Here is a 53,900-nt window from a genome sequence, read left to right as displayed (position 1 = left end):
ATCAATCAACTGCTCGCGTTGTGCGCCCGTCAGCATCGGACCGAACCCCGCACCGGCATTTTCCGCCATGTAGCGCGGGTTGCCGGTGCCGGGGATGACGCAGGTCACCGCCGAATGCGCCAGCAAATACTTGAGCGCCAGTTGCGCCCAACTGCTGACGCCGACTTGCGAGGCCCAGCCCGGAAGCGGCTTGCCCTTCAAGCGAGCGAGTAAATCACCGCCGCCGAACGGTCGGTTGCAGATCACCGCCACGCCGCGTTCGCGACACAGCGGCAGAATGCGTTTCTCGACGCTGCGATCGTCCAGCGCATAGTTGATCTGCAAAAAATCCAGCGACTCGGCTTTCAGCAGCGCTTCCACTTCGTCATACGCCGACGCGGTGTAATGGGTGATGCCGATGTAGCGAATGCGCCCTTCTTCCTTCCATTGGCGCAACGTTGGCAAATGGGTTTTCCAGTCCAGCAGGTTGTGAATCTGCATCAGGTCGATCCGGTCGGTCTGCAGCAGTTTGAACGACTGCTCCATCTGCGCGATGCCTTCTTCGCGGCCACGGGTCCACACCTTGGTGGCCAGAAACGCTGGCGAACGCGGCTTGTGGATGGACAGCAGTTCGCCGGTGGTCTGCTCGGCGCGGCCATACATGGGCGAGCTGTCGATCACCATCCCGCCCTTTTCGAACAGCGCGCTGAGGACGGCAGGCAGTTGTTTGTAGGCCGGATCGGTCGGCGCCACATCAAAACCGCGATAGGTGCCCACGCCGACAATGGGCAGTGGCTCGTTGCTGGAAGGAATGGCGCGGGTCAGCATGTTCTTGCCTCCTGTTTCCTTCGACGGCGCGGTGGCTGCAAAGGCCGGATCGAAAGTGAGCACCGCCGAAGCACCGGCAGCCAGCGTGAGTATTCGTCGACGCGTGTATCCAACAGTGTGGCTCATGGTTGTGTCCTTCCACCTCTTGGCTGTTGGCCTTTTGCGCTTGTTGTCCGGCAAACGGCACGATCACCAGCGCCATCAGACCTCTGCCAGCTACAAGAGAATAGCTGCCAGCGACAATTCGGCCCTGCCTGAAATACAACAGGGTCGCCAGGCGCTGGTGGGCACAGCCGCAATCCGTTGGATGAATATCTGTTTCTGCGGTAACAGCGGCACGGAGACGCACACCCTCAAAAACCACACCGCCGGCCCGCGCTGCTGTCGTTCAACTACACTCTGACAGCGATCAAGCCATCGCGCTCGTCAGGCCCAGAGCAGTCAATGCCACCCAAAAACGTCAGCCCAATGTTGCGCCCCCTGATGTATCTCGTCGTCCTCGTTGTCGCGTTGTACCTGGCGCTGTGTGTGGCACTGTTCGTGTTTCAGCGCGCCCTGATCTACTTCCCGCAACCCTCCGCGCTCGGTGCACCCGAAACGCTGCTCACGCTATCGGTGGCGGACGCACAGGTGCAGGTCACCGTCAGACCGCGCGAGGGGCCGAATGCACTGATTTATTTCGGTGGAAATGCCGAGGACGTTTCACGCAACCTGCCCGAGTTTTCCCAGGCGTTCCCCGAACATGCCCTGTACTTGCTGCACTACCGGGGTTTCGGTGGCAGCACCGGTTCACCTTCCGAGGAAGCGATTGCCCGCGACGCCCTGAGCTTGTTCGACAAGGTCTACGACAGCCATCCTCACATCGCCGTGGTCGGTCGCAGCCTGGGGTCCGGCGTCGCCGTGCGTCTCGCCAGCCAGCGCCCCGCCGCACGACTGATCCTGATCGCCCCCTATAACAGCCTTGAAGACCTCGCCGTCCGCCAGTACCCGATATTCCCGGTGAAGTGGTTGCTGCAAGACAAGTTCGAATCGTGGAAATACGCCGGGCACATCTCGATACCGACGCTGCTGCTCGCGGCAGAGCAGGATGCAATCATCCCGCCCTCCAGCACGGAAAAACTCTACGGGCATTTCGCCCAAGGTGTGGCGACCCTGAAGGTTATTTCGGGCGTGGGGCACAATTCGATCTCCGACAGTCCCGAATACCTGAAGCTGATAGAGGATGGGTTGTAGGTCACTCGATCATTTGCGCGCCAACTTAAAGCGCAGGCAATCTTCGTAGAAGCTCTGACGCAGCGCCGCGGGTTTGATCCGCGACGGGCTGTCGTAGGTTTGCTCGGTAATACCCATCGCCGTCATGCGCATCCACGGTTTAGTGAACTTGTAGGTCTGTAATTTCTGGCGGGCGGCGTACAGCGAAACGCCCGACAGTTTGAGTTCCTGGGCTCTGGCTGCGGTGCCTGCGCCCCAACTGCACATATACCGGTCATTGGCTTGAAGCTCTTTGGCCTGGGCGGAGACGGCGATGCCTGCCAGGCCCAACGAAATCAGCGAAATCCATACATTGCGCATTTAAAGCCAGCCCTAACCACCTGAAATTAAAGTGATTCTGTCTGTAACTTTCGGCCTTCGGGGCCAGCAAAATGCCTTATTGCAAACCTTCTCAGTTCGCCGTGACCAGCTTGAGTCCGATAACGCCGCCCAGGATGACGGCAATACACAAGACCCGCAGCAGCGTGGTGGCGTCGCATTTCAACGCTTAGCGGTGCACCCGGTTGCGGCCAGTGCGCTTGGCCTGGTAGAGCGCGTCATCGGCGCGGGTCAGGAGACTGTCCAGGTGCTCGCCGGGTTGCGCGAAGGCCACGCCAAAGGACGCCGTGATTGTATCGAGCACCTTGCCGTCAACCCGCGCCTTGATCCGCAACGACTGGATTTTCACCCGCAATTGCTCAGCGAAAGCTGCGGCACTCGCCAGGTCGGCGCAGTGTTGCACAATCACGCAGAACTCTTCCCCGCCGTAGCGCGCCGCCGTGGCGTCGGGTGGCAGCGAACTGCGCAGCACCTGCCCGACATGTTGCAACGCCCGGTCGCCCAACGGATGACCGTACTGATCATTGAATTGCTTGAAGTGATCGATATCCAGCATGACCAGCGCGACACCTTGGGACTCATTGCTCAGCGCCTGCTCGAGCAAACGGGTGAACGCGGTGCGGTTGAGCAGTTCGGTCAGGCCATCGAGGGTGGCCGCCAGTTGTGCACGCTCAAGCTTGCTGCGCAGGCTTTTGATTTCGCTCTGGGCCGTTTGCAGTTGGGAGAGAAACTGTTCCTGCTGACTCTGCATCCGTTGGGTGCTCTGTTGCAGCTCACTCAATATGTCTGGCAGGCGCTCGTTGACGGGCGATTCGAGCATTTCCAGGCAACGTCCCAGACTGCTCTGAAAGTTGAGATTGCCCTCGACGCTGCGCGAAACATCGCGCTGCATGTCATCCACCAGATTGATTGCCTGTTGCTGCCCGGCGCGGGCCTCTTCCAGCTCGTTGCGAATGATGTAGTCGCGGAAAAGCCGGGTAGCGGATTCCGGCGGGAAGCAATCGAAGTCTTTCACCACCCGGTCCAGGTGACGATTGAGCTCGGGGTCAAGGCCTTTGCTGTAGGTGTACCAGAGCGCGTAATGCACGGGGTTGGGCGGGATGTTGTGACGAACCATCAGCGGAATGGCTTGTTTGAGCAGCGCCGCAGCCTCGCGGGAATCTTCCGGATACAGCGCCAGGGCAGTCGCACGCGTCTCTGATTGGCTCATGACATCACTGTGGTTGTTAATGATTGGCAAATGCAAAACGTTGCGAGCATAACCATACACATGACAAACGGCTATACCAATATGTATTACTGCGCCGTTTGAGCTGATGCAGGTCAGTTATATGGCTAAGCGGCGTCCGAACACGATCCTGTAGGAGCCAGCTTGCTGGGGATGGCGATCTCAAATACGCCTTCGCCAGCAAGCCGGATCGCTGCACTGCGGCTCCCACAAAAACCACCCATTAAAAAGCCCGGCCAATCTGCATTGGCCGGACTTTTTAATGGGTGTCGCGAAGAATCAGCAGGTGCAGCACATCAGCGGCATGCCATTGCAGCTCATCATCATCGGCATGCTGCAATCGTTGATCATCAGCGTGCCGCAGTTTTTCATGATGTCCATGTCCATGTCCATGTTCATGCCGGCCATCGGCATGATTTTGCTCATCATGCAGTCTGCCATCATGGTGTTGGTCCCCAAAGGTTTGAATAGAAGCTGATGGGGCCGATTCTAAGGATTGGCAGAGGGGCGACAAGATGACCATCGAACAGCGGGATTTGATGCTGGGGCAGCTTTAACGAGGTGTATGGAACGTCTATTTCCGCCATGACCACGATTTGGATTTGATTGCAGACACAAGCAAAACCACAACGCGTATTTCACGGTTATGGATATTCGTTAAAAACCTATTCAAATAACCAAAAGAAATAATCGTTCTAACTGAGTGAATGTTTTTTGAGGCGCCACTTATTTCAGGCAAAAAAAATCCCAGGCAGCTGATGGACGCCTGGGATCTAAAATGCATAAACCGTGGTGGTGAACGCGGGGCGGATATTACGGAATATTTCACCGTGTAACAAGATATTTTGACTCACCACCCGGTTACTAATCTCTCCAAGTCCTTAAATATCCACACTTTTTTTAAGGTCGAGCAACGACAAGCGGTCAGTTACAAGTACCAGCGATATTCACGCGCATTGATGTCGTGCATGAATGCCAAATGGTCCTGACGCTTGTTTTCGCAGTAGACGTTTACAAACTCCGCACCCAACCCTTCACGCAACTTCGCGTTGTGCTGCATGGAGTGCACGGCCTCAAGCATCTCCAGCGGGAAGTCGATACCGCTGCTGCGGTCTTCATTGAGCGGCGCGATCGGTTGACGACCGGCTTCGAGTCCTTGTTCCAACCCGACCAGAATCGCCGCCAACACCAGATACGGGTTGGCATCGGCGCCGGCAAGGCGATGTTCGATGCGCAGATTCCTGGCGTCCGATTCAGGAACCCGCAGGCAGGCGTCCCGATCTTCGAAGCCCCAACTGGCACGCGTCGCAACATTCACCGTGCCGCTCAGGCGACGCAGCGCGTTGTGATTCGGCGCGAAGATCGGCATGCAATGCGGCAACAATTCCAGGCAACCGGCCACGGCATGGCGCAGCGGTTGTTGGTCATTGGCTGCCAACAGATTGTTGCCCGCCTCGTCGTACAGGCTCACATGAACATGCATGCCGCTGCCGGGGTGTTGCAAGTAAGGCTTGGCCATGAAACTGGCGCGGTAGTTGTGCTTGAGCGCCACACCGCGTGTGCTGCGGCAAAACAGCGCCGCCCAGTCGGCCGCCCGCAGGCCATCGTCAAGGTGACCGAAGTTGATTTCGAACTGACCCGGTCCCAGCTCGGCCGTGATCACCGTGGTGTCGATGCCTTGCGCCCGTGCCGTCTCGACCATGTCATCGAGCACCGGCGCAAACCGCGACAGCCGCTCGATGTGCATGTTCGGCTGATCGTCCGCATCGTCGGTCAGCGGATCGCGCGCAAACTGTGGCAAGCCGTCACGTAACTGGCGATCGAACAGATAGAACTCCAGCTCGAAGGCCACCACCGGGAAAATCCCTTTGCGAGCGAGGCGTTCAAGGACCTGCGCCAGCACTTCCCGTGGCTCGAAGACGATGGGTTTTTCAGTGCCGCTGGAGGTGATCAACATCTGCCCCAGCGGCTGCTTTTCCCAGTCGACGATTTTCAGCGTGCCCGGCACCAACCGCCGGGGCGCATCCGGGTCGCCGTCGTTGAAACAGTAGTCGCCGATGTTGAACAGCCCGCCTTGAGTCCCGAGCAATACACAATTCTGCGGCAGCTTGAGCGCGCTGCCGGCGGCGACCTTTTCGAGCATCTCGATCGGATAGCGCTTGCCGTAGAAATGCCCGGGGATGTCCAGGGAAATCAGGTCCACGTAGCGCACATCCGGAAAGCGCTGCCGAAACCCACGCACTTCGGCAACCAGATCAGAGCAGACAGCATCCATCATGTTGTTCCTTGTTGTTTTTATCAGGTGTAAACCCAGAGCACCCGGGTGAGCTGATCGGTGAGATTGCCGTAGCGGCAATGGGTATGGCTGGCGAGCTGAAAGCTGTCCCCGGCACCCAGGGTGACCGGTTGATCGTCATCCAGCCACAGCGTCAATTGCCCTTCGAGGACATAACCGCCCTGCTCCGAGCTGTCATTCATGTGCCGGTCACCGCTGCTGGCGCCGGGTTCGAGCCGGCTTTCGAGCATTGAGAAAGAGGCGCGCATTTTCGGCGAGACCAGGATGTCGGTGATGCCGTCGGCGTAATACAGCGTGCGGCGCTCGTCCGGCCGGGTCACCCACGGCAAGGCCATGGGTTTGGGCAGGCTGTAGAAATAGGTGGTCGGTACGCCGAGGGTTTCGCTGATGGCGGTCAAATCCGCCACCGTCGGGCGTGACAATCCACGCTCGACTTGCGAGAGAAAACCGACCGAGCGACCAATCTTGTCCGCCAGTTCCTTGAGTGTGTATTTTTTGTGTTTGCGCAGGTCCTGAATCAGGATCGCCAGCGCCGAAATCTCTTCTTGCATGTCCATCTGAAAGCTTCCAGAAAATGTGCGGTTCAAAGGCTGTCGCGCAACCGAAACCAGGCCTTGCCGAGGGCTTCCAGCGGTGCCGCCATGTATTTGCCGCCGGGGAAACGGCCGTTGACCAGGCCCTGATACAAGCCCAGCTCATCCGCCTGACCGAGTATCGCGTCGGACACGGCGCGCGCCCCGGCCAGGGTCGGCAGTACACCGTGGCCGGAAAAACCCTGCAGCCAATAGAGATTGCCGCGTCGGCCAATGTCAGGTGTGCGTTTGAGCGTGAGGTCGATATGCCCGCCCCAGGCGAATTCCAGTTCGACGCCCTTGAGCTGGGGAAACACCCGTTGCAGGAACGGCCGGGTCGCGGCTGCAATGTCCTTCGGCATGCCACCCAGGTAGGTGCAGCCACCGCCGAACAGCAAGCGGTTATCCGGCGTACGACGGAAATAATCGAGGACGAATTGATTGTCGGTGACGCAGACATTGCTCGGCAGCAGCGCGCTCGCCTGCGCTTGCGAGAGCGGCGCGGTGGCCACCTGATAGGTGCCGACCGGCAACACACAACCCGATAACTGCGGATCGAGCCGATCCAGGTAGGCATTGCACGCCAGCACCAGCACATCGGCACGGATGCGCCCGCGCTCAGTGGTGACCGTGTACCGGCCACCCTCCTCGCGGTAACTCAGTGCCTTGCTTTGCTCATGGATGCGACCGCCTGCGTGCTCGATAGCTGCCGCCAGGCCGAGCGCCAGTTTCAACGGGTTGAGGTGCCCGCCTTCAGGATCAAACAGGCCTGCCTGATAGCGCTCACTGGCGACCCACTGCGGCAACTCTTCACGGGGAATGAATTGCAAACCATCATGGCCCCATTTGTGGCTCGCTTCGTGTTGCCACTCAGTCAGCAGGCTCACCCGGCGCGGCATCACCGACGTCCAGAGGTGGCCGGGCCGGTAATCACAGTCGAAATCATGTCGGCCGGGCAGCGCGCGCAACTCCTGCGCGGCCCAGCGCATGCCGTCCCACAACCGCCGCGCGCGCTCATAACCCAGCGCGGCCTCCAGCGGCGGCATATCGCACGACCAACCGAGAATGGCCTGACCACCATTGCGCCCCGACGCGGCCCAGGCCACTCGACTGGCTTCCAGCAACGTCACGCGCTTGCCCGCCAGGGCCAGTCGCAACGCCGTGTGCAAGCCACTGAAACCAGCGCCGATGATCAACACTTCGGTGTCCTGCTCACCGCCCAACGCTGCACGATTGACCAAGCGATCTGCGCAAGTGTGGGCGTAGTAACTGGCGACGTGGCGTGTCGATTGCTGGAACATGCGGGCCTCATGAAATTTTATTATTTAAATTTCATGAAAAAATACACAAGTTTTTTCACTGGCGCAAGAACCTGTAGGAGCGATCTTGTTCGCGATGGAGTGTCAGTCAACCCTATGTGGCTGACACTCCATCGCGAACAAGTTCGTTCCTACAGGGATCCAGGTAGTTTCCAGTTCGCGCAAGGCTCCCTCGGAGCTCATGGCTCATGTTGATAACGGGGTCAGTGATCGCCGGGACAAGTGAAGCGCGGCCCTAGCTGCTGGCGAGCAGACCCGTGAGGTCAGCAACATTTGGAATGTGTTTGGCGAAGACGGTCTATCAAATGCCGCCACGACTCGCGGCCAAGCCCTACAAACAGTCCCGAACCGCCTGACGCAGGGCTCCTGACTTGGCCCAGGGTGGCCCTTGATACAGTGAAACCCGGCTGCCCTCTTTCGATTTCACGATATCCAGAATCTCGTCGGCCGTGATGATGCTCGGCGCCTTGATCCGGTAGCCATTGGAAATCGGAGCTTGAGTCGTATTGGAAATCTGCTTCTGCCACGCCGGCAGTACGCAGGCGGCATACTCCTTGGGCGCCTTCTCGCTGTATTTGCTGAAATTCGGCTCACCTGGCACCAGTGACGCGGGCAAGGAACACCCCGCCAGTAGCGCCACCACGCCCCCTGCAATCAACGTCCGCATGACGCACCCTTATTCTGAAAAAAAGAAATGTAGCGCGTCGTCGCACAGACATCCATTCATGGGGCATTTCTCAATGTTTGTCGGTGCTCTGGTCGGGGTCCGGATAGGACCGCTCGTTCAGGTAAGACATCCACCGTTCATACGCTTCGTGCTGCCATTGAGTGACCCGCTCCCATTCCGGGCCGTTGAGCTGATGAGCAGAAATCAGCTTCATCATCTCCGTGGTCGCCGCGTCCAGATCGACCATCAGCTCATGCGCGTGAAACCTGAAGTCATCGGTCGTCGTCATTTGAAGTTGCCTCTCCCCGGCGGAAATTCGCCACTTCAATACGACAGCAAATCTGTCCGTTCGCGCGCATCTTCCCGACCAAAGGTTATTGCGGGTGTTCGGACGAACAAAACGCCCGGCGTCAGGAATCGGGACTAAAATTTCGTAGCGGACAATGTTCAGGAGGTCGTCATGTGGCTCAACGAATCTGAAAACGAACTTCGACGTGACCTGCAAAGCGTTGCGTCGGACCTGAGATGGTCGGCGGTGGAGCTTCTGCGATTGGCAGATCAGTTGAAACGGTCTGGTAATGATGTAGATGCAGAAGCAGCACTGAGGCTGTGCGACTTGTTTCAGGGTGACGAACAGCGCCTGGCAGGCTATGCCGAAGAAGTGAAAGCCAAGGCCATCAGTCGTAACAAAGCGCACTAAACAGGAGCGCGGGCATGAACAAGCCTCTATTCGCGCTGATTGTCGGACTGTCAGCGTTGGCGGGCTGTAGCACTGAATCGCGCCTCTATGGCGACTTGCCACTGGTCGACAAAGTCGAGACCGGAATGAGCAAGGATCAGGTCGAGCAAATCGGCGGGCCACCGCACACCATCACCGACCGCACGGCTGTGCCCGGCACGTGCTTTGACTACGAGCTGACGAAAGCCGGCCATCAACAGGCATACAACGTCAGTTTCGATGACCGAGGCAAGGTCGATCACACCAGCTTCATTACCTGTGCGGAATGGAGCCGCCTGCAAACAAAAGCCAGGGAGCCCTCCCATGGCACCAGTGGGGGTGGCGGCGGGTACTGAGCAAAAGCCCCGGAAAAACCGGGGCTACACGCGTTTTACTTAACCGTCGTCTGGTTGCTTGCCGGCCGTTTGGTCCGGGATTTGTAACCGGGAAGCGCCGCGGCAAAGGCCAACGCCTCTTCCCGACTGGCAAAAGCGCCCAGTCGATCACCTTGGGTGCACACCCGCCATGGGCCGTTGTTCACGCTGAGTACGTCATAACCGTTCATGTGCATCTTATTCAGCATCGGAACGCTCATAAGTTACCTCCATTTTCGGTACTGATATCCAGGATTGACCCTGCCTACCTTACACCCCCGCTTCGCCGGGATGCCGACCAGACGTCGCGACAGGATTTCGCCATTCGGTTGCACTTTCTACCCCTGTGACACCTCCAACCAGCCATGGGGCCCGCATAACCGTGGGGCGGCCTGAATATTGCATTTTTATTACCGAATTATGACAACGGGCAATCAGGTAACACATGAAAGTACGCGCAACCGTGATTTGCGAGCAGGACCGGCACATTCTCCTGGTGCGCAAGCCAAGGTGTCGCTGGACGTTGCCCGGCGGAAAGGTCGAGCAAGGTGAAACCACGGCAGGCGCCGCCCTGCGCGAGCTTAAGGAAGAGACCGGGCTCGGGGTCGACGGCTTGCTGTACCTGATGGAACTGGAAACGGCCGACACCCGCCACCACGTGTATGAGGCGTCTGTGCTCAACTCGTCGCAGGCCCGACCGCAAAATGAAATCTTTGACTGCCTGTGGTTTCCACTTGACGCGGTACAGAATCTGAACACCAGCGACGCCACGCTCAGAATTCTCAGAGCGTTTCAGCGTCGCCTGTAGCGTTCAGCGTTTGTCAGCCCTGATCGCCACCACCCACCGGCATGATCATGCCGGTGATATAGGACGCTTCGTCGCTGGCCAGAAAAAGAATAGCGCCTGCCTGCTCATCCAGCGTGCCATAGCGTTTCATCAAACTGCTGTCGAGCGTCTGATCGACGATCTGCTGGTACCACACTTTTTCCTCGGCACTTTGTTCGGCACTGTTGCGCGGGATCACCCGTGGCGGCGCTTCAGTGCCACCGGGCGCCGTGGCGTTGACTCGCACGCCACGACCGGCGGTTTCGAACGCCAGGCACGCGGTCAGCGCATTCACCCCGCCCTTCGCCGCACCGTACGGCACGCGGTTGATGCTGCGCGTAGCGATCGACGACACGTTGACGATAGCGCCGCTGCCCTGTCCCAGCATGAACGGCAGCGCGGCATGGCAGCACCATAACGTCGGGAACAGCGAACGACGGACTTCGGCTTCGATCTGGTCGGCTTCGTAGTGTTCGAACGGTTTGGCCCAGATCGTCCCGCCGACATTATTGATGAGGATGTCGAGACGACCGAAGCGCTCGACGGCGGTTTGCATCACGCGGCTGCATTCACCGTACTGCTCGAGATCGGCGGTCAGCGCGAGCACCTGGCTGCCTTTCGCCAATTGCTGTTGCACGTCAAATACCAGCTCGGAGCGGTCGACCAGAATCAACCGAGCCCCTTCCTCCGCCATACGTTCGGCAACGCGCCGACCAATGCCTTGGGCGGCACCGGTGATCAACGCAACTTTTTCGTGAAATCTGTTCATACGTGCCTCGAATCGAAAATCGCTCTAGATCTGTAGGAGCTGGCAAGCCAGCGCCTACAGAACGGCGTCGCCACACATTTTTATGCCGCGCTGGCGGCGAATTTTTCGTAGTAGAAATTCACCGGCGCAATGCCTTTTTCGCGAATGTACTGGCTGACCGCTTCGACCATCGGCGGCGGGCCGCACAGGTAGACATCGACGTCGCCCTCGTTCAAATGTCTGGGCTCGATGTGCTGGGTCACGTAGCCCTTGAGCGGGTGCTGACTGTCGGGGCTGGCCACGCAGGCGCTGAAGCTGAAATTCGGGATGCGCGCGGCGAAGGCTTCCAGGCGATCCATTTCCACCAGATCGAAATCGTTAGTCACACCGTAGATCAGATGCAACGGGTGCTCACTGCCCTGCTCGGCGATTTTTTCCAACATCGCGGTGAACGGCGCCAGCCCCGTACCGCCAGCCAGCAGCAACAACGGCCGACGGATGTCGCGCAGATAAAAACTGCCCAGCGGCCCGGCCAGGCTCATGCTGTCGCCGGCCTTGGCCATGCCGGTGAGGAAGCTGCTCATCAGGCCGCCAGGCACATTGCGAATCAGAAAACTGACCTCGCCGTCGCGCTGCAACGAGCTGAACGAATAGGCACGAGTCTGCTCGCTGCCAGGAATCCCGAGGTTCACGTACTGCCCCGGCAGGAACGCCAGTTTGCTCAGCGCATCGCCCTTGATCGACAGCGCGATGGTGCTGTCGGACAACTGGCGCACGGCGCTGATGGTCGCCTCAAAACTGGCCTGTTGCGTGCGGCAGACCTCCGAGGAAGCCGGCACGCGCACCACGCAATCGCTCTGAGCGCGCATCTGGCAGGTCAGGACAAAGCCTTGCTCGGCTTCGTCCGCCGTGAGCGCGTCTTCGATGTATTCCTCACCGAGGTCGTAGCGGCCGGCCTCGGCGAAACACTTGCACGTGCCGCAGGCGCCATCGCGGCAATCCAGCGGAATGTTGATGCCCTGGCGGTAGGCGGCATCGGCCACGGTTTCGCCAACATTGGCGTCGATAAACCGGGTGACGCCGTCTTCGAAATTGAACGCAATGGAATGAGTCATGACGGCAGCCTCACAGGTGGTAAACATCGATGACCTGACGAACGTAGTCGTTCTTCAGGATCACTTTCTTGGCCTTGATCAGCGGGTTTTCGCCGCGTACATCGAGGGTGTAGAAACTGCTGCCGAAATAGCTGTCGACGGTCTTGTAGCGAAAGCTCAGCGTGTGCCAGTTGAAGCGCACTTTGCAGAGGCCGTCAGCCTGTTCCAGCAACTCGATGTTGCTGATGTTGTGCGAGGTACGAGTGTCCGGCACGGTGGCGCTGGAACGCTCGGTCTTGATGCGGAAGATGCGGTCTTCCAGACCCGTGCGGTTGCCGTACCAGATTAGCGAGATTTCCCGTTGCGGGTCTTCGGTCAGTTCGTCGTTGTCGTCCCAGGACGGCATCCAGAACGTCGCATCCGGGGCGTACAACTCCAGCCATTCGTCCCATTGCCGATCATCGAGGTAGCGCGCTTCGCGGTAGAGAAAATCGCGCACGGTTTCATAGATGATGGTCATTACACGGTCTCCACGGCAATCAGCTTCGATTGCTCGGCGGCCAGTGCCTTGAGCATGGTCTGCTGCCAGTATTTGTGCTGCAGCACGAACAGGCCTTCGTCCTCGGTACGCACGCCGCTGAGCAACGGATGCAAGTCGATTTCCTTCGCCGCATCATCGGCGCCTTCGACCCAGTGCTCGGCGCCACGGGACATGTCGTTCCAGCCGGTCACGCTGCCCTGATAGCCGGTCTGACAGGAGCGAAACTCTTCCAGATCGTCCGGCGTGGCCATGCCGCTGACATTGAAGAAATCCTCGTACTGCCGAATCCGGCTCGAACGGGCGTGATCGCTTTCGCCTTTGGGGGCGATGCAGTAAATGGTGATTTCCGTGCGGTTGACCGAAATCGGCCGAGCGATACGGATCTGCGAACTGAACTGGTCCATCAGGTACACGTTCGGGTACAGGCACAGGTTGCGCGAGTTTTCGATCATCCAGTCGGCGCGGGCCTGGCCGAAGTCCTGGGCCAGTTCGTCGCGGCGTTCATACAGCGGGCGATCTTCCGGGTTGGCCCAACGGGTCCAGAGCAACATGTGGCCTTTGTCGAAGGAATAGAAACCGCCGCCCTGCTTGGCCCAACTGCCGGCGCTCATGGTCGGATTGCTGTCGCCGGCCTCGCGCTGTTTGCGCTGGTTCTGGGTGGCGGCGTAGTTCCAGTGCACCGAGCTGACGTGATAACCGTCGGCACCGTTTTCGGCGGTGAGTTTCCAGTTGCCTTCGTAGATGTAGCTGGACGAACCGCGCAGCACTTCCAGGCCGTCGGCGGACTGGTCGACGATCATGTCGATGATCTTCGCCGACTCGCCCAAATGCTCAACCAGCGGCACCACATCGGCCTTGAGGCTGCCGAACAGGAAGCCGCGATAGGATTCGAAACGGGCGACTTTGGTCAGGTCGTGGGAGCCTTCGCAGTTGAAGCTCGCCGGGTAGCCGGCCGCTGCCGGGTCTTTGACCTTCAGCAGTTTGCCGGAATTGTTGAAGGTCCAGCCGTGGAACGGGCAGGTGTACGAGCTCTTGTTGCCGGATTTGTGTCGGCAGAGCATCGCGCCACGGTGACTGCAGGCATTGATAAAAGCGTTGAGCTCACCGTCCTTGTTGCGCGCGATAAAGATCGACTGGCGCCCCATGGTGGTGGTGTAGAAATCGTTTTTGTTGGGGATCTGGCTTTCGTGCGCCAGGTACAGCCAGTTGCCTTCGAAGATGTGTTCCATCTCAAGGTCGAACAGCCGCGGGTCGGTGAACATCTCGCGCTTGCAGCGGTAGATGCCTTGTTCTGGATCGTCCTCAAGCAGGGATTGAAGATATTCGGGTCGCAGGGTCATGGCCGCCGCCTCCATTGTTATTGTTCAGGCAAGGCTCATGCTAGGACGGGGCAATGGGGTGAACTATCCGCTGGGTGCAGATCTTTATCCATTTAGTGCAGAACGTATTTTCGGAATCGGACTACATAACTGCTTACAACTTGTGCCATAGACTGCGCGCCTGACTACAAGGAGTGGTTCTATGGCTAATCACGGTTACATGACCATAAACGGAAAAGCTCAAGGATTGATTTCAGCGGGCTGTTCAACCCAGGACTCTATTGGCAACAAATTTCAGGCTGCGCACACCGACGAAATCATGGTGCTGTCTTACAGCCACAACATGGCCAACATCGGCAACATCAACAGCTCGACGCACAGCCCGATCATCATCACCAAAGCGGTCGACAAATCATCACCACTACTGGCTCAAGCGCTTTCAAACAGAGAGGAAATCAACTGCACGATCTGTTTTTACCGCGTGTCGTCCTCTGGCATGCAGGAAAAGTTCTACACCGTGTCGATCAATGGAGGGGTCATTGTCGACCTGACGCTTGAAGTGCCTCACGCCATTTTTCAAAACGACGCCGAACCACAAGAGCAGGTGGCCATTCGTTACCGCGACATCGCGTGGACCCACCATCTGGCTAAAACCGCCGGTTACAGTTCGTGGGGCGAAGAAGGATGAATTCGAACCGGATTGACCTTGCGGACGTCACCAGCGCTGCCGGGAAGCTGGTCGGGCAAGCCCATACTGTCAGCGCTCGACATCTTGCCCAAGGCGCGGCGCGGGGACAGTTCAATCGGGAAATTGCGTATTACGCGAAGCGCATTACCGATGATGTCGCGCTAGGCAATATAACGCCGAAGCAAGGCATACAGGCGCTTCTGCAAGAACAACGCGACCTGCTGATCCAATCGCAAGCCGTCGCGCGAAATGCTCAGGGCGCGATGACTGCACGGCTTAAAAGAACACCGACCTCGACGCTCACTCAGCCTGTATTAAAACCTGACCCGGAGCGCTTGTTGCGCTTTGTCCATGCGCAAAACCTCAAGTGGACTGCCGCGAATTCGCCCAATGTATTGAAGGCAGCCTCTTCGCCGCATCCAGTTTCGGATCTAAAGTTTTTTCCTCAAGAGCTGTGGCCGGCGGAAGTCCCGCAAGAAGACCCCGGTTTCTATGTCGTTCCCAGAAGCACGACAGCTGACAAACTCGAAGCTCAGCTTTTCACTTCAGCCTCCCCCGCCGTCATCGCCAAATTCAAGGCCCTGAACCCGAACCTGGATCAGGTGAAAGCCGGGACGATGATTGTTCTGAGCGATCCGAACAATCATCTGTGTACTTTCGAAGAAGCGTTGTTGATGCAGGCAGCGGGCAATGTAAACAGAGCCTTGGAACCGCTGAGTTCGGAAGAGGCTGATTTCATGGCGCGTCACTATGACGAGATTGCGTTCCTGATTTCCAAGGGGTCACTCGGGGCTAGTGCCGGGCTGGCGATGTTCTCGAAGAATCTGAAAGACGTTAGCGGCATTCTAAGTGACATCGAGAGTTTGCATACCCGGACCTTTCAAACCAAGGGTCACCTGAAGTCCGCCGAGTTCTATGCCGAACGCAAACGCCTACTGGCTCAGCTGGACGTTCAGCTAACCAAACTGACAAAAAAGAGCATCGGCTTTCCGGATCATCCCAATCTGAAAAACGCGTTGGGCCTATCGACTAAAAGTCTTGTTCATCGGTGGAGAAAAGCCGGGGCCGTTGGACAGATTCCCGGTTATGCCACGCATATTGATGCCGTTTCTAAAGCGGCGAAGTACGTGAAATATGGCGGTTGGATTGGTACCGCGGTGGGTGGTGGGGCTTCAGTGATCAAAGTTCAAGGCGTCTGCGCTCAAGGCAGAACGGATGCCTGCGAAGTAGTGAAATTCATAGAAGCCGGTGGCTTTATTGGTGGCGTCGCGGGCGGTGCAGCCGCTTCCGCAGCAATGGCCGGTTCTACCGTAGGTTGGGTGTGTGCGGCGTTAGCAGTGCCTACCGGCGGAACAGCCGCACTTACATGCGGACTATTAGTAGTGGGCGCAGGATCGTTTGCAGGTGGTTTTTTCGGCGGAAAGGGTGGAGAAACACTAGGGCAAGTTATATACGAGAATACAAAATGAATCCTATCGCGCAGTTTATCGGCTATTCGTGCGGCGTGGTGATCCTATGTTTATATGTTTGGATCGGTGTAACGTTACATATAGCGTACACGAAGCTTGATCTGATTTTAGAACACCTGAAAAACTGCACAGCGATCATGAACCGCGTGCCGCTCAGACATGGTGGTCCTTGGGGGAAACTGATGCTCGTCGGCGGAATTTCCGGGATCATCGCTTTTCCCGGATTTTATCTTAACAGGGGTGAATTAAGCCCAGACGATTTACGCGATCTCCCCCAATTATTGAAACGCAAATTGATAATTTTGCACTGGAGCGTACTGGGACTATTAGCTGCACTAGTTGTACTCGTACTCATCGACAGATCTGGACTTTTTTATTAACAGCAGATTGAAATGCCGAAAATCAGGAGTTTGTTGAGTGAACCTGAATACTGCTGAAAAAATATATCTCGCCATTGGCCTAATCGACTTCGGAGGCGCATTTATATTTATCGGCACAGTGCTCTATCTCGCTTATAGCAAAAGGATTTTATTTTGGATCACCTGAAGAACTGCCGTGCGGTTATTAATCGGAGAGACCTCAGAAACCAAGGAGCTAGAGCAAATTTAGTTTTGATGGGAAAAATAATGAGCGCCCTAGCTCTGCCTCGCCTTTCTCTACGCAATGGAGGTGCCAACGAGGATGATCTGAGGAACTTCCCCCCAGGTCTGAGACGAATTTTGGTCACCCTATATTGGCTCGGGTGGACGTTTTTAATCGTAATGGCCGGCCTTGCCGCAGTTGCTGAACTAGAACTCGTCTGAAAAATCCCCTGTCGCGAGAACCTTTTACGAGCGAATCACTCCCGCCGCTTCAGCGTATCCGAAGGCAACTCCCCAAACTGCTTGCGGTAGTTATCCGAAAACCGCCCCAAATGCAGAAACCCATAATCCATCGCCACTTCCGTGACATTGCGCACATTGCAGGTCGGGTCGATCAGGCACGCATTAATGCGCTCAAGGCGCTTTTGCCGAATGTAGTTTTTCGGCGTAGTGCCAGCGTTGCGTTCGAACAAGCCATACAGCGAACGCAGGCTCATCCGCGCTTGTCGCGCCAATTCTTCGCTGTCGATGTCCTGCTTGAGGTTGCGCGCGATGTAGTCGGCAATCACTTCGAACGTGGCGGTCTGTGAACCAAGGCTGATACGGCTGACATTGGTCTGCATCAGGCTGAGCATCTTGCTGACGATGATCTGTGCGTAGTGCTCCTGCACTTTGGGAATCTGCTCGGTGGCCTCGGCTTCCTGGCAAATCATCGCCAGCAGTCCGACAAACCCTTCCAGCTCGTTGAGCTGATAACGGTTCTCCAGAAACCGCACGCCCTGCCCCGGATAGCGCCAGCGCTGTTCGTCGCACACGGACTCAAGCAACGTCGTGGGGACTTTGAGGATGAATTTTTCGCAATCGTCAGAGTACGTCAGGTCCACCGGATCGTCGGGATTGATCAGCAGCAACTCGCCGGGCGCGAAGTAATGCTCCTGACCGTGACCGCGCCACAGGCAATTGCCGCGCAGCAGCACTTGCAGGTGATAGATGCTTTCCAGTGCGCCGGAGGTGACGCGAACGCTGCCGCCGTAGCTGATACGGCAGAGGTCGAGACTGGCAAATTTGCGGTGATTGAGACTGGCCAGCGGATGCCCGGCGCGGGGCATCAGGATGCAATGATTACCGACATGCTGATTGACGTAGCCCGACACCGCGTAAGGGTCGGCTTGGTCGAATACGGAGCTGCGCTGACTCAAAAGTTGCGCTTGCATCATCGGGTCACTCTCGTTGTTGTTATAGGTTGCGTAGAGCCATTCTAGGGCTGCGCCACGTTAACGCAGAAAGCCACGAGATAAACGGTAGGTTATCTCGTGGCCAGGTCCCGCCGTTCGAAGTGATCAGTCCTCGAGTGCGCGAACTCGCTCGTGACGCTGCTGCTCTTGCGGCTGGGCGGATGACTGCAAGGTGAAGTCGAATTCGATTTCAGCAAAACGACCGCTGACACCATGCGCCGCTGCGCGTTGTTGATCATCGCTGAAGGTGATTTTCGCGATCAGCTCGTCACGGGTGGCGTAGGCGAAATCGTCGTGCAGGTATTGGTCGCCATCAAGGTTGATCTGGGTGGTCAGGTGACGATGATGCGGCGCCGAGATGAAGAAGTGCACGTGCGCCGGACGCTGGCCGTGACGACCCAATTGATCGAGCAGTTGCTGGGTCGGACCGTCCGGCGGGCAGCCGTAGCCCGACGGCACGATGCTGCGGAAGCGGTAGCGACCTTCGGCGTCGGTGACGATGCGGCGGCGCAGGTTGAACTCCGATTGAGTGGTATCGAAGTACGAATAAGTGCCGCCGGTATTGGCGTGCCAGACATCCACCACGGCGCCGGCCAACGGTTCGCCGGCGGTGTTGAACACGCGGCCCTGCATGAACAGCGTCACACCCGGATCGACTCCATCATCGAGACGCGCTTCACCTTGCGACAACGGCGCACCGGCCACGTACAGCGGACCTTCGATGGTCCGCGGCGTGCCGCCAGCCTTGCCGGCCTGCTCGTCTTCGGCGTCCATCAGCAGGTCCAGGTAATGTTCCAGACCGAGCCCGGCCACCACCAGACCCGCTTCCTGACGCGCGCCCAACACGTTGAGGTAGTTGACGGCTTTCCAGAATTCTTCCGGGGTCACGGCGAGGTCTTCGATGATGTTCACCGAGTCACGCAGGATGCGGTAGACCAAGGCTTTGGTGCGTGGATCGCCGGCGTCGTTGTGCAGGCCGCTGGCCTCTTCGAGAAACTTCTGGGCGCTGGCAGTGTGGGAAATCTTGACGTTCATGGTGGTTCCTCATCTTGTAATTATTAGCTTGGCGAACTGAACAAACTGGGTTCAGCGGTCATCCTCGCGGATGGAAGAAGGATGCCGGCACATCGCGGTGACTTCGATCGCCATGTATGGGTAAAGCGGCAATTGCATGAGCAGGTCGTGCAGCTCTTGAACGCTGTCGACATCGAACACGCTGTAATTGGCGTAGAGCCCGGCGATGCGCCACAAGTGACGCCACTTGCCTTGGTCTTGCAGTCGCTGGGCCAGGGCTTTTTCGTCAGCCTTCAGCTTGGCGGCTGCTTCGGGATTCATGTCGACCGGCAGGTTCACGGTCATTTTTACGTGGAACAGCATAATGCTCTCCTCAGGCTTGATGAATGGCAGTAGAGGTTTTGTCGCGACGGAAGAACGCCAGGCGCTCTTCATCGAGGTTCAGGCCCAGCCCCGGCGTCTTCGGCACGTGCAGCTCAAAATCGCGATAGACCAGCGGTTCGCTGAGAATGTCTTCGGTCAACAGCAGCGGACCGAACAGCTCAGTGTCCCACGCCAGTTTGTTCAGGGTGACAAAGGCATGGGCCGAGGCCAGGGTGCCGATGCCACCTTCAAGCATAGTGCCGCCATACAGACCGATGCCGGCTGCTTCGGCGATAGCAGCGGTACGCAGCACGGCACGTGGGCCGCCGTTCTTGGCAATCTTCAGGGCGAACACCGAGGCTGCGCCTTCACGGGCCAGGTTGAACGCATCTTCCACGCATTCGATGGATTCGTCGGCCATGATCGGCGCCGGGCTCACCGCATTCAGCCGCGCCATGCCCGAGCGGTTATTGCGCGAAATCGGCTGTTCGATCAGATCGATGCCGTTGCTGCCGAGAATCCGGCAGGCGCGCAACGCGACAGCTTCGTCCCAGGCCTGATTGACGTCGACCCGCACGCTGGCGCGATCGCCGAGGGCCTTTTTGATCGCGATCACGTGGGCCAGATCGCGGTTGACTTCGCCGGCACCGATTTTCAGTTTGAAGATGCGGTGGCGGCGCAGGTCGAGCATTTTTTCCGCTTCGGCGATGTCCTTGTCGGTGTCACCGCTGGCCAGGGTCCAGGCCACTGGCAGCGCATCCCGAACCCGGCCACCCAGCAGTTCGCTGACCGGCAGACCGAGGCGTTTGCCCTGGGCGTCGAGCAGCGCGGTTTCGATACCTGACTTGGCGAAGGTGTTGCCGCGGATGCTGCGCTCCAGGCGCAACATCGCGGCGTTGACGTTGGCGCTATCCTGACCGAGCAGCAGCGGCGCGAAGTGTCGGTCAATGTTGGTCTTGATGCTGTCCGGGCTTTCATTGCCATACGCCAGGCCACCGATGGTGGTGGATTCGCCAATGCCTTCGATGCCATCGGCGCAACGCACGCGAATGATCACCAGCGTCTGGTTCTGCATGGTGTGCATCGCCAGCTTGTGCGGACGGATGGTCGGCAGATCGACGATGATCGTCTCGATCGATTCAATGGCAGTTGCAAGCATGTCGATACCCGTCAGGTTCTTAAAGTTCTGGAACCGATTCTGGTACGGCTTTTTTCGTGACGCCAATATAGAATTGGTCTGACTTGATACCTTTAAGGTATGCAAACTGCTTTATGGAGGCCTCATGGAACTGCGTCACCTGCGGTATTTTCAGGTGTTGGCTCAAACCCTCAACTTCACCCGCGCCGCCGAGCTGCTGCACATCGCCCAGCCGCCGCTGAGCCGGCAGATTCAGCAACTGGAGGATGAACTCGGGGTGTTGTTGCTGGAACGCGGGCGGCCGCTGAAGCTGACCGATGCCGGGCGGTTTTTCCATGAGCACAGCACGGCCCTGCTCGAACAACTGGGCAAGGTCTGTGACAACACGCGACGCATCGGGCTAGGTGAAAAAACCTGGTTGGGCATCGGTTTTGCGCCGTCGACCCTGTATGGCGTGCTGCCGGAACTGATTCGCCGTTTGCGCAGCGGCGAGCCCCTGGAACTGGAACTGGGGCTCTCGGAAATGACCACCCTGCAACAGGTGCAGGCGCTCAAGGCCGGACGGATCGATATTGGTTTCGGCCGCATTCGCATCGACGACCCGGCCATCATCCAGACCGTGTTGACCGAAGACCGCCTGGTGGCCGCCCTGCCCGCCGGCCATCCGCTGTTGGCCGGGCCGATCAGCCTGCGCGAACTGGCGAAAGAACCTTTCGTGCTGTACCCCGGCAACCCGCGCCCGAGCTACGCCGACCATGTGATCGGGTTGTTCGAGTCCTATGGCGTGAGCATTCACGTGGCGCAGTGGACCAACGAGCTGCAAACCGCCATCGGCCTGGTGGGCGCGGGAATCGGCGTCACCCTGGTGCCGGCCTCGGTGCAATTGCTGCACCGCGACGACATCGGTTTCACGGCACTGCTGGAAGACAACGCGACCTCGCCGATTATTCTCAGCAGGCGCGTGGGCGATGTCTCGCCGGGGTTGAATCATTGCTTGCGGATGATCGATGAATTACTGCCGCAACAGCTGGCCTCTCCGTAGGCGCCGACTTGCCGGCGATGGCGTCCGCAAGATCGCCATCGCCAGCAAGCCGGCTCCTGCAGGATTTGGCGGTTATTCGTCAGCCGGCAAACGCCCGGCGACCGGCGCGCATTTCGGTGCGCAGTTCGCCAATCAGGTTGGAGATGGCACGAACGCTCGTCAATTGCGCGGGCGACACACCGGTGATCAGCAGATCAATCCTGCCGGTGGCGCGCTCGAAAACCTTGATCCGTAGCGACCCGTCAGGGTTCACCGTGCAGGCGCAGGAAAGCGGTTGAAAACCGGACTCCACAATGCGGCAAAGTTCTGGAACTGAAACCATGACTGGGCGCTTCCGTGACGGTTGATCGGATTCGATCCGTTGAGGATAGCTGCGCTTTTTCGGTTCTGCGCCAGCGAACATTGGGGGAAGTGTTATCTGTGTCCCAATTCAGAAATCACGCACTGATACCTTTTGTCATAACGCCCCGCTAAACCTGCTTAGGAAAAAATGTGGGCCACCGCGATTACCTGCAGGAGCCGCTTTGCGGGCGAAGGGCCCGCGAATCCGGTGTTTTAATCACTGCGCATCCGCTCCCCAGATCCAGTTCCAGATCCCCGGCAATGTCACCGGTTGCGAACTATCGCGAACAGTGCGCGCCATCGCCGCCCTTTGCAGTTCGGCCTGATCATCGTAAAACGGCTTCTGCGCCGTTTTCACGCCGGTCGCCTGCGCGCTGTCGAGCAGGATTTGCAGGTACTCGCGGGCATGCCGCGCGGTGTAGCGATTGAGGTCATGGAAGGTCACCACCACCGGGATCACCCCTTCTACGGTCGGCAACTCACCCAATGCGATGCGCTCACGCACCTCCGACATCTGCCGCAGCATGTTGGCCCGGCGCCTGGGGCTGGCGTTGAAGCCCCAGATCTTGCCATCGTTGGCGCTCAGGTCGGTAAGCAACACGTGCATGCCGTGCTTTTGATACGCGGCGAAGACCCGTTTGTCGTAGTTCCAGAAAGGCGGCCGTACCAGGGTCGGCGGCGCGCCAGTGATGGCGGCAATGTCAGCGCTGCCTTTGGTCAGCGACTGTTCCAGCGCTTGCGGGCTCAGGGACCGATGATTGGTGTGCCAGTGAGTGCCGGTGTGGAAACCGAGAATCTGCCCGTCCGCATGCTCGCGGCGCATGACCTCGCGGCCAATGTCGCTGTCGCCTGCCCGTGGCGCGCCGGTCTGCACAAAGAACACCGCTTTGAGGTTCGGTTGCACCGGGTTGGTGGCGAGACTGTCGAGTATCGTCATCGTCGGGTTCCAGAAGCTCGACGCGCTGGGACCGTCGTCGAAGGTCAGCAGAAACCGGATCGGTGCTTGCGCGCGCAGACGCTGTTCGGTCTGGGGCGTCATTTCAATGGGAGCAGCGATGCAACCCGCCAGCCCGACGGCAATAGCAAGTGCGCAGAGAACCTTGAACAGCTGTTTCATGTTGTGCCTTGGGCCAGACCGTTGAGCCCGCACAGGTGTGCGGGCGCAGGTTGGATCAGGGTACACAGAGTTTGGTTCCGGTGCCGCCCGGCATGCTCGGTTATTGGGTAAACGCCTGCTCGAACGAGTTGTCGATAATCGGCGCGGTCGCCAGTGCCGTCGGCAGTGCTTTGACCTTGAACAGGAAATCCGCCGTACTTTGCAGGTCCTTGGCGGCCTGCGCATCCACCGGACCCACGGTCATGTGCGCCTGGCGCAACCAGTGACGCGAAACGTTCTGGTCGAGGTTGGCCTTCTTCGCCCACAGATCGGCATATTCATCGGTGTGGTTGTCGACCCAGGCCCGCGCCTTTTTCAGGCGGACCAGGAAGTCGGCGATGGCTTCACGCTTGCTGTCGATCGACGGTGTCGAAGCGGCGATGGCGCTGAGGCCTGGCATCAGGTTCTTCGCGGTGAGAATCGGTCGGGCGCCGGAGAACAGGATCTGTTGGGAAATGTAGGGTTCCCAGACCGGGAAGGCATCAATGCTGCCCTGAGGCAGCGCGGCGGCGGCATCGATCGGCATCAGTTTGATGAAGTCGACGTAGTCTTCCGGCAGGTCAGCTTGTTGCAAGGCGCGCAGGGTCAATTGCTGGCTCCAGGCGCCGGGCCAGTAAGCGACTTTCTTGCCCTTGAGGTCGGGGATGGTCTTGACCGGAGAATCCTTGGGCACGAGCAAGGCGATGGTGTCCGGGTTCTGCCGCGAGACGCCGATCAGCTTGACCGGTGCCTGTTTGGCGGCGAGGAACAGGAAGCCTGAATCACCCAGAAAGCCCACATCCAGCGCGCCGGTGTTCAATGCTTCGGCCAACGGCGCAGCAGCCTGGAAGTGCTTCCAGTCGACGGTGTAAGGCGCCCCTTCCAGTACGCCCGAAGCCTCCACCGAGGCGCGCACGTTGTAGTAGTTCTGATCACCGACATGCAGGACGACGGGCTCGGCGGCGTAGGCCATTGGTGCTGCAAACAATGCGCTGGTCAGCACACTGCGGACAAATTTGGACAGGTTCATCGGGGGCTCCTTGAGGGTGAATGTCATAGACCATAACGCTCTTACAGGATGCTTTTTAAATTCGATTTATGCATAAGCTCATGACTGCGAGCCAACACTGTTCACCCGGCAACAGTGAGGCGACAGACTGTTTGCACTGCAACACCCTTGCGCTTCGTCCCGCGCATTGCCCCCTTGAAAACGCCTGATACCCCAGACATGGCACAGAGCCTGCAATATTCCTTTTACGCAGGAAAAATTTATAAAAAATGAATTTTTAGACATAAGAAACTCAACGCCTTGTCCGGAGCTGATCCCATGAAATCCACCTTCCGTTTTCCTAATGTCAGGTATCTGCTCAGCGCCTGCGCCCTGGCCTTGAGCCTGCAACCCGCAGCGCAAGCCGCCGAAACGCCGCCGGCCGAAGTGCATCTGGATTACGCCTATTACTCGCCGGTCAGCCTGGTGCTCAAACACTTTGGATTTCTCGAGAAAGCCTTGCCACAGACCAAGGTCAGTTGGGTGCTGAGTCAGGGCAGCAACCGCTCGCTGGAATACCTCAACAGCGGCGGCGTCGATTTCGCCTCCTCCGCGAGCCTCGCCGCGGTCCTCAGCCGCGCCAATGGCAGCCCGATCAAATCGGTTTACGTCTACAGCCGCGCCGAATGGACTGCGCTGGTGGTGCGCAAGGATTCGCCCTACAAGACCGTCGCCGACCTCAAAGGCAAAAAAATCGCCGCCACCAAAGGCACCGACCCGTACCTGTTCACCCTGCGCAGCCTGCAACAGGCCGGATTGAGCAAAGACGATGTGGAACTGGTGCACTTGCAACACCCGGATGGCCGCACGGCCCTGGAAAAAGGCGATGTCGACGCCTGGGCCGGCCTCGATCCGCACATGGCCGCCAGCCAGGTCCAGGCCGGTTCGCGCCTGTTGTATCGCAACGCTCAATTCAACAGTTATGGCGTGGTCAGCGTTACCGACACTTATGCGAAAGAGCACCCGCAAACCATCGAAACAGTACTGAACGCGTACGAAAAGGCTCGCGACTGGGCGGTAAAAAACCCTGACGAACTGGCGAAACTGCTCGCTAGCGAATCAGGTCTGCCGCTGGAAGTGGCCAAGCTGCAACTGTCGCGGACCGACCTGAGCAGTCCGCAACTGACCGCCAAGGATGTGATCGCCTCCAAGGCCGCCGCGCCGATTCTGGTCTCCGAGGAATTGGTGCGTCGTGGGGTGAATGTCGATCAGGTCATTGATCAGCTGATCGATACCGGCTTCAAGGAAACCGTGGCCCGTCAGTAAATAATCGCCAACGGATAGCAACGAATCCGCGCCAGTCGCGGATTCGTCGTGACCGGAGAACCCCATGACCAGCAAAAGCAAAGACCTCTCCCTCGAACTGCCGACGCCACGTCGTGCCACTCTGTCCTTGAACAACGCCTGGTGCCTGCGTCTCAAAGGTCTGGCGTTGCCGGTGCTGATGCTCCTGGTGCTGGAATTTGTCGTACGCATCGGCTGGCTACCGTCCTACCAAATGCCGGCGCCCAGCGAAATCGCCCTGACCTTGAGGGACCTTGCCGAAGGCGCGCTGTGGAAACACATCAGCGCCAGCCTGTTGCGCGTGTTACTCGGTTTCGCCATCGGTGCCGGTCTGGCGCTGGTGTTTGCCGCGTGGGTCGGTTTGAGCCGTGAAGCCGAAGCCTGGCTGGAACCCACCTTCGCCGGCCTGCGTTCGATTCCGAGCCTGGCCTGGGTGCCACTGTTGTTGCTGTGGCTGGGCATCGACGAAACCTCGAAAATCGTCCTGATTGCCATCGGCGCGTTCTTCCCGGTGTACCTCAACGGCGTCGCGGCGATTCGCGACATCGACCGCAAACTGGTGGAAGTCGGGCAGATGTATGGCTTCAGTCGCACGCGGCTAGTCCGGCGGATTCTGTTGCCCGCCGCCCTGCCCGGCCTGTTTACCGGGTTGCGCAGCGGCATGAGCCTGGCGTGGATGTTTCTGGTGGCCGCCGAGCTGATCGCTGCGACCAAAGGGTTGGGTTATCTACTCAGTGACGGACGCGAGACGTCCCGCCCGGACATCGTGCTCGCGGCAATCATCGTGCTGGCGCTGCTGGGCAAACTCAGCGATGGCATTCTCGCCAGCCTGGAGAAACGCTTTTTGGCGTGGCGCGACACGTTCAACGGCCAAAGCGCAGAGGATTGAGCCATGACCGATTACCTGCTGGACATTCGCGTCGAGCGCAAAACCTTCGCCAGCACCACGGTGCTCAGGGATATTCACCTGCAATTGCGGCACCGGGAAACCGTCAGCCTGCTGGGCCCCAGCGGGTGCGGAAAAAGCACGTTGTTACGGATCGTCGCCGGCCTGGAAAAAGACTTTCAGGGCGAACTCAGTCGCAGCACCGGTGAGGTTGCGTTCGTGTTTCAAGAACCTCGATTGATGCCGTGGCTAACCGTCGAGCAAAACATCGGTTTCAGCGCCGACAACCGATATGACAAGGCCTGGGTCGCGCAACTGATCGATGAAGTCGGCCTCAGCGGGTTCGCGCAAGCCTTGCCCAAGGCGCTCTCCGGCGGCATGGCGCAGCGGGTCGCGATTGCTCGCGGCCTCTACTCGCGGCCCGACGTGCTGTTACTCGACGAACCTTTCAGCGCGGTGGACGCTTTCACCCGGATGAAGCTGCAGGACCTGTTGCTGCAACTGGCCGAGCGTCACGCCATCGCCCTGCTGCTGGTGACCCATGATGTCGATGAAGCGCTGTACCTCAGCGATCGCGTGCTGGTCATGGACAATCGCCCCAGCAGCATTCGCCAGGAACTGGCGGTGCAACTGTCCCATCCGCGTGATCGGCGCGATCCGCTGCTGGCGCAATTGAAGGCGTTGTCGTTGACCGAGTTGCAACGGGCGCATGTCATCTGAACCGCCCCCTCGGTCCGTAAGAGCTGGCTTGCCGACGATGGCACCCGCCAAATCGTCATCGCCGGCAAGCCGGGCTCCTACAGGCCAAACGTCTAAGCTGAAGGCTCCAGCAGGAGGTTCAGTCGATGTGCGGAAGACTCTCGCAATACCGGGGCATTCATGACTTCGTGGCGGTGCTGAGTATTCCCGACGCGCTGATCAACCATGTCGGCGATGAACCGTTAGCTCGATACAACGCCGCGCCGACGAATCAACTCGCATTGTTTCATCGCGATAGTAATGGGCTCCGGGCGGACAAGGTGCGCTGGGGATGGCGGCCGCACTGGGCGAAGGACCGTGCAGCGCCGATCAATGCGCGGGTGGAGAAAGTTGCCCACGGCCCGTTCTTCCGCGCAATCTGGCCGCACCGCGCAATTGTGCCGATCGATAATTGGTTCGAATGGGTCGATGCGCCGGATTCAACGAGACAGCCATGGCTCATCCGTCGGCAGGACCGCGCGCCGATTTTCTGTGCTGCGATTGGTCGGTTTCCCGCAGATGGCGAGAAACCGCGAGACGACGACGGTTTCGTGATCATTACCGCGGACAGCGCCGGTGGCATGCTCGACATTCATGACCGGCGGCCGGTGGTGTTGTCGCCGGAACTGGCGCGGGAATGGCTCGATCCCGCCACGCCCCTGGCACGCGCGGAACAGATGGCCTTGTTTCAGGGGGAAGGCAGCGAGGTTTTCGAGTGGTACAAGGTCGGCAAAGCCGTAGGCAACGTGAGAAATCAAGACGCGTCGTTGATTGACGAACGTGTATGACTTATCAATACCGACAGTAATACTTGCATCAATGACAGTGAGTTATGCAAACAAATAACGCCAACGTTACACAGACTGTTTCACCCAAGAAACACATATAGACAGAGGGCACTTCGCTGTCTCAACCGCTTGTCCGACATCTCGATACATTTACAATAACTACGGCTAGCATGCGCGCCGCATTTCCATTGGCATTGCCTAGTTGACCAAAGAGTCAACAACTAAGGAAATCCCTACTACAACAAGCCTTACAGAGAATTAAATGCGCGACGATTTAGCAATCAATCAAGTCGTTGGTCTGGAGTGCGTTTATCTTTCGACGACAGAGCACTATCGGCTGGACTGTTTTATCGAGCAGTACATAAAGACCCGTAACCTGCGATCAGTTCCGGGAATAGACGGCACCTTGCGTTCAACGCTCAAACACTATCCGGGCAAGCCGCCGGTCATGGTCAACGAAGTGAACGCCTGGATCGACAAAACCCTCGGCTATCGGGCGTTGCACCCTGATGTATTGCAACTGGACGACGCTTGAAACGACCCACAGGACCCGTTTGGCAAAAGAACTGAACGAACCCGTCGTCGAACGACTCTGATTAGCAGAGGCTCGCTGAGCCTCATCCTTTTTCAGCCTTGTCATTTCTGCACGAACTCGCACCGCAGATCTCTCTGAATGTCCTGTTCTACGACTAAGCCAAATGACTTGGCTGGCTTCAAGAGAAATACATGAGCGAACTCGTTCCTTATGCCGTGCACTACTTGTTCGATGGCGTGCGACAGCACTTTTTCAAACTGGCCGTGCATTTTTCCGATGTCGACGCGATTCATTCGGCGTCCGCGCATGCGTACCCGAAATCCGGCAATAAGATCGCCGAACACGCCACCCTGGACGCGGCACGCATCAAAGCGCAGCAACTGGGCATTACCCAGGTTCGCTGGAACGTGTCGATCTGATTGACTGGCAAAAAAAGCCCCGCTCATCGGCGGGGCTTTGTTGTATGCGCAGTCCGATCAGGGCTCCGACTAAAATTTTTGATCCAGATCTGACAGCTCCTTCCCGTCGTCGGGGTGCTTCCAGTCAGGGGTCGAACGTCTCTGCCGCTCGATCTCCTCCTCCGTCGGTTCATCCATGTTTTCTTCATCCGGATCGGGACGCTTTTGTTCAGTGGCCATGCTCACCTCTCTTCCTAAGGGATCAGTCATCAGCTTTAAGCGTAGAACAGTTTCGAGCACCCGGCTCAGAGCCACCAGCGCAGCAAAAAGAAAAACCCCATGCTCAACAACATGCTGAGCAAGGTGTTGCGGGTGTACAGCACCAGCCCCACCGCCACCAGCGAACTGATCAGGTACGGATTGTCCCACTGCAGGTTCAGCTGTTTATCCGGCATAAACACAATCGGGCCGCAGATCGCGGTCAACATGCCCGGCACCGCAAAACCGAGGAATTGCCGGGCATTGCTGCTCAGGCGCAGCGGCAGCCGTGGCTCGAGAAATACATAACGGTTGAGGAACACCAGGATCCCCATACCGACAATCACTGCCCAGACCATCATGTGCGTGCACCGTAGAATTTATTGCAGATGAAACCTGCGGTCATGCCCGCCAACCCCGACAACACCAGCGCCGAGCCCCATTGCCAGTAGCTGAACAACACCGAGCAAAACAGCGAAACCGCCACACAGACCACCGTCGGTACGTTGCGCACCACCGGGGTGATCAGGGCGATGAAGGTCGCGGCGATGGAGAAATCCAGGCCCAGATGTTCCAGGCCGGGAATGCTGCTGCCCAGCACGATACCGGCCAGCGTGAAGAGGTTCCACGCGATGTAAAACGTCAGGCCGACGCCCAGGGCATACCAGCGGTTGAATTGCTGTTTGTCGTGCTGGCTGACTAGGGCGAACAGTTCGTCGGTGAGCAAAAAACCCAACCCGGCACGCCAGCGACCCGGCAGCGGGGAAATCACCGAACGCAGGCTCATGCCGTAGAGCAAGTGCTGCGACGTCAGCAGTAACGTGGTCAGCAGAATCGAAAAGATCCCGGCGCCGCCCTTGAGCATGCCGATGGCCACCAGTTGCGCCGCCCCGGCAAACACGATGCTCGACAACCCCTGGCCTTGCAGCGGCGTGAGGTTGGCTTCAATGGCCATGGAGCCGGCCAGCAACCCCCACGGCGCGGTCGCCAGGGACAACGGCATGATCGCCGCGGCGCCGCGCAGAAAGGCACTGCGCGGCATGAGTGAGTGAGTCATAACGCTCTACAAACAGAAAAAGATGCCTGACTGTGCCAGCAGTCGCGCCCGATGGCTTGAACAATCTTGCGCACCTGTGCCGATTTTCGTGATTGACAAAATTCCCGCCGACTTTTAAAACTGAGCGCCTCATTCAGGGTGTAAACAAACATGTCCGCAACTTTCAACCTCAACATTGACGCTATTGGCTTGATTGCCAAGGCGCAAGGTTGCGTTGCGCACGCCCTCAAATCGAAGAAACAGTCGCTCATGTGACCGGGGCGCGCTGTCCCGTCAGATGAGCTGACAGGACATTGAGCGCGACGGACACCCTCCCCTTGCTTACTTCCTTCTACGCTGCTGACGGTGACGAAATCGGTCAACTTTCAGGAGTAAGTGCATGTCATCGTTTCAAGGTATCTGGGTTCCGCTGGTTACGCCGTTTCAACACGGTGCGATTGATTTCGTCGGGTTGCGTCGGCTCGTCAGCCATCTGCTGGATAAAGGCGTCGATGGCCTGGTGGTGTGCGGCACTACCGCTGAAGCGGCGGCGCTGAGTAAACATGAACAACTGGCGGTGTTGGATGCCGTGCTGGAGTTAGTGCCTGCGGATCGGGTGGTCATGGGGCTGGCCGGCAACAACCTGACGGAACTGCTGCAGTTGCAGAGCGAAATCCTCAAACGACCACTGGCCGGGTTGCTGGTGCCGCCGCCGTATTACATCCGCCCGTCCCAAGCAGGCCTTGAAGCGTTTTTCAAAACAGTTGCCGATGCGTCCACCGTGCCGATCATTCTGTACGACATCCCCTATCGCACCGGCATCGCCTTCGAACAGGCAACATTGCTCAACATTGTCGCCCACGAGCGGATCGTCGCGATCAAGGATTGCGGCGGCAATCAGGCCAACACCCTGGCGCTGCTGACCAGCGGCAAGATTGACGTGTTGTGCGGTGAAGACAATCAGATTTTCAGCGCCCTGTGCCTCGGCGCCAAAGGGGCGATTGCCGCCTCGGCGCATGTGCATCCGGAGTTGTTCGTGGCGCTGTATCAACAGATCCGTGACCAGCGGCTGGCAGAAGGCCGGACCACGTTTTTCCAGTTGCTGCCGCTGATTAACAGTCTGTTCATCGAACCCAATCCTGCCCCGGTGAAAACCGCACTGGCCCTTGAAGGCTTGATCGGCGATGAACTACGCGCGCCGATGCAACGCAGCAGTGAGGCCATGGTGCTGCGATTGAAGGCTGTGCTCGCCGGGCTTGGCAGCAACAATCGATAGAGCGCCGACGCCCCGCCCGAGTACCATGGAGCGATTCGCATCACGCGTCAGGGAGTCGCCATGCTTTACCGGATCGCCGCCGATGGGCTGGTGCTGTTTCACCTGTTGTTCATTCTGTTCGTGCTGTTCGGCGGGCTGCTGGTGCTCAAATGGCGCCACCTGGCCTGGTGGCACCTGCCGGCTGCTGCGTGGGGGGTTGCGGTCGAGGTCTTCCACCTGACCTGCCCGCTGACACAGTGGGAAAACCTCATGCGCAACGCGGCCGGGCAAACCGGCTATGGCGGTGGTTTCATCGAACATTATGTGTGGCCGGTGATTTACCCGGCCGGGTTGACCCCGAACATCCAGTTAGGGCTCGGCGGCGTGGTGCTGGCGATCAACGTGTGGGTCTATGTTCGGGTGTTCCGGCAGCGCAAGTCCCGCCGGATGTCCACCCTTTCCAACTCCACACGATCTCTGTAGGGCCGGCCTGCCAGCGCCTACAAGGTTCTCGTCGCTCCAGACATTTGTTTCCAGGCCGCTCGCTCGAGGATTCAAAACATGTTGTCGATTGAAGACTTGGCGTTACTGGAGGCCATTCGGGAAACCGGCAGCCTGTCGCGGGCGGCGGTCCATCTGGGCAAGGCGCCATCGACCGTGTCGTACGCGGCGCGGCAACTGGAAGAGCGTTTCGACGCCTTGCTCTTCGATCGCCGTCGCTACCGCTTGCAGCTCACCCCGGCCGGGGAATTGCTGGTGAACGAGGCGGCGCGACTGATGCAGGACGTCTCGCGCCTGACCCAACGGGTGCAGCAAGTGGCCAATGGCTGGGAAAGTCGCCTGTGGATCGTCACTGACGAACTGCTGGAGTTCGAAACCTTGATCCCGGTGATTCAAGAGTTCGATGCACTGGAATCCGGCGTACCGCTGCGCATCACCCAGGAAGTGCTCAAAGGTGTTTGGGAAGCCCTGCGTGAAGGCCGGGCGGACCTGATCATCGGTGCCACCAACGAACCGCCGGCCATCCCTTCCTTGCGCTGGATGCAATTGGGGGAAATGGAATGGGTGTTTGCGATCTCGCCCAGGCACCCGCTGGCCAGGGCCAAGGAACCGATCTCTCGGGCAACGGTGACGCAGCACCGGGCGATTGTCGTGGCCGACTCGTCCAGAGTCACCGAGGGCAGCACTTATGGCGTCTCCGGCGGGCAACCGGTGCTCGCCGTGCCGACCATGCGCGCCAAAATCCTCGCCCAGTGCGACGGACTGGGCGTGGGGTGGCTGCCAAAACGTCGGGTCGGTTCGTTACTGAAAAACGGCACGCTGGTGGAAAAGCAGATGGCCGATCCACGCGAACCGAACATCCTGTATGCCGGTTGGCGCGGCGACCATGACGGTCGTGCCCTGGGCTGGTGGCTGGAAAAACTCAAGCAATCGTACCTGGCGACCCAACTGGTGCAGGGCAGCGGTGGCTTTGTTTGAATTCAGTTGGCAATGACGCTCATGTTCCTGCCGCTGGCCTTGGCCACGTAAAGTGCCTTGTCCGCAGCGCCAACCAGGTCGTCCGGCTGGGCCTGTGACGCCGGATCGTAAGCGGCGACGCCGATACTGACCGTCACCATGCCTTCCGCGCCTTCACGGTGGCGAATACCGGCCTGCAACACCGCGCGACGGATTTTTTCCGCGACCAGGAACGCCCCCACATAGTCAGTTCCTGGCAGCACCACCGTAAACTCTTCACCGCCATAACGCGCCGCCAGATCCCCGGGCCGATTGATGTTGTCGGTGATGATCGCGCTGATCTTGCGCAAACACTCGTCGCCGGCCACATGGCCGTAGTGGTCGTTGAACAGTTTGAAGTGATCGACATCGATCATCAGCAGCGCGAGACCGCTCAGGCTGCGCCGGGCGCGGCCCATTTCCGAGTGGATGAACAGATCGAACTGACGCCGGTTGGACAGCCCCGTCAGCGCGTCTTCCAGGGCCAGCAATTCCAGGCCGCGATTGGCCTCGAGTAGTTTGTCCTGAGCGTCCAGCAGTTGGTTCTGAATGCGGTTCTGCTGCTTCATCAGATTGATCAGGCGATAGCCCAGTACGCCGAGAAAACCCAGCAACAGTGCGACGATGCCGGCACTGAGCAAGGACTCCTCACGCCAGACAGTCAGGACTTCGTCCTTGTCGAGCGCAGCGAAAACGATCAGCGGATACCCCTCGACCCGGCGAAATCCCACTACCCGAACCACGCCATCTACCACGGATTTGACCGTTGCCGTCCCAAAATCCCCCGTGGGCAACAACTGTTTGAAGAGCGGGCCGTTGACGAGGCTGGTGCCGATTTCCGCTTCGTTGAACGGCCGGCGAACGATGATCGTGGCGTCGTTGGCGATCAGGTTGATCACGCCGTTTCGGCCCATGTCGATGCTGTCGTACAGGGACAGAAAATGATTGAGGTAAATCGTCGCCAGCGCCACACCGGCAAAACTTCCATCGGCATGATTGATCCGTCGCGACACTGTCATGATCCATTCGCCGCTGGAACGGCTTTTGATCGACGGACCGATATGCGGCCCACGGTCGGGATGATCGCGATGGAAGATGAAATATCCACGGTCGGCGTTGTTGGCATCGGTCAGGGCGGCGCCGTTGGAATTGGCAATCCAGCGCCCCGTTTCGTCATAGACGAACAGGCCATGCAACTGGCTCAACTCACTGCGCTGTGCGCTGAGCAAGCGTTCCAGATGGGGTATCCCGGCCGGGTTGAAGCCGTCGGTTTCGAGGCGTTCCACCAGCGTAAACAGCAGCGTATCGGCTTGCTTGATCGTTGCCTGCGCTTGCGAGGCCAGGGTCTGCGCAAGGTTGGACATCGCCACTTCCTTGTCATGCAGATGGTACTGGCGCGAATTCCACGCTTCCCAGATCACGATGACGATCATCGACAAGCACACCGCGACGAGCAGCACCACGGCGGAGCGGACCTTGATCCTGGCCCCGGCCTGTTCGGTGACCAAAGGCACGTCGTGGCGCAATTGTTCAATTCGGTCTTTGACGGACGGGTTACCCATGACGCTCCCTGACTCCTGATGAATGGCGACTGATCCCGTTCGCCTTTTTTATTATCAATGTGCCTTAACCCGACACCGGTTAACGGGGCGTCTGTTTCACTGTTTCAAGCCATGCCGGGTTCAATTGTGTCTGTTCGGTCTCGATGCCCAGCGCTTCCATTCGTGCCTTGTGAAGGTCCATTTCACGTACCAATTGGCTGTGATCACTGGAGTTGCCGTCCAGTTGGTGCATCTGGCTCAACCCCAGGTGATAAAAACGCAGCAGCTTCATCGCGCTCGGATCCCCCGCGTCCACCGCCGCCGTCACCTGGTGCATGACGTTGGTGATGCTCATCAGGCTGCGTTTGAGCTGCCAGCCGTAGACCGCCGGCGCCATCCACGCCTGGGTCCAGAACGTGCCGCGCATCAGCGCCGCCATCAACAACACCGCGACAAACACGCCGCCGACGTTGAAGCGTAGATTGTCGCCCCCCGGTTCGCCGAACATCGCCACCGCCGCGGTGGACAAAACCATCGCCAGGGCGAGGAAAACCAGGGCGATGATGATCGTGCTGCGGCGCGTCTGGCTTCGATAGATTTCGGGATTCTGCGGCTGGATTTCGAACATCTCGACGGGTTTCCTCGGGGGCGTGGGCAAAAAGACTGCGAGGCATTATCGCCTCTGCGGGGGATTTAGCTATGCTGGGGCTCCTTTTCATCTTTTCATCGTCAAAGGGGAACGTGGCGATACCGCGCAGTTCGTGCCATCTTCTTTTGTGGATACATACTATTCGGATGTCATGCGTCCTCGGCGGGTGACATCGTTTTAAGGATCATTGAATGTCCCAACGACAAGTAATCAACGCCTCCGTCAGCCCGAAAGGCAGCCTGGAAACCCTCTCTCAACGTGAAGTGCAGCAACTGAGCGAAGCCGGATCCGGCAGCACCTACACCCTCTTCCGCCAATGCGCCCTGGCCATCCTCAATACCGGCGCCCATGTCGATAACGCCAAGACCATCCTCGAAGCCTACAAGGACTTCGAAATCCGCATCCACCAGCAGGATCGCGGCGTGCGCCTGGAACTGCTGAACGCCCCGGCCGACGCGTTCGTCGACGGCGAAATGATCGCCAGCACCCGGGAAATGCTGTTCAGCGCCCTGCGCGACATCGTCTACACCGAAAACGAACTCGACGCCCAGCGCATCGACCTGAGCACTTCCCAGGGCATCAGCGATTACGTATTCCACCTGTTGCGCAATGCCCGCACCCTGCGTCCCGGCGTCGAGCCGAAGATCGTGGTGTGCTGGGGTGGCCATTCGATCAACACCGAAGAATACAAATACACCAAGAAAGTCGGCCACGAACTGGGCCTGCGCAGCCTCGACATCTGCACCGGTTGCGGTCCCGGTGTGATGAAAGGCCCGATGAAAGGCGCGACCATCGCCCATGCCAAGCAGCGCATCCACGGTGGTCGTTACCTGGGCCTGACCGAGCCGGGGATCATCGCGGCTGAGGCGCCGAACCCGATTGTCAATGAACTGGTGATCCTGCCGGACATCGAAAAACGTCTGGAAGCGTTTGTGCGTGTTGGCCACGGCATCATCATTTTTCCCGGCGGCGCGGGCACGGCGGAAGAGTTCCTGTACTTGCTCGGTATCCTGATGCACCCGGACAACAAGGGCCTGCCCTTCCCGGTCATCCTCACCGGGCCGAAACACGCGGCGCCGTATCTGGAGCAACTGGACGCGTTCGTCGGCGCCACCTTGGGTGACGCGGCGAAGCAGCACTACGAGATCATCATCGACGACCCGGCTGAAGTCGCGCGGCAGATGACTGCTGGCCTGAAAGCAGTGAAACAGTTCCGCCGCGAGCGCAACGACGCGTTCCATTTCAACTGGCTGCTGAAGATCGACGAAGGCTTCCAGCGCCCGTTCGACCCGACCCACGAAAACATGGCCAACCTGAAACTGAGCCGTAGCCTGCCGGCCCACGAACTGGCCGCCAACCTGCGCCGCGCGTTCTCCGGCATCGTCGCCGGCAACGTCAAGGACAAGGGCATCCGCCTGATCGAAGAACACGGTCCGTACCAGATCCGTGGCGACGCGGCGGTGATGCAGCCGCTGGATCAATTGCTCAAGGCGTTCGTGGCCCAGCACCGGATGAAACTGCCGGGCGGCGCGGCGTATGTGCCGTGTTATCGGGTGGTTGCGTAACAAGACCTCAGGAAGAGGTCAAGTCGCGAGCCGTGCATTGCTCATCCGGGCGCCATCGCTGGCAAGCCAGCTTCTACAGGTTCGGTGTCGTGAAAGCTTACGGACACCCACCCTTCCCGTAGGCGCCGGCTTGCTGGCGATGAAGCCCTTGAGGCGTGCATCGCTCTCAGAGGTGATCCGCGTCAATCACTGCCTTGGCAAAGGCCTGCGGGTCTTCCTGCGGCAAGTTGTGGCCGATGCCGCCGCTGATGAGTCGGTATTCGTATTTGCCGGTGAAACGCTTGGCGTAATCCTCGGCGGCCGGATGCGGCGCGCCGTTGGCGTCGCCTTCCATGGTGATGGTTGGCACCGTAATGACCGGGGCCTTGGCCAGCCGCTGTTCCAGCGCTTCATATTGCGGTTCGCCCTGAACCATGCCCAAGCGCCAGCGATAGTTGAAAATCGTGATAGCGACGTGATCCGGGTTGTCCAGGGCCGCTGCGCTGCGGTCGAAGGTCGCGTCGTCGAAGCGCCATTTCGGCGATGCCAGCTCCCAGATCAACTTGGCGAAGTCGTGGCGATTCTTTTCATAGCCAGCCTGGCCGCGCTCGGTTGCGAAGTAAAACTGATACCACCATTGCAACTCGGCCTTGGGCGGCAACGGGTTCTTGCCCGCGGCCTGATTGCCGATCAGGTAACCGCTGACGGCGACCAGCGCCTCGACCCGCTCCGGCCAAAGCGCAGCAACGATGTCCGCCGAGCGCGCACCCCAGTCGTAGCCGCCCAGCACCGCCTTCTTGATGTTCAGTGCATCCATAAAGTCGATGACATCACTCGCCAACGCCGCAGGCTGGCCGTTGCGAACAGTCTTGTCGGACAGGAAATGCGTGTCGCCGTAGCCCCGTGCGTACGGGATCAGCACCCGGTAACCCTGGGCCGCCAGCAACGGCGCCACTTCGCTATAGCTGTGAATGTCGTAAGGCCAGCCATGCAGGAGAATCACCACCGGCCCATCGGCGGGGCCGACTTCGGCGTAAGCCACACTCAGCAACCCGGCATTGACGTGCTTGAGCGGGCCGAACGTGTCCGTTTTGAGGGGCGCGGCAGTGGCCACCACCGGCTCCGCGGTCGCGGCTTGCGCATTCACAGCCACGAGGGCACCGAGCTGCATCAGCGCGAACGCGAGGACCGAGGGGCCAATGAAACGACGCCGACGCGAGGCCGAGGTATTGCTCAACACTTTGATCTTCATGGTGATTTCCCTGCAAGTCATGGATCTGCTGTTCGGACGACATGAATCAGCCATCGCGGGGCGCTGAGCAAACGGTGCGTTGCTCGACATTGACAGCGATGAGCGTAGTGGAAAGATCAGCCGCCCTGGTTGGCGCAGTCTGCGAATTTATGGTAACCGGCGACTTTCTGCGTGCCACTGGAATCGAGGTAGGTCAGACGGGCATCAACAATGCCGCAGGTGCCGCCACCGTTGTCGACGATAGACACGACTTGCTTGATATCCAGGTGGGTGCCGTACGCCGTGGTCTGCGCCGGGGCTTTAACATCGGCATGGGCGGAAAATGCGGCAACGTTCAGGACCGCGAAGAAGCTGGCGGCAATCAGTTTGTTCCAGTTCATGGTGATTTCCTCTGGGTTGCAATGGGCAATGGTTGCGAGGCAGTTGTGTTGTCTCGATGGAACCCATTTAACCGGCCCGAGGTATCTGCCATGTGTCGTAGAAACACGGGTATTAAGGCGTAAGGTGTCAAACAGGGCCGCGGATACACTGCGATACAAAGCCTATGGGCAGGTGCACCGTGGCTGCCTAGAATGCGCAACGTGCGAATAACAAGAGGGATGAGCAATGGAACATGTAAACCACATCCTGATCGTCGACGACGACCGGGAGATTCGCGAACTGGTCGGCAATTACCTGAAGAAGAACGGCCTGCGTACCACGGTGGTTGCCGATGGCCGGCAAATGCGCAGTTTTCTCGAAGCCAATCAGGTGGACCTGATCGTGCTGGACATCATGATGCCCGGCGATGACGGCCTCTTGCTGTGCCGCGAGTTGCGCTCGGGTAAACATAAAGCCACGCCGATCCTGATGCTCACCGCACGCGATGACGAAACTGATCGCATCCTCGGCCTGGAAATGGGCGCCGACGACTACCTGACCAAACCTTTCGCCGCCCGCGAATTGCTGGCGCGGATCAACGCCGTGTTGCGCCGTACACGAATGCTGCCGCCCAACCTGCTGATCACCGAAAGTGGCCGACTGTTGGGTTTTGGCCGCTGGCGCCTGGACACGACCGCCCGCCACCTGATCGACGGCGACGGCACGATGGTCGCCCTCAGTGGTGCCGAGTACCGCTTGTTGCGCGTATTTCTCGATCACCCGCAACGGGTACTCAGCCGCGACCAGTTGCTCAACCTGACCCAGGGTCGCGATGCCGACCTGTTCGATCGCTCCATCGATTTGCTGGTGAGCCGTTTGCGCCAACGCTTGATGGATGACTCGCGCGAGTCGACCTACATCAAGACCGTGCGCAGCGAAGGCTATGTGTTCTCCTACCCGGTGGAAATGCTCGGCGCAGAATCATGAAGTGTGCCTGGCGACGGCCACGTGCATTTGCCGAGGATGGCCTGCGCGTCAAGCCCTGAGCACGTGTGCCCTTCACCTGCAAAGGGTTTTGTATCCGTCTGTATAAGAACCCGCGACAGATACGCAGACAGCGATTTCGTTGTGTTCGAGCACACATCACCGATACACCCGGGCGTTTAACTGTGATCACCGGATAGCAGCAGCTACCGACCACTCAAACTAAACGCACGGAGAATCACCATGTTCAACTTCTCGAAAGTTTCGTCCCTGGCCCTCGGCCTGGCACTGGTAGGTGGCCTAGGGCTGTCGAACCTGGCCTCGGCCAGCACCGTGAGCGCGGTGTCCCATGGCCAGACCCAGCAGTTGCTGGTGGAAGGTGGTTCGGATCGGCTGCAACAGAATCGCGTGGCTGAAGGCGGTGCAGAGCGTTTGCAAGAGCTGCGTGAACGTGTCGCTGAAGGCGGCGCCGATCGCCTGCAAGAGCTGCGCGAACGTGTCGCTGAAGGCGGCGCCGATCGCCTGCAAGAGTTGCGTGAACGTGTCGCCCTGATCAGCCCGGACAACGCAGTACGCGGCGGCGTGATTGTGGCGGATAACCGCGCAGAGTTCGGTTCGAAATATCAGCGGTATTGATCCCGCGGTCACCTGACCACCCCCAAAAGCCCGGTTCCCCGGGCTTTTTGCTGTGTGGCCAACAGTGCCCGGTGATACCCATAAATCCTCAGGTCTGACGCAAAAGCCCGCTCAATTCCTCGGGACAGTGACCGCCTAGCCGTACTAAGCTTTGCGCCTCATTTGATCAAGGACGATTCATGAAGCGTTTCGCCGTTTGTCTGCTGTCGCTATTGACGTTCACTGCGGTCGCGGCAGACCTGAACATGCTGACAGACAACCATCCGCCCCTGCACTTCCAGCAGGGTAATCATCTGGTGGGGTTTGGCGTGGATGTGGTGCAGGCGCTGGCCGACACGGCTGGCGACCAGGTGCACTTTCAAAAAGTCCCGCTGCTGCGCGCCTTGCACGTGGCCAGCACTGAACCTGCCACCGGCGTGTTCACCGTGTTGCGCACCGCCGAGCGGGATCGCCAGTACCAGTGGGTCGGTCCGCTGCTGGAGGTGGAAACCGCTCTGTATTCCACTGAAAGCAAGCGGCAACCGGTGCGCAGCCTGCTGGAGGCCGATCGTCAGGGCCGCATCGCCGTTCCGCGAAAATGGCTGGTCTACAGCTACTTGCAGAAACAGGACGTGAACAACCTGTATGGCGTGGAAACCCCCGAACAAATGATGCGTCTGGCCCGCCTGGGGCGCACGGAGTTCGTCGTGGCCGACACCCTCTCCGTCACCGCCCTGGCCCGTGAAGAAGGATTGCCCCCCGAGCAATTGCACTACCAGATACCGCTGATGAAGGAAGCCACCTACATCGCCTTTTCGCCGTTGACCGATCCGCGCCAGGTCGCGCGCTGGCAACAGGCGCTGGACGCGATGCGCCAGGACGGACGCCTGGAACAGCTCAAGCAGCGCTGGCTGGTGGACCGCCCACCACGCTGACGGCATGGATCAACGTTCTCGATAACGACTATGCGTCAGGGTGTTTTTTCATCGCCAGGCTCCAGCACTACAGTGGCCACATCTTCTTCCCTCAGTTCTGGAGCAACCTCATGAAAAGCATCATCGGTCTTGGTTTCGCCCTTTCGGTTCTTGGCGCTACATCCGCCATGGCGGCCCCGCATGCCACGTTGCCCGTGGTGGCGGCGGCGAAGGTCAGCCAGCCGGCTACGTTGAATGTGAATACGGTTGGCGTGGATCATAACGACAGCCAGGCGAGCAAACTCTACGTGGCTGATAACCGTCCTGAGTTTGGTTCGAAGTATCAGCGTTATTGATTGGCTGGTTTGTGTGGCTGGAACGGGGAACCCCGGGGAGACTTGATCTTCCGGGGTTTCCTGGTTTTTTGATGGGAGTGTATGCCCCTGATCTAAAACCCAGCCAAGCGCAAAGCCAACGCCTTGGCCTGACTCGCCACATCCGTCACCGCCGTACTCTCCCACCACATCCCCCGCAACGGCGGTCCCATGGCAAACAGTCGACGGGCCACCTGGCCATCACTCCCCTGCACCGCGCCATCGACCGCCGCCGCAATCCCCAACGCCAACGGCCCGGGCCGCACCAGCCCACGGGCCAACAGCTGCTGTGGCAACGGTCGCGCCACCCGCCGCCAGTCATACTCGATGCCACTGGAATTGATCAACGCTGCGCCACTGACGACAACCGTTTGCGCGTCACCACGTCGACGAATGCGGATACTGACCCCGCCCGAAGCCGGCTCCAGCCCTTTGAACGAAGCCGCCTGAATCCGCAACCGCCCTTCCGTGTGCAGTCGCGCCACCAACTGCGCACTCAACGGCGGCGACCGGTGGTGATGGCTCTCCCACCACGGCCGCACATGCCGCACAAACTGCCAACGCTGCACGTCCGTCGCCTGATTCCACAACCGGCCGATGTGCGCCCGCACCGTATCCAGCGGCGCCTGCCAGTCGATGCCCTGCGCAATGGCATCCCGACAATGCCGGCGCAATTCACGCACCAACTGTCGTGGTGTGCGAATGCTGTGATCTTCAGCCAGAAAATCCACCCACGCCGGAGGTTGCCGACGCACGTGCGGCAGTAACCCATGACGGGAAAACACTTCGATCGGCCCACGATGCCCGGCCTGTTCCAGCGACACCACCGCATCGACCATGGTCAAACCCGAACCAATGATCAGCACCGTCGATTGCGGGTCCAGCTCACGCATCGCGGCCACATCCCAGGGATCAAGCGCCGCAGCGTTCAAGCCGCTGGACTCGGTCTGCGGCGTGCGTGCGGCGGGGAACATTCCCGTGGCCAGCACTGCATAAGCGCCCTGCAACCGCTGGCCGTCACTCAAGCTCAGTCGCACCGAATCATCCAGCGTTTGCAGATCCACCACCTCGGCCCGGACATGCTCGACGGTCGAGCCATTCAACGCGCCCAGCGCTTGCGCTTCGGCCAAACGTTGCTGCACGTACAAGCCGAAAATCCCCCGGGGCGGAAATAGCTCGCTGATCGGTACATGCTGCTCATCGGATTCCGGCCAGCCACCGGCGGCGATGTACTCGGTCAGCCACTGAGTCAGGTCATCCGCGTTGTCCGGGTCGACACTCATGCGCGCCGCGTTGCCGTTCAGCGTATGGCCCAGCTCGACCGCGCTGTAGGCCTCGCCCCGGCCGAGTTCCGCTCGGGGTTCGATCACCAGCAACGAGCGCTTGCCGGGCAAACGCAATAACTGCGCCGCCAGCATCGCGCCGCTGAGGCCGCCGCCGACGATCAGGATGTCCGCGTGGCGGATGGCGTCGGTCGCCTGTCCGCGTTGGGTTTCAGTCATGGCGTTCTCACTGCTCAGTGTTTACCTAAATAAAAGTCATGCAGATCGCCCCGTGCCAACAGCGCCTCGCTGCTGCCCGACAACACCACCCGGCCGGTGTCGAGCACGTAAGCCGTCGAGGCGTATTTGAGCGCCACATTAATGTTTTGCTCGGCGATCAGAAAGCTCACCTGCTCGTCGCGATTGAGCTGGGCGACGATCTCGAAAATCTCCTGGACGATAATAGGCGCCAAACCCATGGAAGGTTCATCAAGCAGTACCAAAGTAGGACGCGTCATCAACGCGCGACCGATGGCGACCATCTGCTGCTCGCCCCCGGAGGTCAGCCCGGCCTGGGTCTTGCGCTTGGTTTTCAGACGCGGGAACCAGGCGTAAATCCGCTCCAGGTCCCGGGCCATGTCCTGGCGGCTCAACCCCCGCACAAAACCACCACTGCGCAGGTTGTCCTCGACCGTCAGTTGCGCGAATACGTGCCGACCTTCCAGCACATGCACCATCCCCTGACGCACTCGCAGACTGGGATCGACACCCGCCGTATCGCGGCCGAGAAACTCGATGGTGCCGCGACTGACCTGCGCCCGCTCGGCCCGCACCAACCCGGAAATCGCCTTGAGCGTGGTGCTTTTACCCGCGCCGTTGGCACCGAGCAACGCGACGATGCCGCCCTTGGGCACCGTCAGCGAAACCCCGGCCACGGCCAGGATCGCGCCGTCGTAGATCACCTCGATATCGTTGACTCGCAACAGGTCGTTGGCGGCTATGTCGCTGGCGGCTTGGCTCATGGTTTATTCATCCCCGGCGCAGGTGCGTGGCGTCAGGCCTTTTTCCTTGGCGAACGCGGCGGATTTTTCATCGATCAACGGCCGCAACAAAGCGCGGTCGGCGGCGATCCAGTCGCTGATCAGTGTCCAGTTCGCGCCGTCCCACTGCTGAACCCGCGCCGAGCCGCCACCCTCGTGGTCCTTGCAGGACAATTTGAGGTTCTGCATCAGGCCGAAATAGCCCATGTCCTTGAGCCGCGCATCGTCGATGTTCAGGTGTTCCAGGCCCCAGCGGCCTTCTTCGCCATTTAACGGCCGCTTGCCGAATTTGCCTTGGGCGGTGCGGATCGCTTCCACCATCACGGCGGCGTTCACCAGCCCGGAGTTGTAGTAGACGCTGCCGAAGTTCTTCAGGTCCTTGAGGTCGCTTTTACCCTTGTCGAGGATGAATTGCTTGAGGCGTTTGTGGATCTCGAAATTACTGCCGGCCGGGTATGGCGTCAGTGCCAGATAGCCTTTGGCAGCCGCGCCGGCAGGCAACACGTCTTCGCTGGAACTGGCCCAGATGTCGCCGACGATGTGGTCCACCGGGAAGCCGAAACGCGCGGCGGTTTTCACCGCGACCGGCGTCGACACGCCCCAGGTACGCAGGAACACCCAGTCCGGGTTGACCTGGCGAATCTGCCGCCATTGCGCCGATTGCTCGTTGCCCGGATCGGCCACGGGAATCTGAATGTTCGCAAAACCGTACTTTTCCGCCAGCAACTTCAGCGGGCCGAGGGTTTCCCGACCGTACGCCGAGTCGTGGTAGACCGTGGCAATCTTCTTGCCCTTGAGTTTGTCGAAACCGCCCTCACGCTGGGCGATGTAGTTGATCAGGCTCGACGCCTCGCTGTAGAAGGTCAGCATCACCGGAAAGTTGTACGGGAACACCGTGCCGTCGGTGGCTTCGGTGCGCCCGTAGCCGAGGGTGATCAAGGGGATTTTGTCGACTTCCGCACGCTCGCTCAGCGCATAGGCCGCTGGCGCGCCGTTGGGTGAATAGATCGCCACCGGGGCGCCATCCAGGCCTTTCTTGAAGCGCTCGTAGCACTCGATGCCCTTCTCCGCCGTCCACTCGGTTTCGCATTCCTGCCAGACCAGTTTGACGCCGTTGATCCCGCCTTCCACATCGTTGATGTAGTTGAGGTAATCGAGCATTCCCGCCCATACCTGCACGCCGCTGGAGGCATAGGCGCCGACGCGATAGGTGGCCAACGGGAAGAATTGCTGGTCCGCCGAGGCCTGGACCACCGGCACCGCACTGCTGAAAACCGCCAGCGTTAAAGCGGCGCCGACCAACGAACGTTTCAAGGATGCACGCATGTTGTCTCTCTATCTAAAAATGGGAAGGATTCAGAAGCGCAGCGGCCAGTGACGCAGCCGTTCACGGAGGTTGCCCAGCAGGCGAATCAGGCCTTCCGGTTCCTTGATCAGGAACAGGATGATCAGCACGCCGAAGATGATTTTTTGCAGGTTCTGCAATTGCCCGGCGTCTACCGAACCGCCGAACAAGGCTTGTCCGGCGTGGCTGAGCAGGATCGGCAACAGGCTGATAAACGCCGCGCCGACGAAGTTGCCGGCGATGCTGCCCATGCCGCCGATAATGATGATGAACAGGATCTGGAACGAGCGATTGATATCGAAGCTGCTGGCGCTCGCGGTGCCCAGATAGGCGAAGGCCCACAGCGCCCCGGCGATGCCGAGGTAGAACGAACTGACGGCGAACGCCAGGTGTTTGTAGCGCACCACCGGAATGCCGATCACCGCTGCGGCGGTGTCCATGTCGCGGATCGCCATCCAGTTGCGGCCGATCTGGCTTTTCACCAGGTTCACGGCGACCCAGGTCAGCAACAACACGGTGGTCAGGGTCAGTAAATAACGGCCGACCGGCGTATTGAGGTCGTGGCCGAACAGCGCCAGTTTCGGCGCGGAAATGGTCCCGGATGATCCGTAGTTATAGAACCAGGGAAATTTGACGAACAGCCACTCCAGGAAGAACTGCGCCGCCAGCGTGGTGACCATCAGGTAAAAACCCTTGATCCGCGAACTCGGCAGGCCGAAGACAAAGCCCACCACCGCGCTGATCAAGCCGCCGCCGAGCAGCGCGACGGGCAAACCCAGCTCAGGCAAACGCAGCAAAAATCCATACGTGGCGAACGCCCCGACCGCCATGAACCCGGCCGCGCCGACCGAAGTCTGGCCGGTGTAGCCGGTGAGCAAATTCAGACCGAGTCCGGCCAGCGACAGCACCAGGAACGGGATCAGAATCGCGTTCAGCCAATAGTCGTTGCCGGTCAGCGGCACAACCACGAAGGCGATCAATAACAGGCCAAGCAGTCCGAACGGAACGCGGCGCTGGATTAACACCGACGGCGCGGTTTCGCGGGTAAGGGATATCGACATGGGTTCAGACTCGCTCGATGGCGCGCTCGCCGAACAGGCCGGCGGGACGGATGTACAGGAAGGCCAAGGCCAGGACGTAAGCGAACCAAGGCGTGATGCCGCCGCCAATCAGCGGACCGAGGTAGACCTCGGCGAGGTTCTCCGCCGCGCCGACAATCAGCCCGCCGACAATCGCCCCGCCAATCGAAGTGAAGCCGCCAATGATCAGCACCGGCAAAGCCTTAAGCACCACCAGCGACAGCGAAAACTGCACCCCTTGGCGTGCGCCCCAGAGCAATCCGGCGACCAGCCCGACAACCCCGGCCACGGCCCAGACGATCTGCCAGATGCGGTTGAGGTTGATGCCGATCGACAACGCGGCAGTGGTGTCATCCGCCACCGCACGCAACGACACGCCGATGCGGGTCTTGTTGAACAACAACGCCAACACCGTCACCAGCACAATGGCCACCGCCGCTGCGATCAGGTCGAACTGACTGACCATCATCGCGCCGATAAACACCGGCACGTCGTCGATGCCCAGGTCCAGCGCCCGCACTTGCGAGCCCATCAAGCCTTGAGCCAGGCCTTCGATGATGAATGACAGCCCGAGCGTGGCCATGAACAAGGTGATCTGTGAGCGATTGACCAGCGGCCGCAGCACCAGCCGTTCGATCAGCAACGCGCCGATGATCATCACCCCCACGGTCAGCACCAGCGCCAGGGCAAACGGCACGCCCTGATCGTGCAGGCTGACGAAGGTCAGCGCGGCGAACAACAGCATCGCGCCCTGGGCAAAATTGAACACGCCGCTGGCCTTGTAGATCAGCACGAAGCCGATGGCGACCAGCGAATACAGGGTGCCGGCGAGCAGGCCGCCGAGCAGGGTTTCGAAGAAGAACGTCATCAGTGCACCACTCCCAGATACGCCGCGATCACTTCGGGATCGGCCTGCACTTCGGCGGGCGTGCCGTCACCGACCTTGCGCCCGTAATCGAGCACCACGACGTGGTCGGACAGGCCCATGACCACGCTCATGTCGTGCTCGATCAACACCACCGTGGTGCCGAGGTCTCGGTTGATGTCCGCAATGAAACGGGCCATTTCCTGTTTCTCTTCGGCGTTCATCCCGGCCATCGGCTCATCCAGCAGCAACAGGCGCGGACCGGCGATCAAGGCGCGGCCAAGCTCTACGCGTTTTTGCAGGCCGTAGGACAGATTGCCCACCGGCACCTCGCGATGCGCTTGCAGCTCAAGGAATTCGAGAATGCCCTGGGCTTGTTGGCGGAAGGCTGCGGCTTCGCGTCGTGCTCGCGGCAGGTTCAGCGCCTGTTCGATGAAGCTGCTGCGCAAGTGCCGCGACAGGCCGGTAAGGATGTTGTCGATCACGCTCATTTTTTTGAACAGCGCGTTGTTCTGGAACGTGCGACCAATGCCTCGGCGCGCAGCGGTCAACGGGTCGATGCGTTTGAACGGCTGTTGTTCGAAGACAATCGAACCGGCGTCGAAGCGGTACACGCCGTTCAGCACGTTGAGCAGCGAACTCTTGCCCGCGCCGTTAGGGCCGATCAGCGCGCAGATCTCGCCCCGACGCACGTCGAAGGACAGTTCGTTGATCGCTTTCACGCCTTTGAAGGACAGGGAAATGCCGCTGACTTGCAGGATGGAATCGGTCGAGGTCATGCGATGTCCCGTTTGAATTCAGTCAGCCAGGTTGGCGCGGCTTTCACCTCAGGCGTGCGCGTGGCCTGCCAGATGTAATGCAGGTTGTGAAACCCGAGCAGTCGGCGAACGCGATTTTTGATCAGCCGTTGCAGGCCTTTTTCCGGCTGAGCGATGGCCCACTCGCACAGACGTCGACGCCAGGTGCCTTGCGCGGCGAGACGACTGTCGATTTCCCCGGCCAACCATTGCAGACGCTCGGCCGACAGCAACAGCCCGGATGGCGCCACTTCACGACGGTCGCGACTGGCACTGCCGGGGCTTTCCGGAAAGGCCAGCGATTGGCCGCTGCTCAACCATTGCTCCAGCACCACCGTCAGGCCGGCCTGCCATTGCGTGCCCTCTTCGCTCCACAGTTGCGCGCTCTGACTCCAGCGGTTGAGGCGTTGCGGGGTGTCCACCGGCCCGAGCAGCTCGTTGAAATTCAGCAGCGTTTGGCCCTGATTGAGCCATAGCTGTCGCGTTTGCCGCCCCTGAACGAAGGCGTGCGTGGGACCGCTGCGCCAGAGGATTTTGTGCAGGGATTCGGGGTCGAGGCTGTCCGGCAGCGTCAGCAATTGCGCGCCAATGTGTTGTGCGGCCAGGGCCAGCAGCAACAGATTCGGCTCGAAGGCACCACTGAGGGCCAGGCGCGAATCCTCGGTGAAACCTTGCTGGCGCAAGCCGTCGGCCAAGCGCTCGACATCACGCAGGGCATCGATCCAGCGCCAGACAAACCACTGGCCGTGGCGCTTGTGGCGTAGCGCCGGTTGCAACGGACTGACCTGCGCCCAGTGGCGCAATTGCTCCAGCGCCGTGGGCAGTTCGACCCGCCACTCGGCGGTGTCCGCAACGGGCGGACGTTTGAGTTCATGCACGCTCATGGGTTGACCTCCTGTTCATGGGCAAAAGCGTGCGGTGGTCCGCTGGGCTGAAATCTTTTACACACCACAAAACCCTGTGGGAGCGGGCTTGCCCGCGATAGCGGTGTGACAGACAACATCAATGTTGGAAGTGCCGGCCTCATCGCGGGCAAGCCCGCTCCCACAGGTTTCGCGTCGGTGGTGAAATTTGTGGACGACATAACACCTTGAAGCCGGCTGGCCGGCGATGGCGTCTAGGCCGACACCACGCTCTTCTCCTGCTGCCGCAACGCCGCCAAATCCCGATATCCCGCGCCCGGATGAATCTGCGGCAGCCGCGGTCCTTCGCCGAACAACTTCTCGCGCAAGGTCCCGGGGGCGTATTCGGTCTTGTAGACCCCACGTTTCTGCAACTCCGGCACCAGCAATTCCACGGCGTCGATGAAGGTTTCGTGAGTCAACGCATAGGCCAGGTTGAAACCGTCGACCTCGGTCTCCTCAACCCACTCCTGCAGCAGGTCGGCCACGGTCTCGGGACTGCCGACAAACAGCGGACCAAACCCGCCAATCCCGACCCAATCGGCCAGTTCGTTGGGCGTCCAGACCTTGTTCGGATCAGCCGTGGAGAACGCTTCCACCGCCGATTGGATGGCGTTGGTGTGCACATGCTTGAGCGGTTCATCCGGTTTGAACTGACTGAAGTCGATCCCGGTCCAGCCCGAAATCAATGCCATCGCGCCTTCGTAACTGACCCAGGTTTTGTATTCCTCGAACTTGGCTTTGGCCTTGGCGTCGGTCTCGCCGAGGATCACCGTTTGCAGGTTGAAGATCAGGATTTTCTTCGGATCACGCCCGGCCTCGGCGGCGCGGCGACGGATGTCAGCCACAGTCTTCTTCAGCAGCACTTTGGACGGCGCCGCGACGAACACGCATTCGGCATGTTCAGCGGCAAACTGCTTGCCGCGACTCGATGCGCCGGCTTGATACAACACAGGCGTACGCTGCGGCGAAGGTTCGCAGAGGTGAATGCCCGGCACCTGGAAGTGTTTGCCGACGTGCCGGATCTCATGGATCTTGCTCGGATCGCTGAAAATCCGACGCTCGCGATCACGCAGGATCGCACCCTCTTCCCAACTGCCTTCCCAGAGCTTGTAGCAAACCTCCAGATACTCTTCGGCAAAATCGTAGCGGGCGTCGTGTTCGGTCTGGGCTTTCTGCCCGAGGTTCTTTGCACCACTTTCCAGGTACGAGGTCACGATGTTCCAACCCGCGCGGCCCTTGGTCAGGTGATCAAGCGTCGACAAACGTCGGGCAAACGGATATGGGTGTTCAAACGACAGCGACGCGGTCAGGCCGAAACCCAGATGCTCGGTGACCAGCGCCATCGGCGGAATCAGTTGCAGCGGATCATTGACCGGCACCTGCGCCGCCTGACGAATCGCCGCATCACCATTGCCGTTGTAGACGTCGTAGATGCCCAGCACGTCGGCGATGAACAACCCGTCGAATTTGCCGCGCTCGAGGATTTTCGCCAGATCGGTCCAGTACTCGAGGTCTTTGTACTGCCACGAGCGGTCCCGTGGGTGCGCCCACAAACCGGGCGACTGGTGACCGACGCAGTTCATGTCGAAAGCATTGAGACGAATTTCCCGGGCCATCAAACGGCGCTCCTGAAACTTGGGGGATGAATGCCGTTGAGGCGAAAATTACCGATGAGGTGGAGTTTCCAGCGCAGCGGATCGTGCAGTGAACCGGGCAACACAGTGCGTTGTCCGGTGAGTTCGAATTCGGCGTTGCTGACGGCGTTCAACGCATCTGCACTGGCCAGATGCGACTCGGCGATGGCGATGCTGATTTCGGTGTCGTCTTGGTGACTGTTCAGAAAAGCTTCGGCACGTTCCAGCAGTGCGGCAGCGACTTCGATGCGAATGTGCAAATCACCGAAACGGCTGATGACGTAAGGGTCATCCTTGATGTGGCTCTGCTGACGAACGAAGCGCAGGCTCGCATCGAGCAAACTGCGCGCGTTGTGCAAGTCATGCTGACTGTTGGCCAGGGGTTGCCCGGCAACAATCGGTTGGGTCAAGGCATTCATGGTGGACTCCTCAGTTCCAGGCGTGGCGCGCAGGCTTGACGCCGTTGAGCAGGTAGTTGCCGATCAGGTGGTATTTCCAGCGCGCCGGGTCGTGCAGCGTGTGCGTACGGGCGTTGCGCCAGTGACGGTCGAGGTTGTACTTGCCGAGCACCGAGCGGGTGCCGGCCAGTTCGAAGAGTTTGCTGCTGGCGAGCAAGGCGATTTCGGCCGAGAGGACTTTGGCCTGGGCAACCACCACCGAGGCGTGGGCCACCGTGTCTTCATTGGCGTCAAGCAACGCCGCGTCAATGGCTTGTCCGGCCTTGTTGAGGATCGCTTCGGTGCCGTGGACCCGCCATTCGAGGTCGCCGATGGCGGCGATGCTGAACGGGTCCTGCCAGCCGTGGTCCTGTCCGCTGTCGATCCATGGGCGGGATTCACGGGCGTAGCGCTTGGTTTCTTCCAGCGCGCCGACGGCGATCCCGGTGTCCACTGCGGCTTGAATGATTTGCGAAATCGGGCCGTCGGCGGTGGGTTCGTCAAACGCCTTGTGGGCCGGGATCACCGCGCTCAACGGCACTTTCACTGCGTTCAGGGTGACACCGCCGCTGGCCGTGGTGCGCTGACCAAAGCCGTCCCAACTGTCGATCACCGTCAAGCCTGGATTGTCGCGCTCGATGAACGCGATGAACGCCTGGTTCTGCTCGTTGACCGCCACCGCCGGGACAATGTGCGCGAACAGCGCGCCGGTGCAGTAGAACTTCTCGCCGTCGATTTGCGCCGTGTCTTTGTCAAAACGGATGCGGGTTTCAAAGGCCCCGGCGTTTTTGCTTTTGGCTTCGGAGAAGGCATTGCCGAAGCGGTAACCCTGCAGGACTTTGCCGAAGTAGTAACGCTTCTGCTCTTCGGTGGCGGTTTGCAGCAGGATGTCGAGCACGCCGAGGTGGTTTTGCGGGATCTGGCCGAGGGACGAGTCGGCGGCGGAGATGATCTTGATCACTTGCGCGACGGTCACGTAGGAAACGCCAGCGCCACCGTATTCCTTGGGAACGGTGATGCCCCAGAGACCGCTGGCGGAAAACTCGTCGAGTTCAGCGACCGGCAAACGTCGCTTGCGATCGCGCGCACTGGCCTCGATGGCGAAACGTGCGGCGAGTTTCTGAGCGACGGCGATTGCCTCGGCGTCCGAGCGGATCACATGGGCAGTGCGAGGGGTTTGGGCAGAGGCTGTCATGGGCCGACTCCGGGATTCTGGTGGATGCACCAGAGCTTTTGCAGGAGTCGTGCCCGAAATATATTTTCTTATTTATCAGCTAGTTGAATAACTATCAGAGAAAGTCTTGCAGCTTAAAAACAACAAAGTGTCCGTCCAGTGTTGGTCGGCGAACAGTTAGATCACCACGTTTCGCACGAACCGAACGGCGACCGGCCCATCATTGCGATAGCTGTGCGGCTGGTTGCTGGCAAACATATAGAACTCGCCGGCGGCGATCTCATGGGGCGTGTCGCTGAGCATCAGGGTCAGGCAGCCTTCGAACACATAGATCTGTTCGCTCCAGCCTTCGGCATCCGGTTGCGATGGGTATATTTCGCCCGGTTGCAGGCACCATTCCCATTGCTCGACCTCGCGGGTGGCGCTGGCTTTGGACAACAACACGGCTTTGCTGCCCGGAATCACCCCGGCCCAGGCCAGCTCGTTGATGCGGCTCGGGTCGCGGGCGTCCGGCGCCTGGATCAGGTCGCTGAAGGCCACGTCCAGCGCTTCGGCCACACGGTCGAGGGTGGTCAGGCTGACGTTCTTTTCGCCGGCCTCGATGGCCACCAGCATGCGGCGGCTGACCCCGGACTTTTCCGCCAGCGCGGTCTGGCTCATGTCAGCGGCGTGGCGCAGACGCCGAACGTTCAGGCTGACGTGCTGAAGGACCGAAGCCCGTTGCGTTGAATCTTTGTGCACTATATTGCTCACTTGGTGGGGTTGGGCAGTATACTGCCCAACATTCGGCGCATTGTGCGTCGCCCTCAGGTAGCGCGCAAGGTCATGACGTCGTTGAACTCCTCCCAGGCTTCTTCCCGCAAGTTCAGCAAGGCCGAGTGTGTGCTGGTGTTGATCACCATGGTCTGGGGCGGGACCTTCTTGCTGGTGCAGCACGCGATGACCGTCAGCGGCCCGATGTTCTTCGTCGGCCTGCGCTTTGCGGCGGCGGCGATTATCGTCGCCCTGTTCTCCTGGCGTCATCTGCGGGAACTGACCCTGTTCGAACTTAAAGCCGGCGCCTTTATCGGTGTGGCGATCATGCTCGGTTACGGCTTGCAGACCGTGGGCTTGCAGAGCATTCCCAGCAGCCAGTCGGCATTCATTACCGCGTTGTATGTGCCCTTTGTGCCGTTGCTGCAATGGCTGGTACTGGGGCGGCGTCCGGGGTTAATGCCAAGCATCGGGATCATGTTGGCGTTTACCGGGTTGATGTTGCTGTCGGGGCCTGCGGGTGCTTCGTTCAATTTCAGCCCCGGTGAAATCGCCACGTTGATCAGCGCTATCGCGATTGCCGCGGAGATCATTCTGATCAGCACCTACGCCGGACAGGTCGATGTGCGGCGGGTGACGGTGGTGCAATTGGCAACCACCTCGGTGTTGTCGTTCTTGCTGGTGGTGCCGACTCAGGAAGTCATTCCGGATTTTTCATGGTTACTGCTGTGCAGCGCCCTCGGCCTCGGCGCGGCAAGCGCTGCGATTCAAGTGGCGATGAACTGGGCGCAGAAGAGCGTTTCGCCAACGCGGGCGACGTTGATTTATGCGGGTGAGCCGGTCTGGGCCGGGATCGTCGGGCGGATCGCCGGGGAGCGGTTGCCGGCGATTGCGTTGGTTGGGGCTGGGTTGATTGTGGCGGCGGTGATTGTGAGTGAGTTGAAGACCAAGGGTAAAAATCGCGAGCAAATCGAGGATGCGTTGGAGAACGAGGCCGTCGATTCAAACGAGTGACCTTCCTTGTACGGTATCCACTGACAGGCGCTGCTGGACAACCAATGAGGTGCCATGTCTCGCCACGGACGCGGTGCTTTGTAGTGGTTGAATGGGCGATTTTTGATCAGGTCGCGGGAGTCTTGAGTATTCGTCGTCAAGCCAACTCTCGCTCTGCCTGCGTGGCGAGTTCAGCCTCTCGTTTGGCGATGGCGGCTTCTAGTTCCGGGGACCGTTTGGCCCACTGTTCCTGGGGTAATGGTTTTGACCATTCGGTGATTTCGGGATAGGGCAGCTCTGGCGGATGCGAAAGTATCAAATCCTGAACTTTCTCTGCCAAGTACGTCCCCAAAATCGTAATGCAAAATATTCCCCATAAAACGCCCAACAAGTTGCCCTTGCGCAAGTCGGTGATGATCGAGCCAATTTGTGTTTCTTCATAGGGCGCAACGCCAACTCGACTTTCAGGGACTGCCTCTGGCCCAATCTCCATATAACTGCGCATGCACTCCCATAACGCCATGGCAGTGGTGCCGCCGCCACAGTTGAAACCC

At 59.4% G+C, this 53,900-nt stretch carries 62 protein-coding genes and 2 pseudogenes (1 of these 64 running past the window's edge); 24 read left to right on the top strand and 40 right to left on the bottom strand.

The window, feature by feature from the left end; translation table 11 throughout:
* Window positions 1–933 carry the 5' portion of an aldo/keto reductase gene (locus tag ACI77H_RS27405; protein ID WP_407014872.1) on the bottom strand. 12 nt of this gene lie to the left of the window's left edge, so 933 of the gene's 945 nt are visible here — the first part of the coding sequence; the start codon lies at window positions 931–933; the stop codon falls past the left edge of the window.
* A 318-nt stretch (window positions 934–1,251) separates the two neighbouring features.
* On the opposite strand from ACI77H_RS27405, the gene ACI77H_RS27400 reads away from it, so the two are divergent.
* Window positions 1,252–2,040 carry an alpha/beta hydrolase gene (locus ACI77H_RS27400; protein WP_407014870.1) on the top strand — a complete coding sequence of 263 codons (789 nt, stop codon included), beginning with the start codon at window positions 1,252–1,254 and terminating at the stop codon, window positions 2,038–2,040.
* Window positions 2,041–2,049: 9 nt separating this feature from the next.
* On the opposite strand, the gene ACI77H_RS27395 is transcribed toward ACI77H_RS27400, so the two are convergent.
* The 8 genes and pseudogenes from ACI77H_RS27395 to ACI77H_RS27360 all read right to left on the bottom strand — a co-directional run bounded on the left by ACI77H_RS27395 (window position 2,050) and on the right by ACI77H_RS27360 (window position 8,768).
* Window positions 2,050–2,379 carry a hypothetical protein gene (locus ACI77H_RS27395; protein ID WP_407014868.1) on the bottom strand — a complete coding sequence of 110 codons (330 nt, stop codon included), beginning with the start codon at window positions 2,377–2,379 and terminating at the stop codon, window positions 2,050–2,052.
* Window positions 2,380–2,566: 187 nt separating this feature from the next.
* Entirely contained in the window at window positions 2,567–3,607 is a 1,041-nt protein-coding gene (locus ACI77H_RS27390; RefSeq protein ID WP_407014867.1) for a GGDEF domain-containing protein, read from the bottom strand.
* A gap of 297 nt (window positions 3,608–3,904) precedes the next feature.
* Window positions 3,905–4,072: pseudogene (locus ACI77H_RS27385) on the bottom strand (hypothetical protein); the annotation flags it as partial.
* A gap of 481 nt (window positions 4,073–4,553) precedes the next feature.
* Window positions 4,554–5,900 (bottom strand): glutamine synthetase family protein, encoded by a 1,347-nt coding sequence (locus tag ACI77H_RS27380; protein WP_407015004.1) that lies wholly within the window; start codon window positions 5,898–5,900, stop codon window positions 4,554–4,556.
* 23 nt (window positions 5,901–5,923) lie between these two features.
* Window positions 5,924–6,478 carry a helix-turn-helix domain-containing protein gene (locus tag ACI77H_RS27375; RefSeq protein WP_407014866.1) on the bottom strand — a complete coding sequence of 185 codons (555 nt, stop codon included), beginning with the start codon at window positions 6,476–6,478 and terminating at the stop codon, window positions 5,924–5,926.
* Between the two features lie 26 nt (window positions 6,479–6,504).
* Window positions 6,505–7,794, bottom strand: coding sequence for an NAD(P)/FAD-dependent oxidoreductase (locus tag ACI77H_RS27370; protein WP_407014865.1), 1,290 nt, complete (start codon window positions 7,792–7,794; stop codon window positions 6,505–6,507).
* A 349-nt stretch (window positions 7,795–8,143) separates the two neighbouring features.
* On the bottom strand, window positions 8,144–8,479 hold the full coding sequence (locus tag ACI77H_RS27365; protein WP_407014863.1) for a hypothetical protein: 336 nt from the start codon (window positions 8,477–8,479) through the stop codon (window positions 8,144–8,146).
* Between the two features lie 70 nt (window positions 8,480–8,549).
* Complete coding sequence (locus tag ACI77H_RS27360; protein ID WP_407014862.1) at window positions 8,550–8,768, bottom strand: hypothetical protein; 219 nt, start codon at window positions 8,766–8,768, stop codon at window positions 8,550–8,552.
* 171 nt (window positions 8,769–8,939) lie between these two features.
* Between ACI77H_RS27360 and ACI77H_RS27355 the strand changes: the two genes are divergently transcribed.
* Window positions 8,940–9,179, top strand: coding sequence for a hypothetical protein (locus ACI77H_RS27355; protein ID WP_407014861.1), 240 nt, complete (start codon window positions 8,940–8,942; stop codon window positions 9,177–9,179).
* Window positions 9,180–9,193: 14 nt separating this feature from the next.
* A complete protein-coding gene (osmE, locus tag ACI77H_RS27350; protein ID WP_407014859.1) occupies window positions 9,194–9,553 on the top strand; it encodes an osmotically-inducible lipoprotein OsmE in 360 nt (119 codons plus the stop codon).
* A gap of 35 nt (window positions 9,554–9,588) precedes the next feature.
* Here osmE and ACI77H_RS27345 read toward each other — a convergent pair whose 3' ends face one another.
* A complete protein-coding gene (locus ACI77H_RS27345; protein ID WP_407014857.1) occupies window positions 9,589–9,792 on the bottom strand; it encodes a DUF2188 domain-containing protein in 204 nt (67 codons plus the stop codon).
* A 224-nt stretch (window positions 9,793–10,016) separates the two neighbouring features.
* Here ACI77H_RS27345 and ACI77H_RS27340 point away from each other — a divergent pair, with 224 nt between their 5' ends.
* Entirely contained in the window at window positions 10,017–10,379 is a 363-nt protein-coding gene (locus tag ACI77H_RS27340; RefSeq protein WP_407014856.1) for an NUDIX hydrolase, read from the top strand.
* A gap of 13 nt (window positions 10,380–10,392) precedes the next feature.
* Here the strand turns inward: ACI77H_RS27340 and ACI77H_RS27335 are convergent, their stop codons facing one another.
* The 4 genes from ACI77H_RS27335 to benA form a co-directional block, all read right to left on the bottom strand.
* A complete protein-coding gene (locus tag ACI77H_RS27335; protein ID WP_407014854.1) occupies window positions 10,393–11,166 on the bottom strand; it encodes a 1,6-dihydroxycyclohexa-2,4-diene-1-carboxylate dehydrogenase in 774 nt (257 codons plus the stop codon).
* Between the two features lie 80 nt (window positions 11,167–11,246).
* On the bottom strand, window positions 11,247–12,260 hold the full coding sequence (benC, locus tag ACI77H_RS27330; RefSeq protein ID WP_407014852.1) for a benzoate 1,2-dioxygenase electron transfer component BenC: 1,014 nt from the start codon (window positions 12,258–12,260) through the stop codon (window positions 11,247–11,249).
* A gap of 10 nt (window positions 12,261–12,270) precedes the next feature.
* A complete protein-coding gene (gene benB / locus ACI77H_RS27325) occupies window positions 12,271–12,759 on the bottom strand; it encodes a benzoate 1,2-dioxygenase small subunit (RefSeq protein WP_407014850.1) in 489 nt (162 codons plus the stop codon).
* Entirely contained in the window at window positions 12,759–14,120 is a 1,362-nt protein-coding gene (gene benA / locus ACI77H_RS27320; RefSeq protein ID WP_407014848.1) for a benzoate 1,2-dioxygenase large subunit, read from the bottom strand. Before benA ends, benB begins: the two co-directional genes overlap by 1 nt.
* 181 nt (window positions 14,121–14,301) lie before the next feature.
* Here benA and ACI77H_RS27315 point away from each other — a divergent pair, with 181 nt between their 5' ends.
* From ACI77H_RS27315 to ACI77H_RS27300, 4 genes are read left to right on the top strand one after another with little or no spacing between them, the layout of a single operon-like run.
* On the top strand, window positions 14,302–14,787 hold the full coding sequence (locus tag ACI77H_RS27315) for an Hcp family type VI secretion system effector (RefSeq protein ID WP_407014846.1): 486 nt from the start codon (window positions 14,302–14,304) through the stop codon (window positions 14,785–14,787).
* Window positions 14,784–16,256, top strand: coding sequence for a hypothetical protein (locus tag ACI77H_RS27310; RefSeq protein WP_407014845.1), 1,473 nt, complete (start codon window positions 14,784–14,786; stop codon window positions 16,254–16,256). The genes ACI77H_RS27315 and ACI77H_RS27310 overlap by 4 nt, the downstream gene beginning before the upstream one ends.
* A complete protein-coding gene (locus ACI77H_RS27305) occupies window positions 16,253–16,636 on the top strand; it encodes a hypothetical protein (protein ID WP_407014843.1) in 384 nt (127 codons plus the stop codon). The genes ACI77H_RS27310 and ACI77H_RS27305 overlap by 4 nt, the downstream gene beginning before the upstream one ends.
* Window positions 16,637–16,673: 37 nt before the next feature.
* Window positions 16,674–16,802, top strand: a complete 129-nt coding sequence (locus tag ACI77H_RS27300; protein ID WP_407014841.1) for a hypothetical protein — start codon at window positions 16,674–16,676, stop codon at window positions 16,800–16,802.
* A gap of 292 nt (window positions 16,803–17,094) precedes the next feature.
* On the opposite strand, the gene ACI77H_RS27295 is transcribed toward ACI77H_RS27300, so the two are convergent.
* From ACI77H_RS27295 to ACI77H_RS27280, 4 genes are all read right to left on the bottom strand, one after another.
* Complete coding sequence (locus tag ACI77H_RS27295; protein ID WP_407014839.1) at window positions 17,095–18,054, bottom strand: AraC family transcriptional regulator; 960 nt, start codon at window positions 18,052–18,054, stop codon at window positions 17,095–17,097.
* A 123-nt stretch (window positions 18,055–18,177) separates the two neighbouring features.
* Window positions 18,178–19,107 (bottom strand): catechol 1,2-dioxygenase, encoded by a 930-nt coding sequence (catA, locus tag ACI77H_RS27290; protein WP_407014838.1) that lies wholly within the window; start codon window positions 19,105–19,107, stop codon window positions 18,178–18,180.
* Window positions 19,108–19,158: 51 nt separating this feature from the next.
* Window positions 19,159–19,449: a muconolactone Delta-isomerase gene (gene catC, locus ACI77H_RS27285; protein WP_392888055.1), complete on the bottom strand. Its 291-nt coding sequence runs from the start codon at window positions 19,447–19,449 to the stop codon at window positions 19,159–19,161.
* A 10-nt stretch (window positions 19,450–19,459) separates the two neighbouring features.
* A complete protein-coding gene (locus tag ACI77H_RS27280) occupies window positions 19,460–20,608 on the bottom strand; it encodes a muconate cycloisomerase family protein (protein WP_407014836.1) in 1,149 nt (382 codons plus the stop codon).
* Between the two features lie 124 nt (window positions 20,609–20,732).
* Here ACI77H_RS27280 and ACI77H_RS27275 point away from each other — a divergent pair, with 124 nt between their 5' ends.
* Complete coding sequence (locus tag ACI77H_RS27275; RefSeq protein WP_407014835.1) at window positions 20,733–21,629, top strand: LysR family transcriptional regulator; 897 nt, start codon at window positions 20,733–20,735, stop codon at window positions 21,627–21,629.
* Window positions 21,630–21,708: 79 nt separating this feature from the next.
* Here ACI77H_RS27275 and ACI77H_RS27270 read toward each other — a convergent pair whose 3' ends face one another.
* From ACI77H_RS27270 to ACI77H_RS27260, 3 genes are all read right to left on the bottom strand, one after another.
* Window positions 21,709–21,951: a DUF1652 domain-containing protein gene (locus ACI77H_RS27270; protein ID WP_392888047.1), complete on the bottom strand. Its 243-nt coding sequence runs from the start codon at window positions 21,949–21,951 to the stop codon at window positions 21,709–21,711.
* A gap of 237 nt (window positions 21,952–22,188) precedes the next feature.
* On the bottom strand, window positions 22,189–23,088 hold the full coding sequence (locus ACI77H_RS27265; RefSeq protein ID WP_407014833.1) for a polysaccharide deacetylase family protein: 900 nt from the start codon (window positions 23,086–23,088) through the stop codon (window positions 22,189–22,191).
* A gap of 100 nt (window positions 23,089–23,188) precedes the next feature.
* Window positions 23,189–24,136, bottom strand: a complete 948-nt coding sequence (locus tag ACI77H_RS27260) for an ABC transporter substrate-binding protein (RefSeq protein ID WP_407014831.1) — start codon at window positions 24,134–24,136, stop codon at window positions 23,189–23,191.
* A gap of 297 nt (window positions 24,137–24,433) precedes the next feature.
* On the opposite strand from ACI77H_RS27260, the gene ACI77H_RS27255 reads away from it, so the two are divergent.
* The 6 genes from ACI77H_RS27255 to ACI77H_RS27230 all read left to right on the top strand — a co-directional run bounded on the left by ACI77H_RS27255 (window position 24,434) and on the right by ACI77H_RS27230 (window position 28,804).
* Window positions 24,434–25,420: an aliphatic sulfonate ABC transporter substrate-binding protein gene (locus tag ACI77H_RS27255; protein ID WP_407014829.1), complete on the top strand. Its 987-nt coding sequence runs from the start codon at window positions 24,434–24,436 to the stop codon at window positions 25,418–25,420.
* 64 nt (window positions 25,421–25,484) lie between these two features.
* On the top strand, window positions 25,485–26,327 hold the full coding sequence (locus tag ACI77H_RS27250) for an ABC transporter permease (protein ID WP_407014827.1): 843 nt from the start codon (window positions 25,485–25,487) through the stop codon (window positions 26,325–26,327).
* Between the two features lie 3 nt (window positions 26,328–26,330).
* Window positions 26,331–27,044 (top strand): ABC transporter ATP-binding protein, encoded by a 714-nt coding sequence (locus ACI77H_RS27245; protein ID WP_407014826.1) that lies wholly within the window; start codon window positions 26,331–26,333, stop codon window positions 27,042–27,044.
* Window positions 27,045–27,169: 125 nt separating this feature from the next.
* Window positions 27,170–27,850 (top strand): SOS response-associated peptidase, encoded by a 681-nt coding sequence (locus ACI77H_RS27240; protein ID WP_407014824.1) that lies wholly within the window; start codon window positions 27,170–27,172, stop codon window positions 27,848–27,850.
* Between the two features lie 262 nt (window positions 27,851–28,112).
* Window positions 28,113–28,385: a hypothetical protein gene (locus tag ACI77H_RS27235; RefSeq protein ID WP_407014822.1), complete on the top strand. Its 273-nt coding sequence runs from the start codon at window positions 28,113–28,115 to the stop codon at window positions 28,383–28,385.
* Between the two features lie 191 nt (window positions 28,386–28,576).
* Window positions 28,577–28,804 (top strand): DUF6555 family protein, encoded by a 228-nt coding sequence (locus tag ACI77H_RS27230; protein ID WP_407014821.1) that lies wholly within the window; start codon window positions 28,577–28,579, stop codon window positions 28,802–28,804.
* 69 nt (window positions 28,805–28,873) lie between these two features.
* Here the strand turns inward: ACI77H_RS27230 and ACI77H_RS27225 are convergent, their stop codons facing one another.
* The 3 genes from ACI77H_RS27225 to ACI77H_RS27215 all read right to left on the bottom strand — a co-directional run bounded on the left by ACI77H_RS27225 (window position 28,874) and on the right by ACI77H_RS27215 (window position 30,098).
* Window positions 28,874–29,023, bottom strand: coding sequence for a hypothetical protein (locus ACI77H_RS27225; protein ID WP_407014819.1), 150 nt, complete (start codon window positions 29,021–29,023; stop codon window positions 28,874–28,876).
* Window positions 29,024–29,088: 65 nt separating this feature from the next.
* Window positions 29,089–29,400 (bottom strand): AzlD domain-containing protein, encoded by a 312-nt coding sequence (locus ACI77H_RS27220; RefSeq protein WP_167362959.1) that lies wholly within the window; start codon window positions 29,398–29,400, stop codon window positions 29,089–29,091.
* On the bottom strand, window positions 29,400–30,098 hold the full coding sequence (locus tag ACI77H_RS27215) for an AzlC family ABC transporter permease (protein WP_407014817.1): 699 nt from the start codon (window positions 30,096–30,098) through the stop codon (window positions 29,400–29,402). The genes ACI77H_RS27220 and ACI77H_RS27215 overlap by 1 nt, the downstream gene beginning before the upstream one ends.
* Before the next feature lie 379 nt (window positions 30,099–30,477).
* On the opposite strand from ACI77H_RS27215, the gene dapA reads away from it, so the two are divergent.
* The 3 genes from dapA to ACI77H_RS27200 all read left to right on the top strand — a co-directional run bounded on the left by dapA (window position 30,478) and on the right by ACI77H_RS27200 (window position 32,811).
* Complete coding sequence (dapA, locus tag ACI77H_RS27210) at window positions 30,478–31,353, top strand: 4-hydroxy-tetrahydrodipicolinate synthase (protein ID WP_407014816.1); 876 nt, start codon at window positions 30,478–30,480, stop codon at window positions 31,351–31,353.
* Window positions 31,354–31,413: 60 nt separating this feature from the next.
* Window positions 31,414–31,815: a DUF2784 domain-containing protein gene (locus tag ACI77H_RS27205; protein ID WP_407014814.1), complete on the top strand. Its 402-nt coding sequence runs from the start codon at window positions 31,414–31,416 to the stop codon at window positions 31,813–31,815.
* Between the two features lie 78 nt (window positions 31,816–31,893).
* Window positions 31,894–32,811 (top strand): LysR family transcriptional regulator, encoded by a 918-nt coding sequence (locus ACI77H_RS27200; RefSeq protein WP_407014812.1) that lies wholly within the window; start codon window positions 31,894–31,896, stop codon window positions 32,809–32,811.
* Window positions 32,812–32,813: 2 nt separating this feature from the next.
* Here ACI77H_RS27200 and ACI77H_RS27195 read toward each other — a convergent pair whose 3' ends face one another.
* Window positions 32,814–34,391: a sensor domain-containing diguanylate cyclase gene (locus tag ACI77H_RS27195; protein WP_407014810.1), complete on the bottom strand. Its 1,578-nt coding sequence runs from the start codon at window positions 34,389–34,391 to the stop codon at window positions 32,814–32,816.
* Between the two features lie 79 nt (window positions 34,392–34,470).
* Window positions 34,471–34,998, bottom strand: coding sequence for a DUF3087 domain-containing protein (locus ACI77H_RS27190; RefSeq protein WP_407014809.1), 528 nt, complete (start codon window positions 34,996–34,998; stop codon window positions 34,471–34,473).
* Between the two features lie 212 nt (window positions 34,999–35,210).
* Here ACI77H_RS27190 and ppnN point away from each other — a divergent pair, with 212 nt between their 5' ends.
* Entirely contained in the window at window positions 35,211–36,584 is a 1,374-nt protein-coding gene (gene ppnN / locus ACI77H_RS27185) for a nucleotide 5'-monophosphate nucleosidase PpnN (RefSeq protein WP_253427201.1), read from the top strand.
* Between the two features lie 166 nt (window positions 36,585–36,750).
* On the opposite strand, the gene ACI77H_RS27180 is transcribed toward ppnN, so the two are convergent.
* Together ACI77H_RS27180 and ACI77H_RS27175 are read right to left on the bottom strand one after the other, a co-directional pair.
* Window positions 36,751–37,815: an alpha/beta fold hydrolase gene (locus ACI77H_RS27180; RefSeq protein WP_407014807.1), complete on the bottom strand. Its 1,065-nt coding sequence runs from the start codon at window positions 37,813–37,815 to the stop codon at window positions 36,751–36,753.
* A 116-nt stretch (window positions 37,816–37,931) separates the two neighbouring features.
* A complete protein-coding gene (locus ACI77H_RS27175) occupies window positions 37,932–38,195 on the bottom strand; it encodes a DUF2790 domain-containing protein (protein WP_407014805.1) in 264 nt (87 codons plus the stop codon).
* Between the two features lie 226 nt (window positions 38,196–38,421).
* Here ACI77H_RS27175 and ACI77H_RS27170 point away from each other — a divergent pair, with 226 nt between their 5' ends.
* The 4 genes from ACI77H_RS27170 (at window position 38,422) to ACI77H_RS27155 (ending at window position 41,044) form a co-directional block, all read left to right on the top strand.
* On the top strand, window positions 38,422–39,162 hold the full coding sequence (locus ACI77H_RS27170) for a response regulator (RefSeq protein WP_407014803.1): 741 nt from the start codon (window positions 38,422–38,424) through the stop codon (window positions 39,160–39,162).
* 240 nt (window positions 39,163–39,402) lie between these two features.
* Window positions 39,403–39,795 carry a hypothetical protein gene (locus ACI77H_RS27165; RefSeq protein ID WP_407014802.1) on the top strand — a complete coding sequence of 131 codons (393 nt, stop codon included), beginning with the start codon at window positions 39,403–39,405 and terminating at the stop codon, window positions 39,793–39,795.
* A 179-nt stretch (window positions 39,796–39,974) separates the two neighbouring features.
* A complete protein-coding gene (locus ACI77H_RS27160) occupies window positions 39,975–40,709 on the top strand; it encodes a substrate-binding periplasmic protein (protein WP_407014800.1) in 735 nt (244 codons plus the stop codon).
* A 110-nt stretch (window positions 40,710–40,819) separates the two neighbouring features.
* Window positions 40,820–41,044: a hypothetical protein gene (locus tag ACI77H_RS27155; RefSeq protein ID WP_407014799.1), complete on the top strand. Its 225-nt coding sequence runs from the start codon at window positions 40,820–40,822 to the stop codon at window positions 41,042–41,044.
* 92 nt (window positions 41,045–41,136) lie between these two features.
* Here the strand turns inward: ACI77H_RS27155 and ACI77H_RS27150 are convergent, their stop codons facing one another.
* The 11 genes from ACI77H_RS27150 to ACI77H_RS27100 all read right to left on the bottom strand — a co-directional run bounded on the left by ACI77H_RS27150 (window position 41,137) and on the right by ACI77H_RS27100 (window position 52,341).
* Window positions 41,137–42,564 (bottom strand): FAD/NAD(P)-binding protein, encoded by a 1,428-nt coding sequence (locus ACI77H_RS27150; RefSeq protein ID WP_407014797.1) that lies wholly within the window; start codon window positions 42,562–42,564, stop codon window positions 41,137–41,139.
* Between the two features lie 14 nt (window positions 42,565–42,578).
* Window positions 42,579–43,346 (bottom strand): ABC transporter ATP-binding protein, encoded by a 768-nt coding sequence (locus ACI77H_RS27145; RefSeq protein WP_407014796.1) that lies wholly within the window; start codon window positions 43,344–43,346, stop codon window positions 42,579–42,581.
* 3 nt (window positions 43,347–43,349) lie between these two features.
* On the bottom strand, window positions 43,350–44,690 hold the full coding sequence (locus tag ACI77H_RS27140; protein ID WP_407014795.1) for an ABC transporter substrate-binding protein: 1,341 nt from the start codon (window positions 44,688–44,690) through the stop codon (window positions 43,350–43,352).
* A 30-nt stretch (window positions 44,691–44,720) separates the two neighbouring features.
* Window positions 44,721–45,770 carry a branched-chain amino acid ABC transporter permease gene (locus ACI77H_RS27135; protein WP_407014794.1) on the bottom strand — a complete coding sequence of 350 codons (1,050 nt, stop codon included), beginning with the start codon at window positions 45,768–45,770 and terminating at the stop codon, window positions 44,721–44,723.
* A 4-nt stretch (window positions 45,771–45,774) separates the two neighbouring features.
* A complete protein-coding gene (locus ACI77H_RS27130; protein ID WP_407014793.1) occupies window positions 45,775–46,656 on the bottom strand; it encodes a branched-chain amino acid ABC transporter permease in 882 nt (293 codons plus the stop codon).
* Window positions 46,656–47,432, bottom strand: a complete 777-nt coding sequence (locus tag ACI77H_RS27125) for an ABC transporter ATP-binding protein (protein WP_407014792.1) — start codon at window positions 47,430–47,432, stop codon at window positions 46,656–46,658. The genes ACI77H_RS27130 and ACI77H_RS27125 overlap by 1 nt, the downstream gene beginning before the upstream one ends.
* Window positions 47,429–48,334 (bottom strand): AMP-binding protein, encoded by a 906-nt coding sequence (locus ACI77H_RS27120; protein ID WP_407014790.1) that lies wholly within the window; start codon window positions 48,332–48,334, stop codon window positions 47,429–47,431. Before ACI77H_RS27120 ends, ACI77H_RS27125 begins: the two co-directional genes overlap by 4 nt.
* Before the next feature lie 233 nt (window positions 48,335–48,567).
* Window positions 48,568–49,971, bottom strand: coding sequence for an LLM class flavin-dependent oxidoreductase (locus tag ACI77H_RS27115; protein ID WP_407014788.1), 1,404 nt, complete (start codon window positions 49,969–49,971; stop codon window positions 48,568–48,570).
* Entirely contained in the window at window positions 49,971–50,408 is a 438-nt protein-coding gene (locus ACI77H_RS27110; RefSeq protein ID WP_407014786.1) for an acyl-CoA dehydrogenase, read from the bottom strand. Before ACI77H_RS27110 ends, ACI77H_RS27115 begins: the two co-directional genes overlap by 1 nt.
* Before the next feature lie 10 nt (window positions 50,409–50,418).
* Window positions 50,419–51,621, bottom strand: a complete 1,203-nt coding sequence (locus tag ACI77H_RS27105; RefSeq protein ID WP_407014784.1) for an SfnB family sulfur acquisition oxidoreductase — start codon at window positions 51,619–51,621, stop codon at window positions 50,419–50,421.
* Between the two features lie 156 nt (window positions 51,622–51,777).
* Entirely contained in the window at window positions 51,778–52,341 is a 564-nt protein-coding gene (locus tag ACI77H_RS27100; RefSeq protein WP_407014783.1) for a helix-turn-helix domain-containing protein, read from the bottom strand.
* Here ACI77H_RS27100 and ACI77H_RS27095 point away from each other — a divergent pair.
* The gene (locus ACI77H_RS27095) at window positions 52,336–53,367 is read left to right on the top strand and encodes a DMT family transporter (protein WP_407014781.1); all 1,032 of its coding nucleotides are present in this window, start codon (window positions 52,336–52,338) and stop codon (window positions 53,365–53,367) included. The two genes, ACI77H_RS27100 and ACI77H_RS27095, sit on opposite strands and share 6 nt — an antisense overlap.
* 136 nt (window positions 53,368–53,503) lie before the next feature.
* Here the strand turns inward: ACI77H_RS27095 and ACI77H_RS27090 are convergent.
* Window positions 53,504–53,900 (bottom strand): annotated as a pseudogene (locus ACI77H_RS27090) (hypothetical protein); the annotation flags it as partial.

Source organism: Pseudomonas sp. O230, assembly GCF_045447035.1.
Taxonomy (GTDB): domain Bacteria; phylum Pseudomonadota; class Gammaproteobacteria; order Pseudomonadales; family Pseudomonadaceae; genus Aquipseudomonas.
The sequence above is the reverse complement of the archived record's forward strand: the minus strand, read 5'-3'. Positions and strand labels throughout refer to the sequence as shown.

Coding starts and splice junctions, on each gene's coding strand:
- ACI77H_RS27400 (WP_407014870.1), top strand. CDS start 1,252: ATGCCACCCAAAAACGTCAGCCCAATGTTGCGCCCCCTGATGTATCTC.
- ACI77H_RS27395 (WP_407014868.1), bottom strand. CDS start 2,379: ATGCGCAATGTATGGATTTCGCTGATTTCGTTGGGCCTGGCAGGCATC.
- ACI77H_RS27390 (WP_407014867.1), bottom strand. CDS start 3,607: ATGAGCCAATCAGAGACGCGTGCGACTGCCCTGGCGCTGTATCCGGAA.
- ACI77H_RS27380 (WP_407015004.1), bottom strand. CDS start 5,900: ATGGATGCTGTCTGCTCTGATCTGGTTGCCGAAGTGCGTGGGTTTCGG.
- ACI77H_RS27375 (WP_407014866.1), bottom strand. CDS start 6,478: ATGGACATGCAAGAAGAGATTTCGGCGCTGGCGATCCTGATTCAGGAC.
- ACI77H_RS27370 (WP_407014865.1), bottom strand. CDS start 7,794: ATGTTCCAGCAATCGACACGCCACGTCGCCAGTTACTACGCCCACACT.
- ACI77H_RS27365 (WP_407014863.1), bottom strand. CDS start 8,479: ATGCGGACGTTGATTGCAGGGGGCGTGGTGGCGCTACTGGCGGGGTGT.
- ACI77H_RS27360 (WP_407014862.1), bottom strand. CDS start 8,768: ATGACGACGACCGATGACTTCAGGTTTCACGCGCATGAGCTGATGGTC.
- ACI77H_RS27355 (WP_407014861.1), top strand. CDS start 8,940: ATGTGGCTCAACGAATCTGAAAACGAACTTCGACGTGACCTGCAAAGC.
- osmE (WP_407014859.1), top strand. CDS start 9,194: ATGAACAAGCCTCTATTCGCGCTGATTGTCGGACTGTCAGCGTTGGCG.
- ACI77H_RS27345 (WP_407014857.1), bottom strand. CDS start 9,792: ATGAGCGTTCCGATGCTGAATAAGATGCACATGAACGGTTATGACGTA.
- ACI77H_RS27340 (WP_407014856.1), top strand. CDS start 10,017: ATGAAAGTACGCGCAACCGTGATTTGCGAGCAGGACCGGCACATTCTC.
- ACI77H_RS27335 (WP_407014854.1), bottom strand. CDS start 11,166: ATGAACAGATTTCACGAAAAAGTTGCGTTGATCACCGGTGCCGCCCAA.
- benC (WP_407014852.1), bottom strand. CDS start 12,260: ATGACTCATTCCATTGCGTTCAATTTCGAAGACGGCGTCACCCGGTTT.
- benB (WP_407014850.1), bottom strand. CDS start 12,759: ATGACCATCATCTATGAAACCGTGCGCGATTTTCTCTACCGCGAAGCG.
- benA (WP_407014848.1), bottom strand. CDS start 14,120: ATGACCCTGCGACCCGAATATCTTCAATCCCTGCTTGAGGACGATCCA.
- ACI77H_RS27315 (WP_407014846.1), top strand. CDS start 14,302: ATGGCTAATCACGGTTACATGACCATAAACGGAAAAGCTCAAGGATTG.
- ACI77H_RS27310 (WP_407014845.1), top strand. CDS start 14,784: ATGAATTCGAACCGGATTGACCTTGCGGACGTCACCAGCGCTGCCGGG.
- ACI77H_RS27305 (WP_407014843.1), top strand. CDS start 16,253: ATGAATCCTATCGCGCAGTTTATCGGCTATTCGTGCGGCGTGGTGATC.
- ACI77H_RS27295 (WP_407014839.1), bottom strand. CDS start 18,054: ATGATGCAAGCGCAACTTTTGAGTCAGCGCAGCTCCGTATTCGACCAA.
- catA (WP_407014838.1), bottom strand. CDS start 19,107: ATGAACGTCAAGATTTCCCACACTGCCAGCGCCCAGAAGTTTCTCGAA.
- catC (WP_392888055.1), bottom strand. CDS start 19,449: ATGCTGTTCCACGTAAAAATGACCGTGAACCTGCCGGTCGACATGAAT.
- ACI77H_RS27280 (WP_407014836.1), bottom strand. CDS start 20,608: ATGCTTGCAACTGCCATTGAATCGATCGAGACGATCATCGTCGATCTG.
- ACI77H_RS27275 (WP_407014835.1), top strand. CDS start 20,733: ATGGAACTGCGTCACCTGCGGTATTTTCAGGTGTTGGCTCAAACCCTC.
- ACI77H_RS27270 (WP_392888047.1), bottom strand. CDS start 21,951: ATGGTTTCAGTTCCAGAACTTTGCCGCATTGTGGAGTCCGGTTTTCAA.
- ACI77H_RS27265 (WP_407014833.1), bottom strand. CDS start 23,088: ATGAAACAGCTGTTCAAGGTTCTCTGCGCACTTGCTATTGCCGTCGGG.
- ACI77H_RS27260 (WP_407014831.1), bottom strand. CDS start 24,136: ATGAACCTGTCCAAATTTGTCCGCAGTGTGCTGACCAGCGCATTGTTT.
- ACI77H_RS27255 (WP_407014829.1), top strand. CDS start 24,434: ATGAAATCCACCTTCCGTTTTCCTAATGTCAGGTATCTGCTCAGCGCC.
- ACI77H_RS27250 (WP_407014827.1), top strand. CDS start 25,485: ATGACCAGCAAAAGCAAAGACCTCTCCCTCGAACTGCCGACGCCACGT.
- ACI77H_RS27245 (WP_407014826.1), top strand. CDS start 26,331: ATGACCGATTACCTGCTGGACATTCGCGTCGAGCGCAAAACCTTCGCC.
- ACI77H_RS27240 (WP_407014824.1), top strand. CDS start 27,170: ATGTGCGGAAGACTCTCGCAATACCGGGGCATTCATGACTTCGTGGCG.
- ACI77H_RS27235 (WP_407014822.1), top strand. CDS start 28,113: ATGCGCGACGATTTAGCAATCAATCAAGTCGTTGGTCTGGAGTGCGTT.
- ACI77H_RS27230 (WP_407014821.1), top strand. CDS start 28,577: ATGAGCGAACTCGTTCCTTATGCCGTGCACTACTTGTTCGATGGCGTG.
- ACI77H_RS27225 (WP_407014819.1), bottom strand. CDS start 29,023: ATGGCCACTGAACAAAAGCGTCCCGATCCGGATGAAGAAAACATGGAT.
- ACI77H_RS27220 (WP_167362959.1), bottom strand. CDS start 29,400: ATGGTCTGGGCAGTGATTGTCGGTATGGGGATCCTGGTGTTCCTCAAC.
- ACI77H_RS27215 (WP_407014817.1), bottom strand. CDS start 30,098: ATGACTCACTCACTCATGCCGCGCAGTGCCTTTCTGCGCGGCGCCGCG.
- dapA (WP_407014816.1), top strand. CDS start 30,478: ATGTCATCGTTTCAAGGTATCTGGGTTCCGCTGGTTACGCCGTTTCAA.
- ACI77H_RS27205 (WP_407014814.1), top strand. CDS start 31,414: ATGCTTTACCGGATCGCCGCCGATGGGCTGGTGCTGTTTCACCTGTTG.
- ACI77H_RS27200 (WP_407014812.1), top strand. CDS start 31,894: ATGTTGTCGATTGAAGACTTGGCGTTACTGGAGGCCATTCGGGAAACC.
- ACI77H_RS27195 (WP_407014810.1), bottom strand. CDS start 34,391: ATGGGTAACCCGTCCGTCAAAGACCGAATTGAACAATTGCGCCACGAC.
- ACI77H_RS27190 (WP_407014809.1), bottom strand. CDS start 34,998: ATGTTCGAAATCCAGCCGCAGAATCCCGAAATCTATCGAAGCCAGACG.
- ppnN (WP_253427201.1), top strand. CDS start 35,211: ATGTCCCAACGACAAGTAATCAACGCCTCCGTCAGCCCGAAAGGCAGC.
- ACI77H_RS27180 (WP_407014807.1), bottom strand. CDS start 37,815: ATGAAGATCAAAGTGTTGAGCAATACCTCGGCCTCGCGTCGGCGTCGT.
- ACI77H_RS27175 (WP_407014805.1), bottom strand. CDS start 38,195: ATGAACTGGAACAAACTGATTGCCGCCAGCTTCTTCGCGGTCCTGAAC.
- ACI77H_RS27170 (WP_407014803.1), top strand. CDS start 38,422: ATGGAACATGTAAACCACATCCTGATCGTCGACGACGACCGGGAGATT.
- ACI77H_RS27165 (WP_407014802.1), top strand. CDS start 39,403: ATGTTCAACTTCTCGAAAGTTTCGTCCCTGGCCCTCGGCCTGGCACTG.
- ACI77H_RS27160 (WP_407014800.1), top strand. CDS start 39,975: ATGAAGCGTTTCGCCGTTTGTCTGCTGTCGCTATTGACGTTCACTGCG.
- ACI77H_RS27155 (WP_407014799.1), top strand. CDS start 40,820: ATGAAAAGCATCATCGGTCTTGGTTTCGCCCTTTCGGTTCTTGGCGCT.
- ACI77H_RS27150 (WP_407014797.1), bottom strand. CDS start 42,564: ATGACTGAAACCCAACGCGGACAGGCGACCGACGCCATCCGCCACGCG.
- ACI77H_RS27145 (WP_407014796.1), bottom strand. CDS start 43,346: ATGAGCCAAGCCGCCAGCGACATAGCCGCCAACGACCTGTTGCGAGTC.
- ACI77H_RS27140 (WP_407014795.1), bottom strand. CDS start 44,690: ATGCGTGCATCCTTGAAACGTTCGTTGGTCGGCGCCGCTTTAACGCTG.
- ACI77H_RS27135 (WP_407014794.1), bottom strand. CDS start 45,770: ATGTCGATATCCCTTACCCGCGAAACCGCGCCGTCGGTGTTAATCCAG.
- ACI77H_RS27130 (WP_407014793.1), bottom strand. CDS start 46,656: ATGACGTTCTTCTTCGAAACCCTGCTCGGCGGCCTGCTCGCCGGCACC.
- ACI77H_RS27125 (WP_407014792.1), bottom strand. CDS start 47,432: ATGACCTCGACCGATTCCATCCTGCAAGTCAGCGGCATTTCCCTGTCC.
- ACI77H_RS27120 (WP_407014790.1), bottom strand. CDS start 48,334: ATGAGCGTGCATGAACTCAAACGTCCGCCCGTTGCGGACACCGCCGAG.
- ACI77H_RS27115 (WP_407014788.1), bottom strand. CDS start 49,971: ATGGCCCGGGAAATTCGTCTCAATGCTTTCGACATGAACTGCGTCGGT.
- ACI77H_RS27110 (WP_407014786.1), bottom strand. CDS start 50,408: ATGAATGCCTTGACCCAACCGATTGTTGCCGGGCAACCCCTGGCCAAC.
- ACI77H_RS27105 (WP_407014784.1), bottom strand. CDS start 51,621: ATGACAGCCTCTGCCCAAACCCCTCGCACTGCCCATGTGATCCGCTCG.